General features: G+C 65.6%; 57 protein-coding genes and 2 riboswitches. Of the genes, 33 read left to right on the forward strand and 24 right to left on the reverse strand.

The features are described from left to right. Nucleotides 1-267: 267 nt before the first annotated feature. Together msrQ and msrP are read right to left on the reverse strand one after the other, a co-directional pair. Nucleotides 268-888, reverse strand: coding sequence for a protein-methionine-sulfoxide reductase heme-binding subunit MsrQ (gene msrQ / locus I8N54_RS17680; protein WP_140195459.1), 621 nt, complete (start codon nt 886-888; stop codon nt 268-270). Further along, nucleotides 888-1,823, reverse strand: coding sequence for a protein-methionine-sulfoxide reductase catalytic subunit MsrP (msrP, locus tag I8N54_RS17685; RefSeq protein WP_140195457.1), 936 nt, complete (start codon nt 1,821-1,823; stop codon nt 888-890). Before msrP ends, msrQ begins: the two co-directional genes overlap by 1 nt. A 320-nt stretch (nt 1,824-2,143) precedes the next feature. Between msrP and I8N54_RS17690 the strand changes: the two genes are divergently transcribed. After that, a complete protein-coding gene (locus I8N54_RS17690) occupies nt 2,144-2,611 on the forward strand; it encodes a fasciclin domain-containing protein (protein WP_140195455.1) in 468 nt (155 codons plus the stop codon). A gap of 109 nt (nt 2,612-2,720) precedes the next feature. On the opposite strand, the gene clpB is transcribed toward I8N54_RS17690, so the two are convergent. Then, nucleotides 2,721-5,339, reverse strand: a complete 2,619-nt coding sequence (gene clpB / locus I8N54_RS17695) for an ATP-dependent chaperone ClpB (RefSeq protein ID WP_140195453.1) — start codon at nt 5,337-5,339, stop codon at nt 2,721-2,723. 205 nt (nt 5,340-5,544) lie between these two features. Further along, nucleotides 5,545-6,624 (reverse strand): WD40/YVTN/BNR-like repeat-containing protein, encoded by a 1,080-nt coding sequence (locus I8N54_RS17700; protein WP_140195451.1) that lies wholly within the window; start codon nt 6,622-6,624, stop codon nt 5,545-5,547. Between the two features lie 92 nt (nt 6,625-6,716). Here I8N54_RS17700 and pyrF point away from each other — a divergent pair, with 92 nt between their 5' ends. The 3 genes from pyrF (at nt 6,717) to I8N54_RS17715 (ending at nt 8,401) form a co-directional block, all read left to right on the forward strand. Further along, nucleotides 6,717-7,433, forward strand: coding sequence for an orotidine-5'-phosphate decarboxylase (pyrF, locus tag I8N54_RS17705; RefSeq protein WP_140195449.1), 717 nt, complete (start codon nt 6,717-6,719; stop codon nt 7,431-7,433). A gap of 134 nt (nt 7,434-7,567) precedes the next feature. Then, complete coding sequence (locus tag I8N54_RS17710) at nt 7,568-7,777, forward strand: orotidine 5'-phosphate decarboxylase (protein ID WP_140195447.1); 210 nt, start codon at nt 7,568-7,570, stop codon at nt 7,775-7,777. Between the two features lie 171 nt (nt 7,778-7,948). Further along, the gene (locus I8N54_RS17715; protein ID WP_197097586.1) at nt 7,949-8,401 is read left to right on the forward strand and encodes an SRPBCC domain-containing protein; all 453 of its coding nucleotides are present in this window, start codon (nt 7,949-7,951) and stop codon (nt 8,399-8,401) included. Nucleotides 8,402-8,404: 3 nt separating this feature from the next. Here I8N54_RS17715 and I8N54_RS17720 read toward each other — a convergent pair whose 3' ends face one another. The 4 genes from I8N54_RS17720 to I8N54_RS17735 form a co-directional block, all read right to left on the reverse strand. Further along, complete coding sequence (locus I8N54_RS17720) at nt 8,405-8,674, reverse strand: NfeD family protein (RefSeq protein ID WP_140195443.1); 270 nt, start codon at nt 8,672-8,674, stop codon at nt 8,405-8,407. Then, a complete protein-coding gene (locus I8N54_RS17725) occupies nt 8,671-9,570 on the reverse strand; it encodes an SPFH domain-containing protein (RefSeq protein ID WP_408635319.1) in 900 nt (299 codons plus the stop codon). Before I8N54_RS17725 ends, I8N54_RS17720 begins: the two co-directional genes overlap by 4 nt. A 48-nt stretch (nt 9,571-9,618) precedes the next feature. Then, nucleotides 9,619-10,869: a D-amino acid dehydrogenase gene (locus tag I8N54_RS17730; protein ID WP_140195439.1), complete on the reverse strand. Its 1,251-nt coding sequence runs from the start codon at nt 10,867-10,869 to the stop codon at nt 9,619-9,621. Nucleotides 10,870-10,903: 34 nt separating this feature from the next. Beyond that, a riboswitch (glycine riboswitch) is annotated at nt 10,904-11,000 on the reverse strand. Nucleotides 11,001-11,005: 5 nt separating this feature from the next. Continuing rightward, nucleotides 11,006-11,079, reverse strand: a riboswitch (glycine riboswitch). 86 nt (nt 11,080-11,165) lie between these two features. Further along, a complete protein-coding gene (locus tag I8N54_RS17735; protein ID WP_140195437.1) occupies nt 11,166-12,350 on the reverse strand; it encodes a winged helix-turn-helix domain-containing protein in 1,185 nt (394 codons plus the stop codon). A gap of 77 nt (nt 12,351-12,427) precedes the next feature. On the opposite strand from I8N54_RS17735, the gene smpB reads away from it, so the two are divergent. Next, nucleotides 12,428-12,898 carry an SsrA-binding protein SmpB gene (gene smpB / locus I8N54_RS17740; RefSeq protein ID WP_140195762.1) on the forward strand — a complete coding sequence of 157 codons (471 nt, stop codon included), beginning with the start codon at nt 12,428-12,430 and terminating at the stop codon, nt 12,896-12,898. A gap of 2 nt (nt 12,899-12,900) precedes the next feature. Here the strand turns inward: smpB and I8N54_RS17745 are convergent, their stop codons facing one another. After that, nucleotides 12,901-13,350: a hypothetical protein gene (locus I8N54_RS17745; RefSeq protein WP_140195435.1), complete on the reverse strand. Its 450-nt coding sequence runs from the start codon at nt 13,348-13,350 to the stop codon at nt 12,901-12,903. Between the two features lie 115 nt (nt 13,351-13,465). Here I8N54_RS17745 and sseA point away from each other — a divergent pair, with 115 nt between their 5' ends. Next, a complete protein-coding gene (gene sseA / locus I8N54_RS17750) occupies nt 13,466-14,326 on the forward strand; it encodes a 3-mercaptopyruvate sulfurtransferase (protein WP_140195433.1) in 861 nt (286 codons plus the stop codon). Then, nucleotides 14,326-15,513 carry an amino acid aminotransferase gene (locus I8N54_RS17755; RefSeq protein ID WP_140195431.1) on the forward strand — a complete coding sequence of 396 codons (1,188 nt, stop codon included), beginning with the start codon at nt 14,326-14,328 and terminating at the stop codon, nt 15,511-15,513. Before sseA ends, I8N54_RS17755 begins: the two co-directional genes overlap by 1 nt. Before the next feature lie 52 nt (nt 15,514-15,565). Here I8N54_RS17755 and I8N54_RS17760 read toward each other — a convergent pair whose 3' ends face one another. The 3 genes from I8N54_RS17760 to I8N54_RS17770 form a co-directional block, all read right to left on the reverse strand. Continuing rightward, on the reverse strand, nt 15,566-17,500 hold the full coding sequence (locus tag I8N54_RS17760) for an acyltransferase family protein (RefSeq protein WP_140195429.1): 1,935 nt from the start codon (nt 17,498-17,500) through the stop codon (nt 15,566-15,568). A 127-nt stretch (nt 17,501-17,627) separates the two neighbouring features. Beyond that, the gene (locus tag I8N54_RS17765) at nt 17,628-19,115 is read right to left on the reverse strand and encodes an ammonium transporter (RefSeq protein WP_231592611.1); all 1,488 of its coding nucleotides are present in this window, start codon (nt 19,113-19,115) and stop codon (nt 17,628-17,630) included. A 26-nt stretch (nt 19,116-19,141) separates the two neighbouring features. Then, nucleotides 19,142-19,480, reverse strand: coding sequence for a P-II family nitrogen regulator (locus tag I8N54_RS17770; RefSeq protein ID WP_140195427.1), 339 nt, complete (start codon nt 19,478-19,480; stop codon nt 19,142-19,144). A gap of 277 nt (nt 19,481-19,757) precedes the next feature. On the opposite strand from I8N54_RS17770, the gene I8N54_RS17775 reads away from it, so the two are divergent. Further along, nucleotides 19,758-21,962, forward strand: a complete 2,205-nt coding sequence (locus tag I8N54_RS17775; protein ID WP_140195425.1) for a transglycosylase domain-containing protein — start codon at nt 19,758-19,760, stop codon at nt 21,960-21,962. A 79-nt stretch (nt 21,963-22,041) separates the two neighbouring features. Here the strand turns inward: I8N54_RS17775 and I8N54_RS17780 are convergent, their stop codons facing one another. Together I8N54_RS17780 and I8N54_RS17785 are read right to left on the reverse strand one after the other, a co-directional pair. Further along, the gene (locus tag I8N54_RS17780) at nt 22,042-22,641 is read right to left on the reverse strand and encodes an ABC transporter substrate-binding protein (RefSeq protein WP_140195423.1); all 600 of its coding nucleotides are present in this window, start codon (nt 22,639-22,641) and stop codon (nt 22,042-22,044) included. Continuing rightward, nucleotides 22,638-23,405, reverse strand: coding sequence for an MlaA family lipoprotein (locus I8N54_RS17785; RefSeq protein ID WP_140195421.1), 768 nt, complete (start codon nt 23,403-23,405; stop codon nt 22,638-22,640). Before I8N54_RS17785 ends, I8N54_RS17780 begins: the two co-directional genes overlap by 4 nt. A 167-nt stretch (nt 23,406-23,572) precedes the next feature. On the opposite strand from I8N54_RS17785, the gene I8N54_RS17790 reads away from it, so the two are divergent. From I8N54_RS17790 to I8N54_RS17825, 8 genes are all read left to right on the forward strand, one after another. Further along, the gene (locus I8N54_RS17790) at nt 23,573-25,309 is read left to right on the forward strand and encodes a type I secretion system permease/ATPase (protein ID WP_140195419.1); all 1,737 of its coding nucleotides are present in this window, start codon (nt 23,573-23,575) and stop codon (nt 25,307-25,309) included. Then, a complete protein-coding gene (locus I8N54_RS17795) occupies nt 25,306-26,607 on the forward strand; it encodes an HlyD family type I secretion periplasmic adaptor subunit (protein WP_140195417.1) in 1,302 nt (433 codons plus the stop codon). The genes I8N54_RS17790 and I8N54_RS17795 overlap by 4 nt, the downstream gene beginning before the upstream one ends. A 48-nt stretch (nt 26,608-26,655) precedes the next feature. Continuing rightward, on the forward strand, nt 26,656-27,120 hold the full coding sequence (locus tag I8N54_RS17800) for a RidA family protein (protein ID WP_140195415.1): 465 nt from the start codon (nt 26,656-26,658) through the stop codon (nt 27,118-27,120). Beyond that, on the forward strand, nt 27,120-27,869 hold the full coding sequence (locus I8N54_RS17805; RefSeq protein WP_140195758.1) for a glycerophosphodiester phosphodiesterase family protein: 750 nt from the start codon (nt 27,120-27,122) through the stop codon (nt 27,867-27,869). The genes I8N54_RS17800 and I8N54_RS17805 overlap by 1 nt, the downstream gene beginning before the upstream one ends. 40 nt (nt 27,870-27,909) lie before the next feature. Continuing rightward, on the forward strand, nt 27,910-29,100 hold the full coding sequence (locus I8N54_RS17810; protein WP_140195413.1) for a GNAT family N-acetyltransferase: 1,191 nt from the start codon (nt 27,910-27,912) through the stop codon (nt 29,098-29,100). Then, complete coding sequence (locus tag I8N54_RS17815; protein ID WP_140195411.1) at nt 29,100-29,390, forward strand: 4a-hydroxytetrahydrobiopterin dehydratase; 291 nt, start codon at nt 29,100-29,102, stop codon at nt 29,388-29,390. Before I8N54_RS17810 ends, I8N54_RS17815 begins: the two co-directional genes overlap by 1 nt. A 75-nt stretch (nt 29,391-29,465) precedes the next feature. Continuing rightward, entirely contained in the window at nt 29,466-30,353 is an 888-nt protein-coding gene (locus I8N54_RS17820; protein ID WP_140195409.1) for a mechanosensitive ion channel family protein, read from the forward strand. Between the two features lie 4 nt (nt 30,354-30,357). Next, nucleotides 30,358-30,765 carry a GFA family protein gene (locus I8N54_RS17825; RefSeq protein ID WP_140195407.1) on the forward strand — a complete coding sequence of 136 codons (408 nt, stop codon included), beginning with the start codon at nt 30,358-30,360 and terminating at the stop codon, nt 30,763-30,765. Nucleotides 30,766-30,771: 6 nt separating this feature from the next. Here the strand turns inward: I8N54_RS17825 and I8N54_RS17830 are convergent, their stop codons facing one another. Continuing rightward, nucleotides 30,772-31,260 (reverse strand): peroxiredoxin, encoded by a 489-nt coding sequence (locus tag I8N54_RS17830; RefSeq protein ID WP_140195405.1) that lies wholly within the window; start codon nt 31,258-31,260, stop codon nt 30,772-30,774. Between the two features lie 83 nt (nt 31,261-31,343). Here I8N54_RS17830 and I8N54_RS17835 point away from each other — a divergent pair, with 83 nt between their 5' ends. From I8N54_RS17835 to I8N54_RS17850, 4 genes are all read left to right on the forward strand, one after another. Continuing rightward, a complete protein-coding gene (locus I8N54_RS17835; RefSeq protein ID WP_140195403.1) occupies nt 31,344-32,555 on the forward strand; it encodes an NAD(P)/FAD-dependent oxidoreductase in 1,212 nt (403 codons plus the stop codon). Continuing rightward, on the forward strand, nt 32,552-33,106 hold the full coding sequence (gene rsmD / locus I8N54_RS17840) for a 16S rRNA (guanine(966)-N(2))-methyltransferase RsmD (protein ID WP_140195401.1): 555 nt from the start codon (nt 32,552-32,554) through the stop codon (nt 33,104-33,106). The genes I8N54_RS17835 and rsmD overlap by 4 nt, the downstream gene beginning before the upstream one ends. A 74-nt stretch (nt 33,107-33,180) precedes the next feature. Beyond that, on the forward strand, nt 33,181-33,372 hold the full coding sequence (locus I8N54_RS17845) for a hypothetical protein (RefSeq protein WP_140195399.1): 192 nt from the start codon (nt 33,181-33,183) through the stop codon (nt 33,370-33,372). Continuing rightward, nucleotides 33,362-33,736 carry an ADP-ribosylglycohydrolase gene (locus I8N54_RS17850; protein WP_140195397.1) on the forward strand — a complete coding sequence of 125 codons (375 nt, stop codon included), beginning with the start codon at nt 33,362-33,364 and terminating at the stop codon, nt 33,734-33,736. Before I8N54_RS17845 ends, I8N54_RS17850 begins: the two co-directional genes overlap by 11 nt. Here the strand turns inward: I8N54_RS17850 and I8N54_RS17855 are convergent. From I8N54_RS17855 to sfsA, 3 genes are read right to left on the reverse strand one after another with little or no spacing between them, the layout of a single operon-like run. Beyond that, nucleotides 33,717-34,637, reverse strand: a complete 921-nt coding sequence (locus I8N54_RS17855; RefSeq protein WP_140195395.1) for a serine hydrolase domain-containing protein — start codon at nt 34,635-34,637, stop codon at nt 33,717-33,719. The genes I8N54_RS17850 and I8N54_RS17855 overlap by 20 nt on opposite strands. Then, entirely contained in the window at nt 34,628-35,437 is an 810-nt protein-coding gene (gene map, locus I8N54_RS17860) for a type I methionyl aminopeptidase (RefSeq protein WP_140195393.1), read from the reverse strand. Before map ends, I8N54_RS17855 begins: the two co-directional genes overlap by 10 nt. A gap of 28 nt (nt 35,438-35,465) precedes the next feature. Then, entirely contained in the window at nt 35,466-36,206 is a 741-nt protein-coding gene (gene sfsA / locus I8N54_RS17865; protein ID WP_140195391.1) for a DNA/RNA nuclease SfsA, read from the reverse strand. A gap of 39 nt (nt 36,207-36,245) precedes the next feature. Between sfsA and I8N54_RS17870 the strand changes: the two genes are divergently transcribed. The 3 genes from I8N54_RS17870 to I8N54_RS17880 are packed head-to-tail and all read left to right on the forward strand — an operon-like array spanning nt 36,246 to nt 38,607. Next, nucleotides 36,246-36,968, forward strand: a complete 723-nt coding sequence (locus I8N54_RS17870) for a competence/damage-inducible protein A (RefSeq protein ID WP_140195389.1) — start codon at nt 36,246-36,248, stop codon at nt 36,966-36,968. After that, nucleotides 36,968-37,684, forward strand: coding sequence for a GNAT family N-acetyltransferase (locus I8N54_RS17875; RefSeq protein ID WP_140195756.1), 717 nt, complete (start codon nt 36,968-36,970; stop codon nt 37,682-37,684). Before I8N54_RS17870 ends, I8N54_RS17875 begins: the two co-directional genes overlap by 1 nt. Beyond that, complete coding sequence (locus I8N54_RS17880; RefSeq protein ID WP_332872147.1) at nt 37,681-38,607, forward strand: OmpA family protein; 927 nt, start codon at nt 37,681-37,683, stop codon at nt 38,605-38,607. The genes I8N54_RS17875 and I8N54_RS17880 overlap by 4 nt, the downstream gene beginning before the upstream one ends. A 66-nt stretch (nt 38,608-38,673) precedes the next feature. Here I8N54_RS17880 and I8N54_RS17885 read toward each other — a convergent pair whose 3' ends face one another. The 5 genes from I8N54_RS17885 to ilvD all read right to left on the reverse strand — a co-directional run bounded on the left by I8N54_RS17885 (nt 38,674) and on the right by ilvD (nt 43,505). Further along, nucleotides 38,674-39,579, reverse strand: a complete 906-nt coding sequence (locus I8N54_RS17885) for a LysR family transcriptional regulator (RefSeq protein ID WP_140195385.1) — start codon at nt 39,577-39,579, stop codon at nt 38,674-38,676. A 273-nt stretch (nt 39,580-39,852) separates the two neighbouring features. Then, entirely contained in the window at nt 39,853-40,221 is a 369-nt protein-coding gene (locus I8N54_RS17890) for a hypothetical protein (protein WP_140195383.1), read from the reverse strand. Nucleotides 40,222-40,231: 10 nt separating this feature from the next. Then, nucleotides 40,232-41,005: a DUF6478 family protein gene (locus I8N54_RS17895; RefSeq protein WP_140195381.1), complete on the reverse strand. Its 774-nt coding sequence runs from the start codon at nt 41,003-41,005 to the stop codon at nt 40,232-40,234. A gap of 107 nt (nt 41,006-41,112) precedes the next feature. Further along, entirely contained in the window at nt 41,113-41,739 is a 627-nt protein-coding gene (locus tag I8N54_RS17900; protein ID WP_140195379.1) for a hypothetical protein, read from the reverse strand. A 2-nt stretch (nt 41,740-41,741) separates the two neighbouring features. Further along, nucleotides 41,742-43,505, reverse strand: a complete 1,764-nt coding sequence (ilvD, locus tag I8N54_RS17905; RefSeq protein ID WP_140195377.1) for a dihydroxy-acid dehydratase — start codon at nt 43,503-43,505, stop codon at nt 41,742-41,744. Between the two features lie 120 nt (nt 43,506-43,625). Between ilvD and I8N54_RS17910 the strand changes: the two genes are divergently transcribed. The 4 genes from I8N54_RS17910 to I8N54_RS17925 all read left to right on the forward strand — a co-directional run bounded on the left by I8N54_RS17910 (nt 43,626) and on the right by I8N54_RS17925 (nt 47,780). Beyond that, entirely contained in the window at nt 43,626-44,546 is a 921-nt protein-coding gene (locus tag I8N54_RS17910; protein WP_140195375.1) for a CPBP family intramembrane glutamic endopeptidase, read from the forward strand. 54 nt (nt 44,547-44,600) lie between these two features. After that, nucleotides 44,601-45,563, forward strand: a complete 963-nt coding sequence (gene accD, locus I8N54_RS17915; RefSeq protein WP_140195373.1) for an acetyl-CoA carboxylase, carboxyltransferase subunit beta — start codon at nt 44,601-44,603, stop codon at nt 45,561-45,563. After that, the gene (locus I8N54_RS17920; RefSeq protein ID WP_140195372.1) at nt 45,560-46,837 is read left to right on the forward strand and encodes a bifunctional folylpolyglutamate synthase/dihydrofolate synthase; all 1,278 of its coding nucleotides are present in this window, start codon (nt 45,560-45,562) and stop codon (nt 46,835-46,837) included. Before accD ends, I8N54_RS17920 begins: the two co-directional genes overlap by 4 nt. A 178-nt stretch (nt 46,838-47,015) precedes the next feature. After that, on the forward strand, nt 47,016-47,780 hold the full coding sequence (locus I8N54_RS17925; RefSeq protein ID WP_197097584.1) for a LysM peptidoglycan-binding domain-containing protein: 765 nt from the start codon (nt 47,016-47,018) through the stop codon (nt 47,778-47,780). A 71-nt stretch (nt 47,781-47,851) separates the two neighbouring features. Here I8N54_RS17925 and zapE read toward each other — a convergent pair whose 3' ends face one another. Continuing rightward, nucleotides 47,852-48,919, reverse strand: coding sequence for a cell division protein ZapE (gene zapE, locus I8N54_RS17930; protein WP_140195368.1), 1,068 nt, complete (start codon nt 48,917-48,919; stop codon nt 47,852-47,854). A gap of 61 nt (nt 48,920-48,980) precedes the next feature. On the opposite strand from zapE, the gene I8N54_RS17935 reads away from it, so the two are divergent. The 6 genes from I8N54_RS17935 to I8N54_RS17960 all read left to right on the forward strand — a co-directional run bounded on the left by I8N54_RS17935 (nt 48,981) and on the right by I8N54_RS17960 (nt 54,823). Further along, the gene (locus I8N54_RS17935; protein WP_140195366.1) at nt 48,981-49,448 is read left to right on the forward strand and encodes a GNAT family N-acetyltransferase; all 468 of its coding nucleotides are present in this window, start codon (nt 48,981-48,983) and stop codon (nt 49,446-49,448) included. 280 nt (nt 49,449-49,728) lie between these two features. Further along, on the forward strand, nt 49,729-51,246 hold the full coding sequence (gpmI, locus tag I8N54_RS17940) for a 2,3-bisphosphoglycerate-independent phosphoglycerate mutase (RefSeq protein WP_140195364.1): 1,518 nt from the start codon (nt 49,729-49,731) through the stop codon (nt 51,244-51,246). After that, entirely contained in the window at nt 51,243-52,382 is a 1,140-nt protein-coding gene (locus tag I8N54_RS17945; protein WP_140195362.1) for a murein hydrolase activator EnvC family protein, read from the forward strand. The genes gpmI and I8N54_RS17945 overlap by 4 nt, the downstream gene beginning before the upstream one ends. Next, nucleotides 52,379-53,749, forward strand: a complete 1,371-nt coding sequence (locus I8N54_RS17950) for a S41 family peptidase (protein WP_140195360.1) — start codon at nt 52,379-52,381, stop codon at nt 53,747-53,749. Before I8N54_RS17945 ends, I8N54_RS17950 begins: the two co-directional genes overlap by 4 nt. A 156-nt stretch (nt 53,750-53,905) precedes the next feature. Beyond that, nucleotides 53,906-54,142: a hypothetical protein gene (locus I8N54_RS17955; RefSeq protein WP_140195358.1), complete on the forward strand. Its 237-nt coding sequence runs from the start codon at nt 53,906-53,908 to the stop codon at nt 54,140-54,142. 198 nt (nt 54,143-54,340) lie between these two features. Next, nucleotides 54,341-54,823, forward strand: a complete 483-nt coding sequence (locus I8N54_RS17960) for an RNA pyrophosphohydrolase (protein ID WP_140195356.1) — start codon at nt 54,341-54,343, stop codon at nt 54,821-54,823. The last annotated feature ends 70 nt before the right edge of the window (nt 54,824-54,893 follow it).

Below are 54,893 nucleotides of genomic sequence, written 5' to 3' on the forward strand. Positions count from 1 at the left end.
ATTTTCAGCGGCTTACAGCAACAATCCCCCGCCGACCCCGCGTCACGAGGTAATTTTATTAGCGAAATGAAAACTCGGCCCATGGCACATGTTGGGTTCTGCACAGGCTTATCCCCAAACGCCCCCGGGACTCGGGCTGAATCGGGGGCAACGACTCGGAATCGACAGCAGGATTCTCGCCAGGCACCCCCATGAATCGGCCTTCGGTGATGAAAATAGTTCCCCGCCTCGGGTGAATCGGCGGGTCACTCCCGCCGGTTCACCGGATCAAGCGCGACTCGTGCCGAAAATCGGTGCGAGCCGGCGGCTCCAGTCGACGCGTGCCGCCAGCAGCACGAGGATCACCGCCATATAGATGTACGGCTCGAGCTCGAATCCCTTCACCAGCCAGACGTAGTGAAGTGCGGCGAGAATCGCGGCCGGGTAGACCAGCCGGTGAAGCACCCGCCAGCGACGGCCGAGTTTCCGGATGCTCCAGTTGTTGGAAGTCACCCCTAGCGGGATGAGCAGAAGAAGTGCTGCCATTCCAATGGTAATGTAGGGGCGTTTGACGATATCGGCCCAAACCCCGGCGAGCCGCTGGACATCGAGGACCGCCCAGACGGTGAAGTGCGCCAGCACCAGGAAGAAGGCGCTCACCCCGATCGCGCGGCGAAACCGCAGAAGCGTGATGCCCGTCCACTTCCTCAGAGGTGTCACCGCGAGACCGAGGATCAGCAGCTTGATCGCGAGCTGGCCGTATTCATGCTCCAGCGCCTCGACCGGGTTGGGACCGAGCGCGCCGGTGGCCCCGCGGTAGAAGACCCACCCGGCCCAGAAAGACACCCCTATATAGAGAGGCCACGACGCCGGGACTTTCCGCAGCCAGCCGTTGATCGTCTGGACCATCAGAAGAACTCCTGCAGGTCCATGCCATCATAGAGAGAGGCCACCTCGTCCTCGTAGCCGTTGAACATGAGTGTCGGTTTCTTGGCGGCGAACAGGCCGCCGCCGATCTCGCGCTCTTCGGCCTGGCTCCAGCGCGGATGGCTCACGTTGGGATTCACATTGCTATAGAACCCGTACTCCCGCGCATTGATGACGTTCCAAGTCGCGGGCGGCTCTTCTTCGACCAGCGAGATGCGCACGATCGATTTGATCGACTTGAACCCGTACTTCCACGGAACGACCAGCCGGATCGGCGCACCGTTCTGGTTCGGCATCGGCTCTCCATAGAGACCGGTCGCGAGAAGTGTCAGCGGATGCATCGCCTCGTCCAGCCGCAGGCCCTCTACATAAGGAAAGGGGATGACCTGCCGGCGCACGCCGATCATGTTTTCCGGCTGGACCACCGTCTCAAAGGCGACGTACCGGGCGCCGTCCTGGATCCCGAGCGGTGCGAGAACGTCGGCAAGCTCTACTCCATTCCAGGGAACGACTGCCGACCAGGCTTCCACGCAGCGGAACCGGTAAATGCGTTCCTCAGGGGTCAGGCCATCCAGAAGCTCCGACACAGTATATTGTCCCGGATTATCGACGAGCCCGTCGACCGTGATCGTCCAGTCCGACGTATCGAGCGCGGCGGCATTGTCCGCCGGGTCGCGCTTGCCGGTCCCGAACTCATAATAGTTGTTGTAGCTCGTCAGGTCCTCGAAGCTGTTGGGCACTAGCTCTTCATTGTCCTGCGCCTCGGCTCGACCGGGCATACCCATACCCAGCACGCCGGCCCCGGCGAGGCCCGCGCCCGTCAGTCCAGCTCCGGCGATCAGCGACCGCCGGCTGAGCCACGCGGACTTCGGTGTCACGTCGGCGGGGCCGAGCTTGTTCTTCCAACGATGCGCCACGGTACATCCTCCTTGTTGCGACTTCCCTTAAGTAGGGGACCCTAACCCGGAACCGAGGTTGCAATTTTCACGATGGCGGGACGCTGCTGCAATCAAGCGGCGCCAGATCACCGGATTTCGGGCCGGATCACTTCACGAAACGCACGCGGTGGTTGAACTGAATATGAGTTGAAAATTTCGGCGGCCGAAGCTTAGGCGCGGTTCCCCCTGCGGCAAGGGCCGATCCGGCAAAAACCGCGCTGATCCGATCGTCACAAGCCCCCCGTAACCCTGATCAGTGCTGGCGCAAACGCCGGCATCGAAACTCAGGAGGAATGACAATGCTTCGGACGACCATTCTCGCCACTGCCGCCGCCACCGCTTTCGCGCTGCCGGCGTTCGCACAGGACATGGATATCGTCGACACCGCCGTTGATGCGGGCGACTTTACCACCCTCGCCGGCGCGCTGGAGACCGCCGGTCTCGTCGAGACGCTGAAAGGCGAAGGCCCGTTCACCGTGTTCGCCCCGACCGACGAGGCATTCGCCGCGCTGCCAGAGGGTACGCTCGAAGGCCTCAGCGAAGAAGAACTGACTGCAATCCTCACCTATCACGTCGTGCCGGGTGAAGTGATGTCGACCGACCTCGAGGACGGCATGACCGCCGCCACCGTACAGGGCGACGACGTGACGATCTCCCTCGGCGACTCCGTCATGGTCAACGACGCGACCGTGACGACACCCGACATCGTGGCTTCGAACGGCGTGATCCACGTCATCGACTCCGTGCTCATGCCGCCGATGGAGTGATCCAGCTGGATGCAGAAAGGCCCGCCGATCGGCGGGCCTTTCCGTAAGATGAGGGCTCGCCAGTGGCGGGCCCTCTGCCGTTACCGACACATAATATAATGTGGGCTGTTCAGTGCACGACCGCGTCGTCCGGCCGGGGCCGGTTTGAACTGCCCACCCGATCGCCCACGATCAGGCCATCCGACCCCGCCGAAACGGTGATCGTCTCGCCGTCGTGGATGTCCCCGGCAAGCAGCATCTCGGCAAGCGGATCCTGCAGCGACCGCTGGATCACCCGCTTCAGCGGACGTGCCCCGAAGACCGGATCATAGCCCTCGTCGGCGAGCCAGGTCTTGGCCTCGTCGTTGAGCACGAGCTCGATCTTGCGACCGACCAGCCGCTTCTTCAGCCGGGCGAGCTGGATGTCGACGATGCCGTCCATGTCCTGCCGGGTCAGCCGGTCGAAGATGACCGTCTCATCCAGCCGGTTCAGGAACTCGGGCCGGAAGTGGGCCCGCACCGCGTCCATCACGTCCCGACGCGCCTGCGCGGGATCGGCCCCGTCCGGCAACCGCGACAGCGCCTGGCTGCCGAGGTTCGAGGTCAGCACGATCAGCGTCTGCTTGAAGTCGACCGTGCGGCCCTGCCCGTCGGTAAGCACACCGTCATCCAGAACCTGAAGCAGCACGTTGAAGACATCCGGGTGCGCCTTCTCGACCTCGTCGAACAGCAGCACCTGGTAGGGGCGCCGCCGCACGGCCTCTGTCAGGACGCCGCCCTCGTCATAGCCGACGTAGCCCGGAGGGGCACCGATCAGCCGAGCGACGGAGTGCTTCTCCATGAACTCGGACATGTCGATACGCACCATCGCGCTGTCGTCGTCGAACAGGAACTCGGCGACGGCTTTGGTCAGCTCGGTCTTGCCGACACCGGTCGGGCCGAGGAACAGGAACGAGCCGAGCGGCCGGTTCTCGTCGTTCAGCCCGGCGCGGGCACGACGCACCGCGTTGGCGACCGCCTGAACGGCGGCGTTCTGGCCGATGACCCGCTTGTGCAGACCGTCTTCCATGCGCAGCAGCTTCTCGCGCTCGCCCTCCAGCATCTTGGAGGTCGGGATTCCGGTCCAGCGCTCGACGACTTCGGCGATCTGTTCGGGCCGCACGGCTTCCTCGACCATCGGACCCTCGTCCTCGGCGGCTTCGGCTTCACCCAGCTGTTTCTCGAGCTGCGGGATGATGCCGTAGGACAGCTCACCCGCCTTGCCGAGGTTGCCCTCGCGCTTGGCGATGTCGAGCTCGGCCCGCGCCTTGTCGAGCTGCTCCTTCAGGTCGCGCGCGGACTCGAGCTTGTCGCGCTCGGTCTGCCACTTGGCCGTCATCTCAGAAGACTTCTCCTGAAGGTCGGCAAGCTCCTTCTCGAGCCGCTCCAGCCGGTCCTTCGATGCCTGGTCGTCTTCCTTCTTCAGCGCCTCGGCCTCGATCTGAAGCTGCAGGATCTGGCGATCCAGTGCGTCCAGCTCTTCCGGCTTGGAATCGACTTCCATCCGAAGACGCGAGGCAGCCTCGTCGACGAGGTCGATCGCCTTGTCGGGCAGGAAGCGGTCGGTGATGTAGCGGTGGCTCAGCGTCGCGGCTGCGACCAGCGCGGCGTCGGCGATGCGGACCCCGTGGTGCAGCTCGTACTTCTCCTTGATACCCCGCAGGATCGAGACCGTGTCCTCGACCGTCGGCTCGCTGACCATCAGCGGCTGGAACCGGCGGGCGAGCGCGGCGTCCTTCTCGACGTGCTTGCGATACTCGTCGAGCGTGGTGGCGCCGACGCAGTGCAGCTCACCCCGCGCCAGCGCGGGCTTGATAAGGTTCGCGGCATCCATCGCGCCGTCGGCCTTCCCGGCCCCGACCAGCGTGTGCATCTCGTCGATGAACAGGACGATCTCGCCAGCGGCGGCGGAAATCTCGTTCAGGATCGCTTTCAGACGTTCCTCGAACTCGCCCCGATACTTCGCACCGGCGATCAGCGCGCCCATGTCGAGCGCGAGCAGCCGCTTGTTCTTGAGGCTTTCGGGCACGTCGCCATCGACGATTCGCAGCGCAAGGCCTTCGGCGATGGCGGTCTTGCCGACGCCGGGCTCACCGATCAGGACGGGGTTGTTCTTGGTGCGGCGCGACAGGACCTGCATGGCGCGACGGATTTCCTCGTCGCGGCCGATGATCGGGTCGATCTTGCCCTGCTCGGCCCGCTCGGTCAGGTCGATGCTGTATTTCTTCAGCGCCTCGTACTGGTCCTCGGCACTCGCGCTGTCGGCGGTGCGGCCCTTGCGGATGTCATTGATCGCGGCATTCAGCTTCTGCGCGGTGACGGCACCGGCGTCTAGCGCCTCTTTCGCCTTCGACTTCACGACGGCAAGCGCGGTCAGAATTCGCTCGGCGGGCACGAAGCTGTCGCCGGCCTTCTTCGCGATCTTCTCCGCCTCGTCCAGCACCCGGCCAGTCGCGGAGTCGAGGTAGATCTGCCCGGCATCGCCGGTGACCTTGGGGAGCGCGGAGATGGCGAGGTCGGTCGCTTCGCGCACACGCTGCGACGCGCCGCCGGCCCGGTCGATCAGGTTGGAGGCAAAGCCCTGCTCGTCATCGAGCAGCGCCTTAAGGATGTGTTCGGGCGTAAGCCGCTGGTGGTTTTCGCGCATGGCGATGGTCTGGGCGGCCTGAATCATGCCGCGCGACCGCTCGGTGAATTTCTCCAGGTTCATCTGGACGTCTCCTCTTGCAAGCGTCCGAGTGTCTGGCGCCCTCCGACAGGCACGCCCTTGTCCGGACCTCGCACCTGAAATGGGGAGCGGGTCGCGGGGCTGCAAGAGGCAGGTGTTGCATTTTCGCCGCGCTTCGCGCGCCGACCCGCCGGGGGCGCTGCCCCCGGACCCCCGGAGGTATTTTCAGCCAGATGAGAGAGCGGCGTCAGGCCTCGAGAACCAGGGTCTCGACCGAGTTGATCATCGGCAGGTCCCGCGCCGCGATCGACCAGTGATCCCCCTCGTCGGTGCTGACGTAGACCGAGCCGGAGTTCGTGCCGAAATAGACTCCGACCTCGTCGAGATCGTCGGTGGCGAGCGCCTGCCGCAGGACGGTCGCGTAGCAATGCTCCTGCGGAAGACCATCGCGCAGGTCCTCCCAGCTTTTTCCGGCATCGCGCGTACGCCAGACGGCGGCTTTCGCGTCCGGCATGTAGCGCCCCTTGATGTCGCCGTTCATCGGGATGAACCACGCCGTCCCCTCGTCACGCGGGTGGCTCGCGACAGGGAAGCCGAAGGTCGAGGGCAGCCCCTTGTCGATCACCTGCCAGCTCGCCCCGCCATCGGCGCTGGTGAACATGCCGTTGTGCCCCTGCTGGTACATCCGCTGCCCGCCGGGACCGAGCGTCAGGCCGTGCACGCAGTTTCCGAACTCCGGGAAGCTCTCTTCCCCCGTTTGCCAGTCCAGAACCCGCACACCGCTATTGCGGGTGACCCAGCTCCTGCCGCCGTCGTCGCTGTAGAAGGTGCCGGCGGAAGAGACCCCGACCCAGAGCCGATCCGCGTCGGCCGGGTCCGTCACGATATGATGGAGCGTCAGCCCTGCCCCGCCCGCCGGCCAGTCGGGTCGCGTCGGATGCGCAGTCAGTCCCTCGACATGTATCCATGTCGCACCGCCATCGGCACTCTCGTAGAGCGTCGCGGGCTTCATTCCGGCATAGAGTTTTCCACTGCCGACCCCGAGGGACCAGAGCGAGTCGAGCGGTTCGTCACCCGGCGGATCGAACCCCTCGGCCGAGCGGGTCCAGGTTTGTCCCAGATCGCCGGTTGTCCAGACATCGAGCCCGACCCACGGATTGCCGCCCCCGGCGTAGATGCGGCCTGTCGCCGGATCGCCCTTCACATGGTTGATCGGCCACGCATCGCAGAACGGTCCGCGGATCGTCCAGTCGCGGCGGGCCTCGTCGCTTTCCAGTATGAAGGCACCCTTGCCTGTGCCGAGCAGTAGAAGAACTTTCCTCGCCATCCGCGGTCCTCCTCCGAGTCTGGGCCGAAAATAATCCATTGGCCCGCGCCTGTCGCTGACTTAAACGAAGCCAAGCAGACGAGGAGCAAGACATGACCGATGACCGCCTGATCGTCGCCCTCGACGTGCCCGACGCGCTGACGGGGCTGAAACTGGTGGAGCGGATCGGCGACGCGGTGTCGTTCTATAAGATCGGCCTTGGCATGCTGACCGGTGGCGGCCTCGCCCTCGCCAACGAGCTGAAGGCCGAGCACGGCAAGCGCATCTTCCTCGACATGAAGCTGTTCGACATCGGCGCGACGGTCGAGAACGCCGTGCGCGGTCTTGCGCAGTTCGACCTCGACTTCCTGACAGTGCACGGCGACCCGCATGTTGTCCGCGCGGCGAAGGAAGGGGCGGGCGACTCGGGGATGAAGATCCTCGCCGTGACGATCCTGACCTCGCTGGACCGCGACGACCTCGACAACGGGATGATCCGGCAGGGCGACCTGTCCGACATCGTGGAAGAGCGCGCCGCCCGCGCGCTCGAGGCCGGGGCCGACGGCGTCATCGCGTCTCCGCAGGAGGCGGCCCGCATCCGTGCGCTGCCGCAATCCGAGGGCCGGCTCATCGTGACGCCGGGCGTGCGGCCTTACGGTGCCGACCTCGGCGATCAGAAACGCATCGCGACACCGGCACAGGCGATCGCCGCCGGAGCGGACCATGTCGTCGTCGGACGCCCCATCTGGCGGTCATCACATCCCGGTGATTCGGCCCGGTCGATTGTCGCCGAAATGAACTCTCCACAAGCCAAAATCGCTAATTTCTGACGGCTGCTGCGCCTGAATTGCGCAACCCCTAAGAAACATACGAAACTTTTTTCTCCGAAGCTGCGTTATATGTGCATCGGACGGCGGCGACATCCCCTCTTTCGCCAACGTCCAGCCAGTTCGGAGGAACGAAGATGGACAACGTGAGCTTTGGTGATATCCGCTATAACGCTGCCCTCGGCGCTTTCGAGGCCCGCGTCGACATTTCGCGCGGTGGACGGACATTCCGGTACCCCTGCCGGATGAACGGCCCCCTCGACCTGACGCCCGACAAGGTTCGGGCCGGTCTTGCGCGGCATGCCATGCGGATGTCCGACTCCGGCGACCTTCGCTCGGTTCTCTGAACGCTCCTGTTCCGACAGGAACCCTGCCCGTCAGGCTTTATGGTCGGTGCCTGTCCGACCAGTCCCCAAAACACCTGACCAACTTACGCCCGGGCCTCGTGCCCGGGCTTTTTCGTGCCGATGCAAAAGGGAAACGATGACAGATGCCGTGAACCCTGTAGGCTTCGGATCATGAGCGATCTTCTGACCGACACAGTGACGGCCGAACGTCACCTCGCTGCGACCCCCGCCCGGGTGTTCGCGGCCTATTCCGATCCGACCGAGCGGGCCACGTGGGGCGCGCCGAGCGATGGCGAGGCCTACATCGTCGAGGCCGAGGATTTCCGCGAAGGCGGCACCGAGATCGTGCGCTGCGGCCCGGCCGAAAACCCGCAGGTGACCGTCGAGACCTTCTATCATGCGATCCGGCAGGATGCGCTGATCGTTCTGACCGAGGTGATCCGCCACGACGGCACCCTTCTGGCCTGCAACCTGACGACGATCGAACTCAGCGGAACGCCCGACGGAACGCAGATCAAGATCATCGCGCAGGTCACGTCGTTCGTCGGTGCGTCGATGATCCGGAACACGGAGAACGGGCACAATGGCTCGCTCGACAGCCTCGCGGAATATCTCGACGGCTGAAGATCAGTTGTCGTTGATGTCGGTTTTCCAGACCTTGGCCTTGCCGACCGACGACCCGAGCGACCGGCGCAGAACGAAGGTCGACGCGATCGACAGCAGCGCGAAGACCACCAGCATCCACGGCAGGGTCCGCAGCAGACCGACGGCGACCAGAAGGCCGGTGACCACGGCGCCACCCCCGAATCCGAGGAAGATGTAGGCCGGGATCAGCATCTCGAGGATGCCGAGCACCAGCCCCCCGACGACCCACGCCCACCAGCTCTCCCAGATCACGAGGACCGTCCCCCGAGCATTTTGAACGCATTGCCAAATGCTTCGAGCGCGTTGGCGGGGACGACGATCGTCTGGCTGCCGTTGCCCTCCCCCAGCTTGTTGAGCGATTCGACCTGTTTCAGCGCGACCTGATACTGCGCCGCTTCCAGCCCGTGAGCATTGATCGCGTCGGCGACGACCGAGGTGGCGTAGGCTTCAGCCTCCGCCTGAACCTTCCGCGCCTTCGCGGCCTGCTCGGCAGCGTAGAGCTCCCCGTCCGCCTTCAGCTCGACCGACCGTTTCAGACCTTCGGCTTCCGTCACCTGCGCGCGCCGCGCCCGTTCCGCGTTCAGCTGCTGAAGCATTGCCGCCCGCGTCGCCTCATCGAGGTTCACGTCTAGGATCTCGGCCCGCGTCACCTCTATCCCCCAGTCGTCGACCTGGTTGGCGAGCTGCTGTTTCGTCGCTTCGATCAGGGAGGACCGGTTGCTCTGCACCTGGTCCAGCTCCATGCGGCCGATCTCGGAGCGGACGATGCCGGCGACCGTGGTGGCGATCGCACCGTCCACGTCGCGGATCCGGTAGACCGTCTTTTCCGGTTCGATGATGCGGTAGAAGACCGAGGTATCGACCTGCACCAGCACGTTGTCGGAGGTGATCGCGTCCTGAGTCATGGTGGGCAGTTGCCGCTCGAGGATCGAGATCCGGTGTGCGACCCGGTCGAGGATCGGCACGATCACGTTGAAGCCCGGCGACAGGACGGAGTGCAGCTTGCCGAAGCGCTCCACCACGAATTTCTCCGACTGCGGCACGATCCGCACCGCCATGAGAAGCGCGATGACGAGGAAGACCGCCAAGACGATCAACAGGATGTTGCTTCCCACGAACTGAAGCAGGATGTCTTCGAAGCTGTCCAAGGTCATTCTCCGGCAACACGTAACGGTTGCCGGAGGCTTTACCCCGAATCAGGCGGTTTTGAAGACGGAAGACGGACTTTTTGCCGGAGAAGTCCGCAGATCGCTGGCGATGCGTGTCCCGATCGCCTCTGCCGTCGCGGCGGACAGGGTCCAGCCGAGGTGCCCGTGACCGGTGTTGTAATAGACACCGGCCTTCCGGCCCGGACAGACGCGCGGCATCATGTCCGGCATCATCGGACGCAGACCGGCCCACGGCACACAGCTTTCGGTGGAGACCTCGGGGAAGTAGCGTTCGACCCAGGCGGTCAGCGGCTTGACCCGATCGGCACGGATGTCGCGATTGATGCCGTTGAACTCCGCCGTGCCCGCGACGCGGAACCGGTCGGGACCAAGGCGCGAGGTCACGATCTTCGCCTTGTCGTCCAGCAGCGAAACGTTCGGCGCACCGGCACGGCTCGCGTCGTCGCGCAGGTTCACCGTGATGGAATAGCCCTTCACCGGGTAGACGTTGATCCGGTCGCCAAGCTGCCGCGCGAAGGCGCGGGAGCCGACACCGCCACAGACTACGACACCGTCGAAGCGCTGTTCCTCGCCACCGGCGGTGACCCGCACGACGCCGTCTTCCTGTTCGACCGTGTCGACCTCCCCGCCGAGCCGGAAGGTCACACCCTGCGTCTCGAGCCAGTCGGCGAGGCCGACGGTGAAGCGGTGGATGTCGCCGGTGCTGTCGCTCTCGGTCCAGTAACCGCCGACCATGTCGCCGGTCAGCGTCGGTTCGATCTCGCGGATTTCCTCAGGCGACAGCTCACGCCGGGACAGGCCGCCCTCGGCATAGAGCTCGGTCATCTTGCGGGCGTGCTGCATCTCTTTTTCGGACTGGTAGAAATGCAGGATGCCGGCGCGGGAGAAGTCGAAGTCGATGGCGGCACGGTCGGCCATCTCGGCCATGCCGGCGCGGGCGGCGATCGCCATCTTCACCGTCTCGACCGTGTTCTTGCGATGCTTCGGAATCGCGCCGAGGAACTCCAGCATCCAGCTCGCCTTGTGCCATGTCGGGCGCGGGTTCACCGACAGCGGCGCTTCGGGCGTGAACATCCACTTGATGCCCTTCAGCACCGTGGACCACTGGTTCCAGGTTTCGGCGTTGCTCGCCGACAGCTGGCCGCCATTGGCGAAGGACGTCTCCATCGCCGGATAACGGTTCCGGTCGTAGACCGTGACCTCGATCCCGCGCTTCTGAAGAGCGTAAGCGGTGGTGACGCCGGTGATGCCGGCTCCGAGAACTGCGTAATGGGCCATCGGATCTGCTCCGTTCAAGGCGGCTTCAGCCGCCGATGCCCCCTCCGTGCAAAGCCTGAGAGATTCACCGCGCAGTCCTGCGGCTTGCTCCTTCGGCGGGGTCTGTCGACCCACTCTTCGGAGTGTTGCGGCCCGTCCGGTCCCTTGTGCCTGAGAGTTTACCGGGGCGGTTGCTCCTTCGGCGGCGGGATCGTCTCCGCACTCTCCCGGCGCGGGCCGTTTCCTATTGGAAACTTTATAGCCGCGGCGCGGCATTCACTCAAATCAAGCTTTTGCATGATAAGAATGAAGGTCCTTCATCGTCGCCAGCCGGGCGCGAAGCGCATATGCCCGCAGCCACCCATCCGCGCGACCCGCTCAAGCTCCGCCATGAGGCGATTCTCCCGGCCTTTCCCAAGCTTTCCGCCCTTCTCCGGCCAGTAGGCCGTGACGGCAAGGCAATCGCCCTCGCGCTTCGCGTCAAGCCGCCCGATCACGCGTGTCGCTTCCATGACCGGGAAGACGTAGTAACCATATTGCCGCTTGGGCGCGGGCACGAAAATCTCGATCCGGTAGAAGAAGCCGAACAGCCGCTCCGCCCGCGCCCGGTCACGCAGCGCCGGATCGAAGGGGGACAGGACGCGCACCCGGCTCCCCGCCACCGGGGGAACCTCGTCCAGCAATTCCGGCCGCGCCAGCGACGGGCGCAGGGTGCCGTCAGCCCCCTCCACATCGACCTCGATCAGCGACCCGTCCGCCAGCCCGCGCGTTGTCCAGACCTTCGCTTCCTGCGGCGTCGCGATGTCGAAGAACTTCCACAACTCCCCCGGTGTCGCGAAGCCCAGCCGGTCCATTGCCTGCGACAAGACCCAGTCGACCGTCTCGCCGACCTCCGTGCGAAGCTGGTGAATGCCTGCCGGGATCACGCGCTCGGTCAGGTCGTAGACCTTCCGGAACGACTCGCGCCGGGTGATCGACAGCTCCCCCGCACGCCACAGATATTCCAGCGCCGATTTCGACGGGTGCCACTCCCACCAGCCGCCGGACTTGTGGCTTTCCTCGCCCCGCGCCTCGGCCGCTGTCACCGGCCCGTAGTCAGCAACCTTCTGCAAGACCTCGTCGAAGCGACGGCGGTAATCCTCGCCCTGCCACTTCACCCACTTCCGGTCCATGTGCGCACGGTGGCGGTCGAAATTGTGCCGCCAGTGCGGGAAGTACTCCATCGGCACGATCGCGGCGTCATGGGTCCAGTGCTCGAACACCTGTCGCTGCTTGAGAAGCGGCGCGAGGTTCGCGGGCCGGTATTGCTGGCGCCGCGACCACAGGATCATGTCATGCGCCCGCGCCAGCGTGTTGACGCTGTCCACCTGAACGAAGCCCAGATCGCGGATCACCTGTGCCAGATCCTCGCCCCGCCCCGGACCCGACGGCGGCGCCACCAGCATGTGCCGGTCGAGGAAGATCGCCCGCGCTGCGGCGTTGGTCAGGAGGGGTCGGCTCATGCCGCGACCATATCGTGCCGCGCTCCGACGCCAACCCGCTTCTGGACGGAGGCGCCTTCGTCACCTATCTGGAGCGGATGGCCAAGAAACCGGAAAACAAGAACTACAAGGTGATCGCCGAGAACCGGCGTGCCCGCTACGACTATGCCATCGAAGAGGATATCGAGGTCGGCATCGTCCTGACCGGGTCCGAGGTGAAGTCGCTCCGCACCGGCCAGTCCAACATCGCCGACAGCTATGCCGAGGTCGCCGAGACCGAGCTCTGGCTGACGAACGCCTATATCGCGCCCTATCATCAGGCGATGTTCCCGCATGAGGAACGCCGCCGCCGCAAGCTGCTCGCGTCCCGCCGGGAGATTGCGCGCCTCTGGAACGCCACGCAGCGGCAGGGCATGACGCTCGTCCCGCTGGTGATGTATTTCAACGACCGGGGCATGGTGAAGCTGAAGATCGCAACCGCCAAGGGCAAGAAGACCCAGGACAAGCGGGCGACCGAGGCGAAGCGCGACTGGAACCGCCAGAAGCAGCGGCTCCTGAAGGAGCTTTAGGCTCAGCCCGGGGGCATCACCGTCAGCCAGCCGGCGTCTTCGTCCCAGTTCAGCGCCTCGTAACAGACCTGCGAGCCAGCGCCGCCGCACCAGCCGCCATCCCGCTCGATCAGGAGCAACGGGCGACCCGCGACGTCGATCATCTGCCAGCCCTGCGCCTGCCACTCGGTCACGGCCCCGCCGACTTCCGCAAACAGCGTGCACCCGCCGGACCCGCACATGATGGGCACCGTGTCGCCCGCGCAGGTGAGCGTCAGCGTGTCGAAGAAGGTCGCCTCGGTTCCCACCTCGTCGATCACCGCGGTCGAGATCGCCGCGTCGGGGTCGAAGGCCACGCTGTCGTCGCACCAGTCCCCGGTGTCGGCCGGCATCCAGTCCGGCAGGTCCTGCGCCGCCCCCATGACCGGCAGAAATGCCAGCACGGCCCCCATCGTCAATGCTCTCGCCGTCATGCGGCAGTCCTCCTCGGTTCACACGCCCAGACGGTAGCCTGCGCCGCCGTCGGCTTGCCACTGTTCTTTCAGCGCTATAGTCACCTCGTGACGTGAGAGAGAGGTCAAGAAACCCGTGACCCGGCCCGACGATCCGACAACACTCGTATCCACCGAATGGCTGGCCGAGCGCCTGAAGTCCCCGGACCTGCGCGTGATCGACGCCTCCTGGTACCTCCCCGCGATGGAGCGGGACGCGAGGGCCGAGTATGCGACCGCCCACATTCCCGGCGCCCGCTTCTTCGATATCGACGAGATCAGCGACAACCGCAGCGACCTGCCGCACATGGCCCCTCCGCCGGAGAAGTTCGTCTCCGCGATGCGCGGGCTCGGCATCGGCGACGGCCAGCAGATCGTCGTCTACGACGGTGCGGGCCTGTTCTCCGCCGCGCGGGTCTGGTGGCTGTTCCGCCTGATGGGCAAGACCGATGTCGCCGTGCTCGACGGCGGGCTGCCGAAGTGGAAGTCGGAAGGCCGCCCGCTGACCGGCCAGCAGCCGATCCTGCGAGAACGGCACCTGATGGCCCAGAAGAACGAGGATCTCGTGAAGGGCGTGACCGAAGTCGCCGCCGCCGCCAAGCTCGGCGACTGGCAGATCGTCGACGCCCGGCCGCCCGACCGCTTCCGCGGCGAGACGCCCGAACCGCGGGAGGGCCTGCGCTCCGGCCACATTCCCGGCGCGCGCAACGTCTTCTTCAAGGAGGTCCTGAACGAGGACGGCACCATGAAGGATGACGCGGGCCTCCGCGCCGCTTTCGAGGACGCCGGCGTGGACCTCGACCGCCCCGTTATCACCAGCTGCGGATCCGGCGTCACCGCCGCCGTCCTGTCGCTGGCCCTGCAAACCCTCGGCAAGACCGACCATGCACTCTACGACGGCTCCTGGGCCGAGTGGGGCATGGGGGACGACCTGCCGATCGCCACCGGAGACGCCTGATGCTCGAGACCCTGAAAGAGCAGCCCGCCGACAAGATCCTTGCGCTCATGCAGATGTACAAGGACGACCCGCGCGACCTGAAGGTCGACCTCGGTGTCGGCGTCTACAAGAATGCCGAGGGCGTGACCCCGGTCATGCGCGCCGTGAAGGAAGCCGAACGCCGCCTCGTCGAGACGCAGGAAACGAAGGCCTACACCGGCCTCGCCGGCGATCCGGAGTTCGCCGACGCCATGATCGACCTGATCCTCGACGGCACCGTCGCCCGTGACCGCATCGCCGCGATCGCCACGCCCGGCGGCACCGGCGCCTGCCGGCAGGGCTTCGAGCTGGTTCGCCTCGCCAACCCGGACGCGAAGATCTGGCACTCCGACCCGACGTGGCCGAACCACCTGTCGATCCTCAAGTTCATGGGGATGCCCGCGCAGAGCTACCGCTATTTCGACGAGGCCACCGCGCTCGTCGATTTCGACGGCATGGTCGAGGATCTCGGCACGGTGGCGAAGGGCGACATCGTCCTGCTGCACGGCTGCTGCCACAACCCGACCGGTGCGAACCTGACGGCCGAGCAGGTCGAGAAGGTGATCAGCGTCCTGAAGGAGCGCGACGCGATCCCGATGATCGACCTCGCCTACCAGGGCTTCGGCGACGGGCTCGACGCCGACGCCGCCACCACCCGTGCCATCGCCGGCGCTATGGACGAGTGTCTGATAGCGGCCAGCTGTTCGAAGAACTTCGGCGTCTACCGCGAACGGACCGGCCTGCTAATGGCGATCTCCGCCGAGGCCGGCCAGACCAAGACGGTGCAGGGGAACATGAACTACCTGAACCGCCAGAACTATTCCTTCCCGCCGGATCATGGCGCCCGCGTCGTCACGACGATCCTCAAGGATCCCGACCTGCGCGCGGATTGGGAAGCGGAGCTGGAAGAGGTGCGCCTCGGCATGCTGGAGCTGCGCAAGCAACTCGCCGGAGAACTGGCTCGCCTGACGAACTCCGATCGCTACGCCTTCATCGCGGAGCATCGTGGCATGTTCTCCCGTCTCGGCCTGCCGCCCGAGGTGGTCGAGCGTCTGCGCACCGACCACGGCATCTACATGGTCGGCGACAGCCGCATGAACATCGCTGGCCTGAACGAGAAGACCGTTCCGGTTCTCGCCAAGGCCATCGTCGAGGCCGAAAAGGCCTGACGCGCGGAGGGGGCCGGTGCAGGACTGGCCCTCTACTCGCTAGGATTGCCGACTAGCGTTGGTAATCTGGTGAGCTGATAAATTTGGACAGTTCAGCAAAACCATCCGCTTCAAGAAACTCGCTAGCAATCTGCCTACTCCCATATATGCTGATGTGCGATCCATCCAGAGAATACGGCAGGCCGTTCTCTACGTCCTGCAGCCGACCATTTGGGAACAGGTCACTCTGCGAAATGGACCGAACTCTAGGCTCATCCGAGTAGTGCTCAGCGATGCGCGATTGGAAGCTCTCGGCCTCAGAATCGCGAGCTTGGTCACGAATGATTTGGCCATTTCCGGTGTACACCAAGCGCTCGATGCTGTTTCTTTCTACGGCAGGCGGCGACGGCATGATTACTACGCGAGCATCACTTTCAGCCAGAATGTAATCGATAGTGTCCAGGAGCGCAGTCGAGTAGCCCATGGTCGCCATGGCATGCCACTGGCCAGCCAATATCACGACGTCGAAATCGGAAAGTTCCTGCACCAGGTAGTCCCGATTAAGTAGACACTGCTGAAACGCAGGGTGTGTCCGCGGGCCGGTGAATGCTTCGCCGAGCGTAGGGGAGCACCAATTCGTAGTTAGGACTTCGATGTCCAGGTTGAGTCGAGCTCCGATCAACTCCCAAAATGGCTCCCACTGACCAGCGAAGGAGTCTCCAAACAATAATGCAGTAGTCTCGGCATTCTCACCGCCGGCCAGATGGCAGTCGTGACCGTTACTTCCTGTTTCCAGACCTCTATTCCGGTTCATATTATAGAAGCAGTATCCAGCGCGCCTGGATGGGAGATCGAATTCGTCGCTTGAGGCAAGCATGGTTCCCTCGAATCTATTCGGATACCCGGTACTCCAGTGACCCATTAGCCCCAGGAAAGAAATACTCGCCAATACTGCGAGGCCAACTCCAAGAACGGTGCCCCTACCCTTAACAAGCGCTTGATCTCCTTTGCTTCGGAAAGGTTGCTCTACGTACCGCCACGAGAAAAACGCCAGCCCAAACGATGCCAGAGCGAGGCTGAGCATCAGCATGATATTTGGCTCTTCAACGCTCCTCAGTCGAGCGAACGCGAACAGTGGTTGGTGCCAGAGGTATGTACTGTAGCTGAGCAATCCAATGAACACGATTGGCTTGGCCGACAACAGCCGAGCCACCAGCGAACCTTCTCGCCCGAAATTGATGATGAGAACAGTACCGATGGTCGGAAGCAGAGCCCAGAAACTCGGGAAGGGCACAGAGTCATCGATGATCACAATTGAAAGGGCTATCAAGAAAAGTCCGATGATTGCCGCGCCTTCCGCAATGAAACCTCGAACTGAAAATTTTGTTAATGCACATAGCGACCCAAGCGCCAATTCCCAAAATCGTGTCAGTGACAGATAGAAATTTGCCGTCGGGTGGGTTTGCGACATCCACAGACACGCGGCAAAACTGAGGATCACCAACCCGACAAGTATTCTCCCAACCCAACGTTCTCCCAATCTCCAGACCAGCAAGAGCAGGATAGGAAAAAATAGGTAGAATTGTTCTTCAACGGCCAGGCTCCATGTGTGGAGCAATGGCTTCAATTCGGACTCGGGCGCAAAATATCCGGTCTCAAGCCAGAATAGAATGTTTGAAGAGAAAGTGCCTACTGCTACCAAGCTTCTTGAAAAATCAATAAGCTGTTCAGGCAGCATCCAGAACCATGCGAATGGAAGACATGAAATTACGACAATGGTGAGTGCCGGGAGGATCCTTCGCACACGCCTTTCATAGAAGGACGCAATGCTCAGACGACCCTCTTTGAGTTCCTTGATTAAGATTGAGGTGATTAGATAACCGGATATGACAAAGAAAATGTCGACCCCGACAAATCCGCCACTCAAACTTTCCAAGCCTGCGTGAAAAAGAACAACCGGAATTACAGCCACGGCCCGCAAGCCGTCAATTTCACTTCGATATTTCATTATTAATTAGCTCGATTATGCCAAGTCACCTTATTCAGATACCCAGGACAATCAAGGCAAATCAATGCAAAAAACCCGGGCGCGAACGCCCGGGTCTGAGTTTGCTCAAAGCTGACAGGAAGGAGGATCAGCCTTTCGCGAATTCGGGATAGGCTTCCATGCCCAGCTCGGTGGTGTCGAGACCCGCAAGTTCGGCTTCTTCGGAGACACGCAGCCCCATGAAGCCCTTGAGGATGAGCCAGACAACCAGGCTGACCACGAAGACGAAGATGCCGATCGACAGGAAGCCGATGATCTGCGTCACGAAGCTCGTGCCCTCGGTGTAGAAGGGAACGGCGAGCGTGCCCCAGAAGCCGGCGATGAGGTGGACCGGGATGGCGCCGACGACGTCGTCGATCTTCAGCTTGTCCAGCATCGGCACGGCGAACACCACGATCACACCACCGATGGCACCGATCCACAGCGCCCCGAAGAGCGTCGGGTCGAGCGGGCCTGCGGTGATCGACACGAGGCCGGCCAGCGCACCGTTGAGCACCATGGTGAGGTCGACCTTGCGGTACATCACCTGGGTGAGGATCAGCGCTGCCACCGAGCCGGCTGCCGCCGCCATGTTGGTGTTGGCGAAGATCCGGCCCACGTCGGTGATGTCGCCCACGGTGCCGGCAGCAAGCTGCGACCCACCGTTGAAGCCGAACCAGCCGAGCCACAGGATGAACGTGCCGAGCGTGGCGAGAGCCAGGTTCGAACCCGGGTAGGGAACGACGCGACCATCGACATAGCGACCCAGACGCGGCCCGAGGACGAGCGCACCGGCGAGGGCGGCGAAGCCACCAGCGGCGTGCACCAGCGTCGAACCGGCGAAGTCGGAGAAGCCCATCTCGGACAGCCAGCCACCGCCCCACTGCCAGGATGCCTCGATCGGGTAGATGAAGCCGGTCAGCACGACGACGAAGATGAGGAACGGCCACAGCTTGATCCGCTCGGCGAGGGTGCCGGAGACGATCGAAGCGGTGGTGGCGCAGAACATCAGCTGGAAGAAGAAGTCCGAAGCGACGGAGGCGTAGTCGAGCGACGCGTTCGCGGCATCGAGACCGACCGGCTCAAGCGCGGTGATCGCGAAGAACGGGCCGAGGTAGCCTTCCATCATCCATTCGGCCGGGTACATCAGGTTGAAGCCAACCAGCCAGTACATGATCGCCGCGATGCTGAAGAGCGCGATGTTCTTCGTCAGCTGCGTCGTGACGTTCTTGGACCGGACCAGACCGGCCTCGAGCATGGCAAAGCCGGCAGCCATCCACATGACCAGGAAGCCGCCGATCAGGAACAGCAGCGTGGTCATGATGTAGGGGCCGATCTCGTCGAAGGACGGCGCAGCGGCCTCTTCTTCGGCGGGAGCCTCTTCGGTGGCGACGGCGTCTTCGACGGCCTCGCCAGCTTCTTCCACAGCCTCACCCGTCTCTTCGACGGCTTCTTCGGCAACTTCCTCGGCCGGGGTGTCACCCTCGACCGCTTCCTCGGTGGCATCGTCCTGCGCCCAGGCCATGTCGGGGGCCACTGCGCCGAAGGACAAGAGCGCCACCAGGAACGCCGCAAGCCAGAGTTTCATGAAATTCATCGTCCTGTCTCCTCTACCCCGGCCGATCACAGTGCTTCTGCGTTGGTTTCGCCGGTCCGCACCCGCAGGGCGCTTTCGACCTCGAGCACGAAGATCTTGCCGTCCCCGATCTTGTCGGTTTTCGCTGTCGTCGCGATGGTCGACACGACCTGGTCCGCCATGTTGGCTGGCACGACGATCTCCAGCTTCACCTTCGGTACGAAATTCACGGCATATTCAGCGCCGCGGTAAATCTCGGTGTGTCCGGACTGAGATCCGAACCCCTTGATTTCGGTCACCATCATGCCGCGGACACCGATGGCGGTGAGCGCCTCGCGCACCTCCTCCAGCTTGAACGGCTTGATCGTTGCAATGATAAGTTTCACGGTCTTCCCCTTGCGAGTGGTCCCACGCGGCAAAGCTCAGCCCCTGCCACACGGTGGTCAAAAGGCCCGGAAGGTTACCGGGCGACAAGGAATTGACGGGGATGAGGGGGGACGGCTGGGCAGACTCTCGACCGCTTGCGTTAAATATTGTGCGCGATGATTAATCAATGAGCACATCAAAAAGACGCTTGCCCGCCCTATCCCGGCTCTACATTGGCGTCTCGCTTCGCTATGCTGCACCGCAAAGAAGAGCAGACAACAGACAACGAGCGGCAGCATGAGCGGAAACGGCGGAAAACGCGGACCCCTCGTGGCGGACAAACGATATGGCGGCGGATCCGGCAAGGGATCGTCCGGGCGCGGGTCGTCCGGAAAGCGGTCGTCCTCCACGCGCAAACCCAAACGAACCCAGAGCCGCCGCACGAAATCGCGTCGCCCTCGCGGTCCGCTCGGCTGGATCGCGGCGATCGTCAGCTTCGTCTTCGGCTGGTTCTTCCGGCTGATCTGGCGCCTGACGTGGCGCCTCGGCCTCGCGGTCTGCCTTCTGATCGCGCTCGGCGTCGGCTATTATGCCAGCACCCTCCCCCAGATCACCGAGCTGGTCGATGCCCGCACCCGGGGCTCCGTCACCATGCTCGACCGCGATGGAGAGACCTTCGCGTGGCGCGGCGATCAGTTCGGCGGGATGATCCGGGCCGAGGACGTGTCGCCCCACCTGCATGACGCGGTCGTCGCGACCGAGGACCGCCGCTTCTATCGCCACATCGGCGTTGACCCGCGCGGCGTCGCCTCCGCCATCCGCATCAACCTCTCCGAGGGACGCGGCCCGCTGTCGGGCAACGGCGGCTCGACCATCACCCAGCAGACGGCGAAGCTGCTCTGCCTCGGTCGGCCTTACGACCCCGACGTCTGGGAGAACGAAACCGAGTACGAGGCCGACTGCCGCCGGACCACGCTCTGGCGCAAGGTGCAGGAAGCCGTCTACGCGATGGCGATGGAGGTTCGCTACTCCAAGGAAGACATCCTCACCATCTACCTGAACCGTGCCTATCTGGGCGCCGGCTCACGCGGGTTCGAGGCGGCCGCGCAGCGCTACTTCGGCCGCTCTGCCGCACAGGTGACGCCCGCCGAGTCCGCGATGCTCGCCGGTCTGCTCAAGGCGCCGTCGACATACGCGCCGACGTCGAGCCTCGACCGTGCGCAGAACCGCGCCAACATCGTGATCGGCCTGATGGAGGATCAGGGCTACCTGACCGCCGCACAGGCGTCGGACGCGCGCAACAATCCCGCGCGGCTGTCGCAAGCCGCCGAGGCGCGCGCCGGTGGCTATTTCGCCGACTGGGTGATGGAGAGCGGGCCCGAGTTCTACACCCGCAACACGACCGAAGACGTCATCATCCGCACCACCTTCGATCCGCGCCTGCAGCGCGCGGCGGAAGAAGGGCTGCTCCACATCTTCGACACGAAGGTCCGCGAAGGGTCCGTCGCCGAGGCCGCCGTGGTGGTCATGTCCGCCGACGGCGCGGTCCGCGCGATGGTCGGCGGCCGGGACGTGCGCGCGTCGGCCGCCTTCAACCGCGCGACGCAGGCGCTGCGGCAGACCGGCTCGTCGTTCAAGCCCTTCATCTATGCCGCCGCGCTCGATATGGACATGTCGCCGCTCGATCTGGTCGAGGATGCGCCTTTCTGCATGAACGTCCCCGGCTCGGGCGAGTGGTGCCCGTCGAACTACACCAACAGCTTCCGGGGACCGGTCACGCTGACCGAGGCACTGACTCATTCGCTGAACATCCCTGCCGTGAAGGTCTCTGAGGCGGTCGGCCGCGACAACGTCCGAACCGTGGCCGAAGGCTTCGGCATCGAAAGCGACATCGCCGACGGCCCCGCCATGGCGCTCGGCGCGTCCGAAAGCACGCTGATCGAGATGACCGGCGCATACGCCGGCATCCTGAACGGCGGCTCCGCCGTGCTGCCCTATGGCCTGACCGACCTGCGCGTGCAGGGCGAGAACACCTCGATCATGGAAACCACCGGCGGTATCCGCGAACGGGTGATCCGCCGCGAAAGCGCGCAGCAGCTGGTCTGGATGATGTCCAAGGTGGTCGAAGACGGCACCGGCGCGCGGGCCCAGATCCCCGGCTGGCAGATCGCCGGCAAGACCGGCACGACCCAGGCCAACCGCGATGCGTGGTTCATCGGCTTCACTGCGGATTACGTCGTCGGCGTCTGGATGGGCAACGATGACAACTCGCCGCTGAACAACGTCTCCGGCGGCGGCCTTCCCACCGACATCTGGCACGAGGTCATGGTGCGGATCACCGAGGGCATGACGCCGAACGCCCTGCCGATGACTCCGCCGACCCAGCCCGGCAACAGCGGCCTGTTCCAGGCCGACAGCCGCAACGCGACTGTGGGGCAGGACGAGGCCGAGCAGGTGCTGCAGGACGTGCTGACCGACATCCTGAACAACCGTTCGAACTGACAGAGACTGACGGGACGGGGGGTGGGGCGACGTCGCGCCCCGAAGGGGCCGGCGAGCGTCACTCGCCGGCGCGTGGGGATCAGCCGCTGATAGCGGCGATCATGGCATCGACGTTGCCGCCGTTGCGGTCGAGCAGTGCGGCGATCTCCGTCCGCTCGGACAGCAGCATGTTCACGCCCTCGACGACGAGGTTGAACATCTTCGCCTGCCCCGACCCGTCGGAGATGTGGAAGTCCACGCGGAACGGGCTTTCGCCCCGCAGGTAGGCGGTCGTCGTGACCGAGACGTAGTTGTTCACCGCTTGCGCGCTTTCCACCCGGATCTCGCTGCCGATGAATTCCCGGAAGCGCGAGCCGTACTTCTGCGCGACATAGGAGGTGTAGGCCTGCGTGAACCTCTGCCGCTGCTGCGGCGTGGCCGAGCGCCCGGCGTTGCCGAGCACGTATTGCGCGATGGTCGGCGTATCGCCGTACCGCACGAAGAGATTGGCGAAGTCACCGATCATCGCGCCCTCGGACTTGCCGGAGGCGATGACGGCGTTGATGTCGGCGACCAGCGCGTTGACCAGTTGCGTCGCCTGGTCTGTTGTGACGGCGGCGGCACGCAGCGGCACCAGCGACAGCGCGGCACCGGCGCCCGCACCGAGCATCAGCGCGCGGCGGGAGAGCGTGGGGGTCATTGTTGAAGCTCCTCGTATGGGTCGATCCCGTATGGGTCGATCGCGTAGGGGTCGATGCCGCCGTCGTCCGCGGTCTCTCCGACCTCGTACCGACGGTTCTGCAAGTAGGCGAGACGGGACTGGGCATAGCTGTCGGCGCTGTCCTGCAGCACCGAATCGATCGTGGAACTGTAGATGCCGCGCTCGACGATGATCTCGCCGACCTGTGCCTCTGTGCCCCATGTCAGCTGAACCGGTTCGCTGACGTGGTCGAGCGGGTCGAGGAACATGTCCACGACCTCCCCCACCGCGTCCCGCTCGGTCGAGGGACCGATCAGCGGCAGTTCCAGGTACGCGCCTTCCGGCACACCCCAGACCGCGAGCGTATGGCCGAAGTCCGTCTTCTTCTCGTAGAGACCCATGTCCCCCGCGAAATCGGCCAGTCCGAAGACGCCGATCGTGGAGTTGATGATGAAGCGCATCGAATTGCGCGCCATGCCCTCGACATCGCCTTGCAGGGCGCCGTTCACCACCATTCCCGGCAGCGACAGGTTGTCGGAGAAGTTGACGGCCCAGTCATAGTTGCCGTGGGGTGCCGCGGTCACGACCCGGCTGGCCGGGCGCAGCAGCGTCCGGTCGAGGCCCTTGTTGACGGCATGGACCTGTCGGTTGAACCCCTCGTAGGGATCGTTGAACTCGGCGCCCGGCTGCGGCTGACTACAGGCCGCGACAAGCGCCAGCGAGGCGAAGAGTGTGGCTCCGCGCCCGTATTTAATTGAATTCACGTAAAAACCAGTCCGGAATCGAAGTTCTGTTTCCACTTAGATAAGCATCCCGTGCCAGAATGAAACCTGTCGGAAGGCCGCAGAGTGTGGCTTAACGAAACAGGAAATATGGGGCATTATGTCAAGCCGGTCGGATATTTCCACCGGGATGCGGCGACGGAGCGCTTATGGCGAAGGGGATCAAGGGCAACGGGCAGGAGGAACTCGCTGCTGCCAGACGGGAAAGCCGCGGCCTCTACTGGTTCGTGGCGATCTTCAGCTTGTTCGTGAACCTGCTGATGCTGACCGGCCCGCTCTACATGCTCAACGTCTATGACCGGGTGCTCGGCTCCCGCTCGCTCGAGACCCTGATCGCACTGACGGCGCTGGTCGCGTTTCTCTATTTCCTGATGGGCATCCTCGACTATGCCCGTGGCCGGATCATGGGCCGCGTCGGCGCGCGCTTCCAGTCGCGGATGGACGAACGCGTGTTCAGCGCCGTGCTCACCGCGACCTCGACCGGCCGCGCGACGGAGCAGGCGGCCAGCGGCCTGCGCGACCTCGAAGCAGTGCAGCGGCTGATGACCTCGCCCGTTCTGATGGCGGCCTTCGACCTGCCGTGGGCGCCGCTGTTCTTCTTCGGGATCTTCCTGTTCCACCCGTGGCTCGGCATCCTTGCGCTGTCGGGCGCGGGGATCCTGATCCTTGTCGCCGTCGCCAACCAACTCGGCAGCCGCAAACCGCTGTCGAACGCCAATGGCGCGACCATGCAGGCGGAATCGCTCGGAAGCCGCATCCGCTCCGAATCGGAAATGGTGCAATCGCTCGGCATGCGCGGCGCATCGTTCACGCGCTGGAAAATCGCCCGTGACCGCTCGCTCGGCGCAACGGTCGGGGCGGCGGACGTGACCGGCACCTATGGCGCGATCACCAAGTCTTTCCGCCTGTTCCTACAGTCGGCGATGCTTGGCCTCGGCGCCTACCTCGTCCTGCAGAACGAGCTGACGGCGGGCGCGATGATCGCCGGCTCCATCCTGCTGGGCCGGGCGCTCGCGCCGATCGAACTCGGTGTGAACCAGTGGAGCCTCGTCCAGCGTGCGCGAGAGGGATGGGGCAACCTCGAAGTGCTGCTGACCGAGATCCCGCCGGAATCGACGCCGATGCCCCTGCCCGCGCCCCGCGCGGTGCTCGAAGCGCGCGAGCTGACGATCATCCCGCCGGGCGAACAGGCCGCGTCGCTGCGCATGGTGTCCTTCCGGCTCGAACCGGGACAGGCGCTCGGCGTGATCGGCGCGTCCGGTGCGGGCAAGTCGACGCTCGCCCGCGCGCTGACGGGCCTCTGGCGCCCCGCCGGCGGCAAGATCCGGATCGACGGCGCGGCGCTGGACCAGTTCGCGCCCGATGTCCTCGGCCAGCATATCGGCTACCTGCCCCAGCGTGTTCAGCTGTTCGAAGGCACGATCGCAGAGAATATCGCCCGCATGGCGCTGCAACCGGACGAAGCCGGGGTAGTCAAAGCTGCGAAACGCGCCGCGGCGCACGACATGATCCTCAAGCTACCGAACGGCTACGACACCCGCATCGACATGAACGGCGGTCGCCTGTCCGGCGGCCAGATCCAGCGGATCGGTCTCGCCCGCGCGATGTATGGCGACCCGGTCGTGCTGGTGCTGGATGAACCGAACTCCAACCTCGACAACGAAGGCTCGCAGGCGCTGAACGAGGCGATCCGCACCTTCAAGCGCGAAGAGAAGTGCGTGCTCATCATGGCGCACCGTCCCGCCGCGATCCAGGAATGCGACTTGCTCCTGATGCTCGAGGGCGGCGCCCGGCGTGCCTTCGGTCCGAAGGACGAGGTGCTGCGCGAAATGGTGAAGAACCACGAAGTGATCCAGAAGGGCAGCCGCCCGGCGAGCGTATCATGAGCAAGACCGACTCGACCTGGTCCGTCCGCCGTCCCCTGACCCTCGGCCTGTTGGCGCTGCTGCTGCTGGTCGGCGGCTTCGGCACATGGTCCGTCGCCGCGCGCATCACCGGCGCGATCATCGCGTCGGGCCGGATCGAGGTCGACCAGAACCGCCAGGTGATCCAGCACCCCGACGGCGGCGTGGTGGAGGAAATCCTCGTCAGCGAAGGCGACCCGGTGGAGGCCGGCGACCTGCTGATCCGCCTCGACGCGGACGAACTGCGCTCCGAACTCCTCGTGACCGAGGACCAGCTGTTCGAACTGATCGCCCGCCGCGCCCGGCTCGAGGCGGAGCGCGACGGCAGCGATGAGCTGATCTTCGACGATCTCCTGCACGACCAGCCCGACGACCGGGTCGCCGACCTGATGAACGGCCAGCAACGCCTGTTCGAAGCCCGCGCCGAAACACTCGACTCGCGGAAGGAACAGCTCTCCAAGCAGGCGGAGCAGTTCACCGATCAGATCGATGGCATCGCTGCGCAACAGGAGTCGATCGAACGCCAGCTGTCCCTCATCGACGAGGAGCTCGCCAACCAGCAAAGTCTGCTCGACCGCGGCCTTGCCGAGGCGTCCCGCGTGCTTGCCCTCGAACGGGAGCAGGCGAACCTGCTCGGCCGTATGGGAGAGCTCACCGCCTCCGCCGCGCAGGCGCAGGGTCGCATCACCGAAACGGAGATCGAGGCGCTCGGCCTCGAAACCCAGCGCCGGGAAGAGGCGATCACCACCCTGCGCGACCTGCAATACAACGAACGCGAACTGGCCGAGCGACGCCGCGCCCTGCAACGCCAGCTTGACCGGCTCGACATTCGCGCGCCGGTGTCCGGCATCGTCTACGGTTTGCAGGTGTTCGCGCCGCGCTCCGTCATCCGGCCCGCCGACCAGGTGATGTACCTGATCCCGCAGGACCGCCCCCTCGTCATCGCGAGCCAGGTCCTGCCGACCGACATCGACCAGATCTATGTCGGCCAGGAGGTCAGCCTGCGATTCCCCGCCTTCGACCAGCGCTTCACGCCGGAGCTTTACGGGCACGTCGTCACGATCTCCGCCGACGCCTTCACCGACGAGAATTCCTCCGTCAGCTACTACCGGGCGGAAATCGTGCTGGACGATGCGCAGATCGATCGCCTGCCGGAGGGCGCGACCATCGTTCCAGGCATGCCGGTCGAGGCGTTCATGCGCACCGCGTCGCGCAGTCCGATGGATTATCTGGTGAAACCCTTCACGGACTATTTCTCGAGGGCCTTTCGCGAGACCTGATTGCAGTCTAGCGTCCGCAGCGAAAACGAAGCTGCGGAGAACCTCCCCATGTCCGGAAATATCACGTCCCGTCTTGCCGAGCTCGGCGTCACCCTGCCCGAGCCGAAAGCGCCGGACTTCACCTATGTGCCGTATGTCATCACCGGCAACCTGATCTTCGTCTCCGGGCAGGTTTCGATCCTCGATGGCACTCCGATCAAGGGCACGCTCGGCGACGACATGACCGTCGAGCAGGGCGCCGAAGCCGCCAAGGCCTGCGCGATCTCCATGCTCTCGCACGTGAAATCCGCGCTCGACGGTGACCTGTCGCGGGTCAAGCGCGTGGTGAAGCTGCTCGGCTTCGTCAACTCGACCCCCGACTTCACCGACCAGCCGCAAGTCATCAACGGCGCCTCCGACTTCCTTGTCGACGTGTTCGGCGACACTGGCCGCCATGCGCGCTCCGCTGTCAGCGCCGGCGCCCTCCCGATGGGCTTCGCGGTCGAGATCGAAGGCATCTTCGAGTTCGAATGATGCGTCCTCGGCTGCCGGACGTCTTCCTGCGCCGCCCCATCGCCCACCGTGCCCTGCATGACCGGCGAGACGGGCGGCCCGAGAACTCTCTCGCCGCGATCCGTGCCGCCACGGCGCGGGACCTGCCGGTGGAGATCGACGTTCAGCTGACAGCCGACGGGGAGGCGGTGGTCTTTCACGACGACCGCCTCGACCGTCTGACCGACGAGACCGGCCCGGTCCGGGAACGCACGGTTGCGGACCTCACCGCGATCCCGCTGAAGGACGGGGCGGAAAACATTCCGACGCTGGCGCAAGTGCTCGCGGAGCCCTCCCCCGGTTTCCTAATCGAGATCAAGGATCAGGACGGCGCGCTCGGCCCCGGTATCGGCGCGCTGGAAGAGGCCGTCGCGCGGGCAGTTCAGGACAGCGACGCGACCGTTGCGCTCATGTCTTTCAACCCGCACTCCATCGTCACGCTGTCCCGTCTGTTGCCCGACGTGCCACGTGGCCTGACCACCTGCAGCTTCGGCCCTGAATGGCCCGACCTGCCGGAGGCGACCCGCGCCGAGCTCGCGAAAATCGCGATGTATGACGAGGCCGGTGCCTCCTTCATCAGCCACCACTGGCCGGTCCTCGATTCACCCCGCGTGGCGGAGCTGAAGGCCGACGGCGCGACGATTCTCTGCTGGACCATCCGTTCGGCAAAGGACGAACAGACCGCCCGGAAGATCGCCGACAGCGTCACGTTCGAGGGATACCTGCCCTGATCCCATTGACCCGCGCGGGTGAGAGACCATCTGGTCAGGCATGGACGGGACCACCATCGAGCTGACCGCGCATCCCTCGCTGGACGACATCGCTCCGGCCGACTGGGATGCCTGCGCCTGCCCCGAGTCGGCGGACGGCGGTCGCCCGAGCGATCCCTTCACCAGCTACCGTTTCCTGAAGGCGCTGGAAGACAGTGGCTCCGTCGGGCCGGGCACCGGCTGGCAGCCCCGCTACCTCGTCGCGCGGCAGGGCGGCGAGATGATCGCGGCCGCGCCGCTCTATGCCAAGAGCCACAGCCAGGGCGAGTATATCTTCGATTTCAACTGGGCCCACGCCTACGAGAACGCGGGCGGCGAGTATTACCCGAAGCTCCAGATCGCCGTGCCCTTCACACCCGCCACGGGTCGCCGCTTCCTCACCCGTCCGGGGCAGGAGATGACCGGCATGTCCGCGCTGGTGCAAGGCACCGTGCAGATCGCGGCGGACAACGGCCTCGCCACTGCGCACGCGACCTTCTGCACCGAGGCGGAAGCGCTGGCCGGGGCCGAGATGGGCCTGCTCCACCGCATCACCCAGCAATACCATTGGCACAACGAGGGTTACGCGGATTTTGACGGCTTCCTCGACGCGCTGTCGAGCCGCAAGCGCAAGAACATCCGCAAGGAGCGTCGTCAGGCGCAGGACTTCGGTGGAGAGATCGTCAGCCTTACCGGTGACGAGATCGAGCCGTGGCACTGGGACTGGTTCTGGCGTTTCTACCAGGACACCGGCAGCCGGAAGTGGGGCACGCCCTACCTCACGCGGGAATTCTTCGACATCGCGCAGGAGACGATGCGCGACGACATGCTGCTTTGCCTCGCCATCCGCGAGGGGCGGCCCGTCGCCGGAGCATTGAACTTCATCGGGCGCGAGCGGCTGTTCGGGCGCTATTGGGGATGTCTCGAACATCACCCCTGCCTGCATTTCGAGCTCTGCTATTACCGCGCCATCGACTACGCGATCGCCCACGGGCTCGACACGGTCGAGGCCGGCGCACAGGGCGAGCACAAGCTGGCCCGGGGCTACCTGCCGGTGACAACGCACTCACTGCACTGGATCGGCGATGCGAATTTCCGCGACGCCATCGCCCGTTACCTGCGGGCGGAACGGAACGCGGTGGACGAGGAAATCGAAGTGCTGACGAGCTACGGCCCGTTCAGGAAAACGACCGACGTGGAGGAGCAGGACTGATGCCAGCCGATCCCATCACCGATGCCGAGAAGAACGCCGCCGTCGCTGCCGGCTGGACGCTGAGCGACGACGGCACGGCCATCGAGAAGACTTTCGAGTTCAGGAACTTCGTGGAGGCCTTCGGCTTCATGGCCCGGTGCGCGATGTGGGCGGAGAAGCTGAACCACCATCCCGAATGGTCCAACGTCTACAAGACGGTCACCGTGCGGCTGACAACGCACGACACCGGCGGTCTGACCACGCTCGATGCGAAACTGTCGCAGAAGATGGACAGCCTCGCCGCCTCCTGATCCCGCCCTCTCGCCCTCGCGGAAAAGTGAGCTAAGTCACTGCCGCGACGGATAACGAAAGGACACGGGCTCGGCATGCAAGGTCTTCTGAACACGGAAATCTGGAACGGCACGACACTTGGCGACGTGCTGACGGTCGACTTCATCGCCTCGATACTCGGCAACGTGCTGGCGGCTGCGGCGATTCTGCTGATCGGACTCTGGCTCGCCCGCTTCGTGAGCCGCCGAATCGAACGGCTGGCGGAGAAGAACGCAAATCTCGACCGGGCCCTGTTCGGATTCATCGGCGACCTCGCGTGGTATGCCATCTTCGCCTTCACGGTGCTGTTCGTGCTGAACACGTTCGGCGTGCGCACGACGTCGGTCGTCGCCGTCATCGGTGCCGCCGGTCTTGCCGTCGGGCTGGCCCTTCAGGGCACTCTGTCGAACATCGCGGCGGGCGTGATGCTGATCTTCTTCCGGCCGATCCGGATCGGCGACTTCGTCGTGGTGAACGACGTGACAGGCACGGTGAAGGACATCTCGCTGAACTACACGGAGCTCGCCGACCTTCAGAACGTCCAACACATCATCCCCAACTCCGAAGTCTGGGGAAACACGATCCAGAACTATTCGAGCTACGACCAGCGGCGTGTGCAATGGACCTTCGGCGTCGGCTACGGCGCAAACCTCGCCGAGGCGGAACGCGTGATCCGCGAGACGATCACCTCCGACCCGCGCGCCCTGAAGGATCCGGAGCCGTGGCTCCAGGTCTCCAACCTCAACGAGAGCTCGGTCGATTTCATGGTGCGGGTCTGGTGCAACAACGCCGATGCCTGGGGCTTTCAGACCGACATGACCCGCAAAGTGAAGGAAGAGCTCGACGCCGCCGGGGTGCCGATTCCCTTCCCGACCCGGACAGTTGTGTTCGACAAGTCCGAGGACCCGCTGACCATCGCGCGTCCCTCGCAGGCGGCAAAGTAAACCGATGGCGCGCACCGCTTCCTGCACCTGCGGTCAACTGTCGATCGTGCTGGAGGGGGAGCTGTTCGGCGGTGGCGTCTGCCATTGCCTCGCCTGCCAGAGCCGGACCGGCAGCGTCTTCGCCACGCTCGCGGGCTTCGGCCCACCCTGGACGGTGCGCGGCGAAGCGACGGTGTTCGAAAGAGTGGGCGACCGGCACGGCAGCCGGTCGCTCTTTCATTTCTGCCCGGTCTGCGGATCGACCGTCTTCCATCTTGTCGCCGGCTACGAGGACAAGTTCGTCAGCGTCGCCGTGGGAACGTTCGGAGATCCGGAGTTCCCGGCACCGGCGGACTCGGTCTACGAGAGCCGCCGGCATCCGTGGGTCGTGCTGCCCGAGGGCATCGCCCGGTTCGAGACCGACCCGGACTAGGCGCTATCAGATCGCCTCGACCATCGCCTCGCCGCCGGACATGTCGCATACACCGGGATTCTCCTCGGCGTTCAGCACCTTGACCACGCCGTCCTCGGCCATCAGCGCGTAGCGCTGCGAACGGCCGTAAAAGCCGGCGGGCGGGGCGTCGAAGGCCATGCCGATCGCCTTGGCGAAGGCGCCATCGGCATCGGCGAGCATCGTGATCCCGGCATCCGACGCGCCGGTGGACTCACCCCAGGCCTGCATCACGAAGGGATCGTTGACGGAGGTACAGATCACCTCGTCCACGCCCTTTTCCTTCAGCTGGTCGATGGTCCGGATGAAGCTCGGCACGTGCGCGGTGGTACAGGTGCCGGTGTAGGCGCCCGGCAGACCGAAGATCACGACCTTCCGGCCCTTCAGCTTCGGCCCTAGCTCGACCTGCTCCGGGCCCTCGGCGCCAAGCACCAACATGGTGCCATCGGGAAGGGTGTCTCCTACAGAAATGCTCATGTCGGTCCTGTCCTTTTGCATTTTCCTCGTTCACCTGCGGATATAGAACCTGCCACCGACAGTGCCAGCGGGAGCCATGTGAAATGACGCATTTCGTCGTGATCGGCGCCGGACAGGCGGGGGCCTCCCTCGTCGCGAAGCTGCGCTCCGAAGGGTTCGACGGCGACATCACCCTGATCGGCGCGGAACCGGTTCCGCCCTACCAGAGGCCGCCCCTGTCCAAGGCTTACCTGCTGGGCGAGATGGAGGAGGCGCGGCTCTATCTGCGGCCAGCCGCCTGGTACGAAGACAACAACATCACGCTGCGCACCGGGCGACGCGTGACCGGAATCGACACGCGCACGCGGACAGTGTCGCTCGACGACCGGGAGAACCTCACCTACGACCAGCTTGCCCTCACGACGGGGAGCGATCCGCGCACATTGCCCGCGGCGATCGGCGGCGATCTCGACGGGGTCTACGCGATGCGCGACCTTGCCGACGCCGACGCGCTGGCGCCCGAGATGACGGAGGGCCGCCGGGTCCTGGTGATCGGGGGCGGCTATATCGGGCTGGAAGCGGCGGCGGTCGCGTCGAAGAAGGGTCTCAAGGTCACGCTGGTCGAGATGGCACCGCGCATCCTGCAACGAGTCGCGGCCGAAGTGACTTCCGATTTCTTCCGCGACCTTCACGCGTCTCATGGTGTCGAAGTACGCGAGGGCGTCGGCCTCGACCGGCTGATCGGCACCGACCGGGTGACGGGTGCGCGGTTCACCGATGGCACGGAAATCGAGCTCGACTTCGCTATCGTCGGCGTCGGCATCGCCCCCGCCTCGATCCTTGCCGAGAGCGCGGGCATCGCCTGCGACAACGGGATCGCGGTAGACGCGTACGGACGCACGTCCGAGCCGACCGTCTGGGCCGCCGGCGACTGTGCGAGCTTTCCTTGGGGCGGCGAGCGGATCCGGCTGGAAAGTGTCGGCAACGCCATCGACATGGCTGAGGCCGTCGCGCTGAACATGCTTGGGCGGGAACAGCCCTACCAGGCGAAACCGTGGTTCTGGTCGGATCAATACGACCTCAAGCTGCAGATCGGCGGCCTCAACCGGGGCTACGATTCGGTCCATGTCCGCAAGAGCGACGACGGTGCCGTGTCGCACTGGTACTACGCCGGCGACCGGCTGATCGCGGTGGACGCGATGAACGACCCGCGCAATTACATGATCGGCAAGCGCCTGATCGAGGCTGGTAAATCTCCTGCGCCGGAGGTCGTGACCGACCCGGCGACCGACATGAAGGCGCTGCTCCGCCCGTGAGGATCATCGGCGGTCAGCACCGGGGCCTCCGCCTCGCCGAGGTTGGGAAAGGCGACGCCGGGGCGCACCTGCGTCCGACGCCCGACCGGGTGCGGGAGAGCCTGTTCAACATCCTCGCCAGCCACGGCCTGCCCGACGGGGTGCGGGTGCTGGACCTGTTCGCCGGGACTGGTGCGCTCGGGCTGGAGGCCCTGTCGCGGGGCGCTGTGCATTGCACCTTCGTCGACAGCGGTCGGGTGGCGCAGCGGCTCCTGCGGGAGAACCTCGGCAAGGCCCGGCGCGAGGGCGACGCGACGCTGCTGACCTGCGACGTCACGCGGCTGCCCGCGGGTGAGGGTTGCGGGCTGGTGTTCCTCGATCCGCCTTACGGCAAGGGGCTCGCGCCCAAGGCGCTGGCGCGAGCGGTCGACGGTGGCTGGCTGGCCCCGGACGCAGTGGTGGTCTGCGAGGACAGTACACCCATCGACCCGCCGGAGGGTTTCGACCTGCTGGACCGGAGAAAGTATGGCGACACGCACCTGACCCTCATTTGTTTCGCGCGCGAAACATAAGACTTAACAGATAGTTAACGCCTCTGCGCAAGGTGCCTATTGGCAAAAACCCTTGCGCTGCTAGCATCGTATCCATGAGCGACGCCACGTGGACCTCCTTCCCTGCCGTGCCCCGCACGAAGACCGCGCAACGCGCGGAGGACGTGACGCTGCCCAAGCCCGAGCCGTTCGGCGCGCCGGTCCTGATCGGCGATGTGGCGAGCCCGCTCGCGGGAGAGACGGTTCTCAGCCTCCTGATGCGGCGCATGATGCGGGATGGCGACTGACTGGCCGGGCCATTTCTGCCCGTCCTGCGGCGCGCCGCAGACGGCATTCCCGCGCTATCCATGGTATCTCTGCAGTGATTGCCGGGGGCGTACACACGACCGGGACGGCAACCGGATCGAGTTCTTCAACGCACACCTGTTCGGCGGGCTCGGCTTTCGTTTCGCAGGCGAAGCGCAATTCTGGGAAATCCGGTCGGCAATCTGCCTCGTGACCCGGCGGCCGGTGCTCGTCAGCGAGGCGCGGTTCGGCGGCGTCGTGGTGGAGCCGCTTCCCGATCGGGTGTTCGATTTCGAACAGGTGACCGACATGCGGCGCCCCGGCTGGCGGGACCGCCTGCCGGAGCCTAGCGGATCGCGGCCGTAAGCGCGGCGTCGAGCGCGAGGGTCTGGTTGCTCGACAGGCAGCGGTCGTAGGTGACCGTCACGCCCCAGCTGTTGGGCAACTGGAAGAAGTAGGCGCCCGCGCTGCGGCCAAGCAGGAAGCACCAGGATCCGAAGTGCCACAGCGTCGTGCCGTCGCGGCCGTCCTTCATCATCACGCCCGGCCCGTAGACGATGCCGCCACCCATCTCGGCACGCGGCCAGTTGCCCTGCGGGCGAAGGGTCGAAGCGAAGCGGGTGAAATCGGCGGCCGACATCTCGTACCCGCCCCAGGACACGCCGCCACCGAAGTCGGAGGAGACGTTGGCGTTGATGCCGAGCGTCCGTGGACAGTAGCTGGCGGAGTTCTGACCGGTCACCGTCTCGATCATCGAGCCGAGGACGGCGTAATTCTCGTTGTTGTAGGCGAAGCCCTTCGGCCCCGGCGGGCGCGACAGGGCGGACGCCGTGACCTCGGGCGTGCGGTCGCCGCCCCGGGCGCGCCACGGCGAGGGACGGCCCTGCGTCACGTCGCGGTTGATGCCGGAGGTGTGAGTCAGAAGCTCGGCCACGGTGATCTGCGACGCACCGGGCGTCATCTGGAACCGCCCGCCGAGCACCTGCCCGACAGTGGAGCCGGTGGAGAGCCGACCGGCGTCGACCAACCGCATGACGCAGGCGCCGGTGATGCTTTTCGACAGGCTCGCCAGCGGGGCGGGATCGTCCGCGCCGCGGCCGAGACCGTAGCGGGCAAGCACATCGCCGTTGCGCGAGATCGCGATGGAGCTGGAGCGGACGCCGTTCTGGGTCGCCCAGGTCTGCCAAGCAGACTGGATCGCGCCGACGTCGGCGGCCGCGCTGCCCGCGAAGGCAAGCAGCAGCAGGAGAGCCCGGATCAGGACCATGTGGGGTGGAACAGGCCCGCCGGAGATTCGGTGAAGATTTCGGCGCCGGTCGAGGTGATCCCGACCGAGTGCTCGAACTGCGCGGACAGCGACTTGTCCCGCGTCACTGCGGTCCAGTCGTCGGCGAGGACCTTGGTTTCCGGACGGCCGAGGTTCACCATCGGCTCGATCGTGAAGAACATGCCTTCCTCGATCCGTGGCCCGGTTCCCGGACGACCGTAGTGCAGGACGTTCGGCGGCGCATGGAACACGCGGCCGAGGCCGTGGCCGCAGAAATCGCGGACGACCGACATGCGGTTCGCCTCGGCGTAAGTCTGGATCGCGTGGCCGATGTCACCGAAGGTGTTGCCGGGCTTCGCCGCCTCGATCCCCTTCATCAGCGAATCGTGGGTAACCTGAAGCAGCCGCTCCGCCTTGCGGGGCAGTTTGCCGGCGACGTACATCCGGCTCGTGTCGCCGAACCAGCCGTCGACGATCACGGTGACGTCGATATTCAGGATGTCGCCGTCCTTGAGCACCTTGTTGCCGGGGATCCCGTGGCAGACGACGTGGTTCACGCTGATGCAGCTGGCGTGCTGGTAGCCCTTGTAGCCGATGGTTGCGGACTTCGCGCCCTCGGCATGGACCCACTCGGTGATGAGGCGGTCGAGCTCTCCGGTGTTCTGGCCGGGGACGACGTGCGGCGCGATCCGGTCGAGGATTTCTGCGGCGAGCCTGCCCGCCGCGTGCATGCCGGCGAAATCCGCGTCCTCGTAGATGCGAATGCCGTCTCGGGTCAGTTTGCTGCGTGCGTCGTCCACGGTCCGGTCCTCTTTCGTTGCGCTGAATTTAGGACGTCACGGCCCCGGATGAAAGCCCGTCGAGAGCGGCGCTCCCGCGCCGGGGCACCGGATCCGCCAGTGTGACGCCGAATTGATCCATTGTGGCGTCAAAGCAGAGCACCTCGACACCGGCGCGTTCGGCCTCTTCGAGCGCCGCCGCGTAGGCCGGGTCGATGTCCGCCGCAACGTCCCAATGTGTCGCGTCAGTGCGCTGAACGAGGAACAGGAGAACCGCGCGGTCGCCCTGCCCCGCCATCGTGGCAAGGTCGCGGAGGTGGCGGGCGCCGCGCGCGGTGACCGTGTCGGGGAATTCCGCCAGTCCGGGGGTGCGGCTGAGCGTCACGCTCTTCACCTCGAGCCATGTCGTCGCGGGTCCGGAGAGGCGGAAGTCGACCCGGCTGCCCTCGCCATAGGCAACTTCAGGGCGCACCTCGTCGTAGGGCGGCAGGCCGTCAATCGTCCGGGCGTTGAGCGCCTCGGCGACCACGCGGTTCGCCGCGCCGGTGTCGATGCCGGCGAAGGTGCCGTCGGCGAGCTCGGTCAGGCGCCATCCCCAGTCGAGCTTGCTTTTCGGGTTGGTGCTCGGCTCCAGCCAGACGCGGGTGCCGGGCTCCGCCAGTCCGGTCATCGCGCCCGGATTCGGACAATGGGCCGTTACCGTCCGGCCGTCCGGAAGCGCGACATCCGCGAGGAAACGCTTGTAACGGCGGACAAGTGTCGCGGGGACGAGGGGATTGGAAAAGCGCATGGGCTGACCCTATACCTTCGCAACAAGGGAGACCCAACAATGCCCAACCCCACTGCCGCGATGCTTGTCATCGGGGACGAGATCCTCTCCGGCCGCACCCGCGATTCCAACCTGAACCACCTTGCCGGACGGCTGACCGAAGTCGGCATCGATCTCGTCGAGGCGCGCGTCGTCTCCGACAAGACCGAGGCAATCGTCGGAGCGGTGAACGACCTGCGCGCGAAGGTCGATCATGTCTTCACCAGCGGCGGGATCGGCCCGACACATGACGACATCACCGCCGATTGCATCGCCGAATCGTTCGGCGTCGGCATCGACGTGCGCGACGATGCGCGCGAGCTGCTGGAGGCGCATTACGCGCGCTCCGGGTCGGAAGTGACCGAAGCGCGGCTGAGGATGGCTCGGATTCCCGACGGGGCGACCCTGATCGAGAACCCGGTGAGCGTCGCGCCCGGCTTCACCATCGGCAATGTCCACGTGATGGCCGGCGTGCCGAACGTATTCGAGGCGATGGTGGCGAGCGTCCTGCCGACCCTGACGGGCGGCACGCCGCTGCTGTCGCAATCGTTGCGGGTGCTGCGGGGCGAAGGCGACATCGCCGGGCCGCTCCGGGCGCTGTCCGAAGAATATTCCGACCTGTCGTTCGGATCCTATCCGTTCCAAAAGGACGGCGCCTACGGCTCGAACATCGTCGTGCGGGGCACCGATTCGGAACGGCTATCCGAGGCGATGGTCAAGCTGACCGACCTGTTCGGCGCGTGATGCAGGCCGACGCGCTGTCCCGGCTGATCGACGCGACCTGGCCTGCGGCCGGTGTTACGGACGTCGGTGGCTGGCGCATTCGGCGCGGCGGCGGCGGTGGCAGTCGGGTAAGCGCGGCGACGGCACTTGTGCCCGGCGACGTCGGGGACCTGTCGGTGGCGGAGGAGGCGATGCGCGACCTCGGGCAGGTGCCGCTCTTCATGGTGCGCGACGGGGAAGCGGCGCTCGACCGGGCGCTCGCGGATTGCGGCTACGGAATTACCGACCCGACGGCGTTCTATTCGGCCCCGGTTGCCGAGATCGCGGGCGAGGCCGAGGCGATCCTGTCGTGGCCGCCGGTCGCGGTGCAGCGCGAAATCTGGGCGGCGGGAGGCATAGGGCCGTCGCGGCTCGACATCATGCTGCGCGCGGCGGAACCTAGGGTAAGCCTGCTGGCCCGGCTTGGCGACGAACCGGCCGGGACGGTCCACCTGTCACTCGCCGACGGAGCCGCGATGATCCATGCGCTTGAGACGGCGGCGGCGCACCGGCGCAAGGGAATCGGTCGCCTGCTCTGCGTGGCATCCGCGAACTGGGCGCGGGACGAGGGCGCTGATCGGCTGGCCCTGCTGGTGACGCGGGCGAACGCCGGGGGCAATGCGCTCTACCGGTCGCTCGGCTTCGCCGAGGATGGCGGCTACCATTACCGGAAGCATCCGGATGGACTGGACCAATGATGATCCGCTCCCTGCTCATCGCCGGACTGTTGCCGGTTCCGGCGTTCTGCCTGTCGCTCGACCTGCCGGCCTCGGCAGAGATGACGCTGGAGGAGGAGAGGCCGCTCGATTCGACAACCATCGCATCGGGGCCGTTCGACGGGTCGGTCGTTCCGATGGCGGACGCGTCGGGGACGGTGTCGGTGCAGGCGTGGCGGCTGCAGGCGGCCGGGCTGACAACGCTGCAGATCCTCGAACCGCTGGCTAAGCAGCTGGAGGCGGAGGGGTTCGACGCGCTCTACACCTGTGAATCCGAGGCCTGCGGCGGGTTCGACTTCCGCTTCGCGCTCGAGACACTGCCGCCGCCGGCAATGCACGTCAGCCTGAACGACTTCCGCTACCTGTCCGCCCGAAAGGGCGAGGACGAGTATGCCGCGCTTCTCGTCAGCCGGACGAGTCGGGCCGCGTACTTGCAGATCACCTCCGTCACGACCGGGGAGCCGGGCGAGGATGCGGGCCTGAGCGCGGCACCGGGCGCGCCGCTGGTGCCGGCGGAGCAGGTCGCCCCCGGCAGTTTCGGGGAGCGGCTGGAGACGGCCGGGCATGTCACGCTCGGCGATCTTACGTTCGAGACAGGGTCGGCGCAGCTTGGCGAGGGGACCTACGAGTCGCTCGCCGCGCTCGCGGAGTATCTGGAGAGCGTGCCGAACCGCCGGGTCGCGCTGGTCGGACATACCGACAGCGAAGGGTCGCTCGACGGCAACATCGCGCTGTCGCGGCGGCGCGCGGCGTCGGTGCTGGAGCGGCTGGCGACAACCTATGGCATCCCGCGCCGGCAGCTGGAGGCGCACGGGATGGGCTACCTCGCCCCGGTCGCGTCGAACCTGACGGAAGAGGGGCGTGAGGCCAATCGCCGGGTCGAAGTGATCGTCCTGTCGGAGTGAGGCACACGAAAAAGGCGCGGTCCGGGGACCGCGCCGTTCAGTTGGGCTGGTGACGCGCCTGGTTTGTCACCACTTCTCGGGACCCTTCTCGGCAAAGTTATGCACGAGGAAATCGATGAAGGCGCGGACCTTCGGCTGGGTGAAACGACCCGGCGGATAGACCGCGTAGATGCCCTGCGTCTCGGACGGGAGATCGGGAATCGCTTCCTCCACCAGTCCCTTCGCCATCGCATCGGCGTAAAGGAAGGACGGCAGGTAGGCGATGCCGAGCCCGCTGATGCAGGCATTCAGCAGCGACTGTCCGTCGTTGACGGTGAGCCAGCCAGCGGTGCGCACCTGGCGCTTTTCGCCCGAAGGGGCGGTCAGCTTCCAGACGGCACCGTTGGACTGGTTCGAGTAGTGGAGCAGCTTGTGCTCGTTCAGATCGTCGATCTTCTGCGGCCGGCCATATTGTTCGAAATAGCCGGGCGCGGCGATCATGCGCTTCGTCGTTTCGGTCAGTTTGCGGGCGCGGAGCGTGCTGTCTTCCAGCTCTCCGATCCGAACTGCCATGTCGAAGCCTTCCGAGATCAGTTCCACGTACCGGTTGTTGAGAACCATGTTGACCGTGATGTCCGGGAATTCCGACAGGAAGTCCCCGAGTACGGGTGAGAGGTGGTTCACCCCAAAGTCCGTGGCGACCGAGATCCGAAGCAGGCCTGAGGGGGCCGACTGCATCGAGGTAACCAGAGCGTCCGCTTCGCCAGCGTCGTTAAGGACGCGGCGGGCGCGATCGTAATAGGCGAGGCCGATCTCCGTGGGGGAGACGCGTCGCGTTGTGCGATTGAGAAGTCGGGCGCCAAGGCGCGCCTCCAGCGACGAAACGTGCTTCGAGACGGCCGATTTGGATATGCCCATCTTCTTCGCGGCATCGGTGAAGCCACCCTGGTCAACGACCGTGGCAAAGGCTTCCATTTCCGTGAGGCGATCCATTTATCGGCCCTTCTGCTTGCTCATCGAGACAGCCACGTGTTTGGCGAGCAATTCGGGCAGATTTTCGTCGCGGGGCCGACAATAAAGCGGTTTCTGAGTAATCAATTCTGCATTCGAAACAGGCACCGGAGGGGGTACAGAAGGCCAACAAGCCACTGATTTCAAAGCGTTCCGTGTGTATTTTGGAGCCTGTTCACCGCAAATTGCGGCGTGTTCTCGCGGCCACGCTTGACCTTGACGTCATCCGAAACATTGACGCGGTCGGGGCCGCTGTCAGACCGTTTCGGTACAATGACGGCGAAACGCGCGCTTGAGCATGTCGAGCTCCGCCCGGAGCAGGTCGACCTCGGCGCGGATGTCGTCGGCGAGTGCATCGCCGGCGACGATCGACACTGTGGCCAGTCGGTCGCCCGACTCGCGCTCGGTGAGCACCACGGTATGGACGCCGTCAGCGATGATCGACGCCGGGATCGGCAATCGGACCGCGTGGCCGCCCTCCGCCTTGCTGACTTCGACGCCCTCCAGTTCCTTGCCGTCGTGAGTGGCCTGGATACGGGGCGGCGTGTCGCCGGTGTAGCCGGTCAGGAAACCTTCCCAGACACCTTCGTTGAGCCGGGTCTTCGTCAGGATGATGTCGCTCATGGCTCGCCTCTCACAGCTCTGCGCGCGGGTAGCGGCTGAAGGTCAGGTCGCGGATCGTGATCTGGTTCATCTCCGGCCCCTCGAAGATCAGGTCGATCCACATCTTCTCCGCCCGCTTCTCGTTCAGCTTGGTGTAGGCGAGGTCGAATTCGACCATCACGTCAGCCTCGCCGAGCGGCAGTTCGCGGACGATCTGTTCCGTGTTGGGGCCGTGCTTGATGTTCAGACGGGCGAAGATCTCGATCGGGTATTCCGTCTCGATGATCGTATCGAGGCGGATCAGGTGCTTCTTCTTCACGTTGAGCGCGGCATCCGGCGGCAGGTCGAGCACGACGGACAGAAACGAACCGTCGAAGCGGAACACGTCGAGGCGAAGACCGTAGGGCGCGAGGTCGGCTTCCCGCAGGTTGCGGAGCTGGCGCAGTGTCAGCTCGCTGATCCGGCAGTCGTGGAAGACCGTGACCTCGTCGCCGAACATCTCTCGCGTTTCGACGGGGGCCATCCCTTTGCTGCCGATCGGGCCGCGCCAGAGCTGCGGGCGCCATGACCAGTCGGTGCCGCGCGGGCGGGGGAACGCGGTGTTGCCAATCAGCGGAAGGGCGAGCCGTTCGTCCGCGACATAGAGCAGTTCGTCGAGCTGCATCCGCAGGGCACGGGCGCGGCTACGCTTCTCGCGCAGGACGGACAGTTTCTCTGACCAGGCCTGCCGGGCCGAGCGCCGCCAGCGACGGAGGTTCGCCCCGTGCAGAACCTTTTCCATTGGTCCGGTGCCGCGTGCCGCCATGCCCCATCCGTTCGTTCACCGCCGCGCGTCCGAGGCGCGGCTCTGGTTCATACCTGCCAAACCGTTTCCGCTTTTGAAACAGTCAGGGTGGTTCGCTGCGCCCGTTTCTAGGACCTCTGCCCGCGATTCGACGCCCGGATGGCAGAGACGGCCTGTTCGGCCAACCTGCGTTCGGCGTCTCCCGTCAGGGGCACGTCCGGATAGGGGCGCACGCCGAGTGTGACGAGCCGGCCGCCTATGTCAAAGAAGGCACGCCATGCCGGAGGGGAGAGGGGGTCCGTCGTTCCCGTGGTGCCGCGGAAAGCGACGAGCACGAGGCCGGGTTGCTGCATCACGTCGCTGACTGACACTGCCTGCCCGTCCGCCAGCAGCGCCTGCCCCTCCGGGGTCCGGACGTAGGCGGCAACGGCGGCTTCGGAGCCGTCGACCATCGCGCTGCCAAGGGTGCCGACCTGGACGGTGACGAGCGCATCAAGCGCGGGCGGTGAGCCCTCGCCCGAGATGCGCGCGCAACTTGCGATGATGGCGAAGCCGTCAGCCGGGCGGCTGGCGGTGCGGTCGACGCAGTAGCTGTCCGGACCGCGCACCGTGACCGCGCCATCGCGCAGCGCGAGCGACGTGGAGGGAGCGTTGCCGCCGGGCTGAAGCCGGGCGAGTGGCGCGCCGAGGTCGGTGCCGCAGCCCGACAGGGCTGCGGCCACCGCAAGGAGCGCCGCGCGACCGGCGGTCAGCATCCTCAGAGGTCCATGTAGACGTGCGTTTCGGCCTTCGCGCCGGGGTGCGTCACGGCGCCGAGACGGGTGGAGCCGACGAGCTTGGCGAACTTCCAGACCGCGCCGCTGGCGTAGTTGGTCGGACGCGGGCCGGACCAGTCCTTCTTTCGCTCGGCGAGTTCCTCGTCCGAGACATCGACGCTCAGTTCGCCGGTCACGGCGTTGATCGTGATGAGGTCGCCGTCCTTCAGCATCGCGATCGGACCGCCGTGCGCCGCTTCGGGGCCGACGTGGCCGACGCAGAAGCCGCGCGTCGCACCGGAGAAGCGACCGTCGGTGATGAGCGCGACCTTCTTGCCCATGCCCTGACCGGAGAGCGCGGCGGTGGTCGCCAGCATCTCGCGCATGCCGGGGCCGCCTGCGGGGCCCTCGTTGCGGATGACGAGAACTTCGCCTTCGTTGTAGGTCCGGGCTTTCACGGCTTCGAAGGCCTCTTCCTCGGATTCGAAGACGCGGGCGGGGCCGGTGAAGACCTGCTCTTCTTCCTTCATGCCCGCGACCTTCACGATCGCCCCGTCGGGCGCGAGGTTGCCCTTCAGGCCGACAACGCCGCCGGTCTTGGTGATGGGCGTGTCGATCGAGTGGATGACGCGGCCGTCGACGTTGCGATCGATGAGGTCGAGTTCCTCGCCGATGGTGCGACCGGAAGCGGTGATGCAATCCTCGTGGATCAGGCCGGCTTTGCGGAGCTCCTTCATCACGACGGGAATGCCGCCGGCGTCGTAGAGGTCCTTGGCGACGTACTGGCCGCCCGGCTTCAGGTCGACGAAATAGGGCGTGTCGTGGAAGATGTCGCAGACGTCGAACAGGTCGAAGTCGATCCCCGCCTCGTGCGCGATGGCGGGCAGGTGCAGGCCGGCGTTGGTGGAGCCGCCGGTACAGGCGACGACGCGGGCCGCGTTCTCGAGCGCCTTGCGGGTGACGACGTCACGGGCACGGATGTTCTTCTCGAGCAGGTTCATGACCGCGGCGCCGGAGGCGGTGCCGTACTGGTCGCGGCTCTCGTACGGTGCGGGTGCGCCGGAGGAGTTGAACAGCGCGAGGCCGATCGCCTCGGACACGCAGGCCATGGTGTTGGCGGTGAACTGGCCACCGCAGGCCCCGGCGGAGGGGCAGGCCACCCGCTCGAGAATTGCGAGCGCGGCGTCCGACAGCGTGCCGTTCTGATGGCGGCCGACGGCTTCGAACATGTCCTGAACGGTCAGGTCGCGAGTCGCGAATTCTTCGGGAACGTCGGCACCGGCGGGCACTTTGCCCGGCAGGATCGAGCCGCCGTAGATGAAGACGGACGGCGTATTCAGCCGCACCATCGCCATCATCATGCCCGGCAGCGACTTGTCGCAGCCTGCGAGACCGACGAGCGCGTCGTAGCAGTGGCCGCGCATGGTGAGTTCGACGGTGTCCGCGATCGCCTCACGGCTGGCGAGCGAGGAGCGCATGCCCTCATGGCCCATGGCGATGCCGTCGGTGACGGTGATCGTGGTGAATTCGCGCGGGGTGCCGCTGGCGGACTTCACGCCGAGCTTCACCGACTGTGCCTGGCGGGACAGTGCGATGTTACAGGGCGCGGCCTCGTTCCAGCAGGTGGCGACGCCGACGAGCGGCTGGCCGATCTCTTCCTCGGAGAGGCCCATGGCATACATGTAGGAGCGGTGCGGTGCTCGTGCCGGGCCGTCGGTCACATGGCGGCTTGGCAGTTTCGACTTGTCCATCTTGCCCTTGAGCATTTCGCTTCCTCCGGTTCCGTTGGGTCGTGGTCTATCCCCGCCTCGTTTGAGCGGCAAGTGGATCCGACTCGCCCGCGATCCGGCCCAAAAATCGTCTAAAATCCCGATCAGGTTGCGGACATGCGTACGAGTGATCCCCTCGTTGATCCCCCGGTCTATCCAGAGATTTCCGCCTTGCGCGGGCTGGCTTTGATCGGCGTTACAGTGACCGGTTTCGTCGTGTTCGTGGCGACGCTGGTCACTGCTTCAACCTTCGGCGCGCTGCCCAACGACTGGATTGCGCTGGTGCGGTCCGCCCCGCTGCGCGTCGGGGGCGCCGAGACGCCCGACGCGCTCCGCCAGTCGGCGCACCAGTTGATCCTGTTGATGTTGCTGAGCGGGCCGGTCCTGTGGCTGCTGTTCCTCGCGGCGCATCGTGTCGTGCTCGGCTTCTCCGCCCTGCGTTGGCTGGGAGAGGGGCGCGCGTTCCGCCGCGACCTGCTGACCGCGCTCGCGATCGTCGCGCCGCCCTTCGCGGGCGTCGCCGTCTGGCAGATCACCTCCGGCGCGGTCGATCCCTTGGCCGGGTTCGCCGCCGCACCGTTCGCCGCGCTCGCCATCTTCCTTCTGTTGCCCGCACAGACGCTGATCGAGGAGATCGTGTTTCGCGGGTTCCTGCAGCGATGGCTGGCAGGCATCACGCCCACGACGTTCCTCGTCGCGACGCTGATCCAATCATCGCTCTTCGGTCTGCTGCACGAGCACTGGTCCTATGCCTTCGCGGTCGGGGTCATCACCACGATGCTGACCTACCGGACCGGTAACCTCGCCGCCGCCTGGGCCTTTCACCTGACCAACAATTTCTACGTCACGCTCGTCGGCTTCGGAACGGGCGCCCCGGCGCGGATCATTCCGGAGCCGTTCGACTTCCCGATCGGGCAAGCCATCGGGCTGTGGATGATCGTCGCGGTCGGCGTTGTCGTCCGGCTGCGCGTCGGGGCAGAGGCCGCCGCCTGCCTGCCGGTCGGATCACGCCGACGGAGGGCCTCCCTGCCCGGTTGATTGCATTCCACCCTCACGCGTCTTATTTCGGAGCCCGAGCGCAATGAGGGCCGCATGAACTGGATCACCAACTACGTCCGCCCCCGCATCAATTCCATCTTCTCGCGCCGCGAAGTGCCCGAGAATCTGTGGACCAAGTGCGATGAATGCGGGACGATGCTGTTCCATCGGGAACTCAGCGATAACCTGAACGTCTGCACCAATTGCGGGCATCACATGGCGATCACGCCGCGCGAGCGGTTCAAGGCGCTGTTCGACGGCGGCACGTTCGCCGAGGTCGCCGTGCCGGAGCCGATCTCCGACCCGCTGCATTTCCGCGACCAGAAGCGCTATCCCGACCGGCTGAAAGCCGCGCAGCGCACGACGGGCGAAAAGGAAGCGATGCTCGTCGCCGAGGGCGAGATCGGCCGCACGCCGATCGTCGCCGCCGCGCAGGACTTCACCTTCATCGGCGGATCGCTGTCGATGTATGTCGGCAACGCCATTATCGCCGCCGCCGAGCGTGCGGTCGCGACGAAGCGGCCGCTGATCCTGTTCTCCGCCGCCGGTGGCGCGCGGATGCAGGAGGGGATCCTCGCCCTGATGCAGATGCCGCGCACCACCATCGCGGTGGAGATGCTGAAAGAGGCCGGCCTGCCCTACATCGTCGTGCTCACGCACCCAACGACGGGCGGGGTCACCGCGTCCTACGCGATGCTGGGCGATGTCCAGATCGCCGAGCCGAACGCGCTGATCTGCTTCGCCGGGCCGCGCGTGATCGAACAGACCATCCGCGAGAAGCTTCCCGAGGGCTTCCAACGGGCGGAATATCTGCTCGACCATGGGATGCTGGACCGTGTGACGAAGCGGACCGAGATGCGGGATGAGCTGATCTCCATCACCCGGCTGCTGCTCGGGCTCGACCAGGCGGTGAAGGGCGACCTGCCTCCGCCGGAGCCCGCATCGCCGGAATCGACCCTTCCCGCGCCGGAGCCCAAGGCGACGGACGCGAAGACCGCCGAGGAAAAGGCCGAGTGAGTCAGACCTCTGACGTCATCCTTCAGCGGATGACGTCCCTGCACCCGAAGATCATCGACCTGACGCTCGACCGCATGTGGCGGCTGCTCGAGGCACTGGGCAATCCGCAGGACAAGCTGCCGCCGGTGGTGCATATCGCCGGGACCAACGGCAAGGGATCGACGCAGGCCATGCTGCGCGCCGGGCTCGAAGCCGGCGGCAAGGTGGTCCATGCCTATACCTCGCCGCATCTCGCCCGGTTCCACGAACGCATCCGGCTGGCGGGAGAGCTGATTACCGAGGACGCGCTGACCGAAGTGCTCGACCGCTGCTACGAGGCGAACGGCGGCGAAGAGATCACCTATTTCGAGATCACCACCTGCGCCGGCATCCTCGCCATGTCGGAGGTTCCGGCGGATTACACGCTGCTCGAGGTCGGGCTTGGCGGGCGGCTCGACGCGACGAACGTGGTTGCCAAGCCAGCGCTGACGGTCATCACGTCGGTCGACTACGACCATCAGCAATATCTCGGCGATACGCTGGAAGCGATCGCGGGCGAGAAGGCGGGCATTCTGAAGCGGGGCGTGCCTTGCGTCGTCGGCCGCCAGCACGAGGAAGCGCTCGAGGTGATCGAGGCGAAGGCCGCGCGGCTCGGCGCGCCGCTGCTCGCGCTCGGCCAGCACTGGCAAGTATCGGAGGAGCGCGGGCGGCTGGTCTACCAGGACGACCACGGATTGCTCGACCTGCCCCGTCCGGTCCTGCCGGGACCGCATCAGATCGACAACGCGGGCGGCGTGATCGCCGGGCTGCGGTATCTCGGCTTCGGCGAGACGGAGTGCGAGGCGGCGATGACGCAGGCCGAGTGGCCGGCGCGGATGCAGCGGATGACCTCCGGGTCGCTGGTCGACCTCGCCGGGACTTGCGAGCTGTGGCTCGACGGCGGGCACAACCCGGCGGCCGGTGAGGCGATGGCGGGCACGCTCTCGGCGATGGCGAAGAAGCCGACGCACATGATCTGCGGAATGCTGTCGACCAAGGACGTGAAGGGCTACCTGCGCCCCCTCGCGCGGCATGGCGACAGCCTGACCGCATTCGAGATCCCGGACGAGACGGCGACCCTGCCTGCGGCGGTGACCGCCACCGAGGCGCGCGCGGTCGGGTTCGCCGAGGTGACGGAAGCGCCCGACATCCGTTCCGCGATCCGGAACATCGCTGAGGCACATCCGGGCAGTCGCATCCTGATCTGCGGCTCGCTCTACCTCGCCGGGCACGTAATCCGCGAAAATCTCGCCTGAACGGGCAAAAACGAATCACCGCCTGTTGACCACGAATCACGTTTCACACTAGATGTTGTGCAAAGCCGCCGCGCGGTTTCTCCACTCCATCTGCCGCGCTCGCCAAGGGTTTCCGCATGCCGCGCAAGACGGTCCAGACTGCCGCCTTGACGCCTCTCCCGTCCGAGGAGCGGCGCGCATGATCCGCATCGTGCTCGGTCTGTTCGTCGTCTCCGTCGGTGTCTGCGCCTTCATCCTGTATGGCCGCGACGACGGCACCGGGGTGTCCGTGACTCGCGCCGCCTCTCAACCGCTTCTGTCCGCCGATCCCGCCGCCACCGCCGACGCGCTGCGCGATGCCGCCGCGTTGCTCGCCCAGGTGCCCGCGCCGGAAGAGGACGAAGTCCCGGTGATCGAGGTCGCCTCCGATGCACCGACCTTCGCGGACGTGTCCGGTGCGCCCGAGCCGGCGTCGGGCTTTCCGCAGACGCAGGACGAGCTGCGCATCGCCCTGATCGAAGCCTTCACGCTCGACTGGACCGACGCGCAGATCAGCGCGCTGATCGCCCGGTCGATCGACGTCGAGGGGGTGGAGATCCCCGCCTCCATCCTCACCGGACAGGGCCGGGTCGACCTCGCCCCCTACCTGCCGGACGGCTACACGCCCATGGACGCGGTCGAAGTCGCGCTGCGCGAAGCGATGGACAGCACGGCGCCGGTCGAGGATGCGACCGAGGAACCGGTCGAGATCGCCGTGCCGGAAGCTGAACAGGCGCCGCCCGTCCCGAACGAACGTGACGGGCCGGAGACTTACGTGGTCGAGAGCGGCGATTCACTGAGTTCCATCGCGGAGGCCTACTACGGCGATCCGGACGATTACGTCCGCATCCTCGAGGCCAACCGCGACCTGATCGGAGACAACCGGGAGAACATCCACGTCGGATGGGAACTGGTTCTGCCCTAGGGCAATGACGAGCTTGGCAGGGCGGGGGGGCGGGCCGTAAGAGCCCGTCTCCTTGTTTTTGGGGGTCGGTTTCAGTCCCGCGCGTCGCCCCAGCCGTCGGCCTGCATCTCTGCCAGACGGCTTGCCGTGCGCTCGAACTCGAAGGCGCCGGGGCCTTCGACATAGAGCGAGTCGGGCAGGTCGGCGGCAGAGCAGAAGAGCTTCACCTTCGCCTCGTAGAGCGCGTCGATCAGCGTGACGAAGCGCTTGGCCTCGTTGAAGTTCGACCGGCCGAGGCGGGGAATGTCCTCGAGGATCAGCACCCGCGCGGCATCGGCGAGGGCGAGGTAGTCCGCCGCGCCGAGCGCCCGGCCGCAGAGGTCGTAGAATTTCGCCCGTGCGACGCCGTTGTGGAAACGCGGGATTTCCACGTTCCGCCCCTGAACGTGCAGTGTGAGGGGCTCTTCCTTGCCGTCGGTCAGGCTCTGCCAGATCTCGTCGAGCGCCTGCCGCGACTTGGCGTTGGCGGGGGTGAAGTAGGTCTCCGTCCCGGCGAGCCGACCTTGCCGGTGGTCGTTGTCGCTCGACAGTTCGATGACCTCCATTTTCTCCTTCAGCAGGTCGATGAAGGGCAGGAAGAGCTGCCGGTTCAGCCCGTCCTTGTAGAGATCGTCCGGCGGCCGGTTGGAGGTCGTGACCACGGTGACGCCGCCGTCGAACAGACGTTCGAATAGGCGGCCGACGATCATCGCGTCAGCGATGTCGGTGATCTGCATCTCGTCGAAGGCCAGGAAGCGGATGCGGCCGGCGAGGTCCTCCGCAACCGGCTTGATCGCGTCGTCCACCCCCGTCGCTCGGGCCTTCTTCATCTCGCCGTGGACCCACTGCATGAAGGCGTGGAAGTGGTGGCGTTCCTTGGCGACCGTCACCTCGGCGAACATCAGGTCCATCAGCATGGACTTTCCGCGCCCGACGCCGCCCCAGATGTAGAGGCCGGTCACCGCTTCGGGTGCGGCCTTGCGGAACAGGCCGCGCTTGGGCTGGGGTTTCTCCAACGCGTCGCGCACCCGGTCCATCGCGGGCAGCAGCGACTCCTGCGAGGGGTCGGTCTTCAGCCTGCCGTCGGCGACGCGGCTCCGATAGGATTGTTCGACGCTCATCCGTTCTCGATTATCGTGCTGGCGCGGCTTAGAAAACCGCGAACCGTGCGGAGGGCCGGGAATGATCAGGGACGTGGTGCCGGAAGACGCGCCGATGCTGGCCCGGCTGCACGTCCAGTGCTGGCGGGAGACTTACACCGGCCTGCTGCCGGAGGAGGAGATCGCCGCCCGCCCCTACGAGGTGCGGCGCGCCCAGTGGGAGAACCAGATCGCCGCCGGGACGAGTCGGATCGCCGTGCTCCCCGACCTCGGGTTCGCGCAGGCCGGGCCGCAGCGGGACGGGCCATTGTCGACGGACTGGCCGGAGGAGCTCTATTGCCTCTACCTGCTGAAGGTCGGGCAGGGCCTTGGCCAGGGACGGACGCTGTTCGAGGCGGTTCGCGGACAGGTGCCGCTTACCGCACTGGTGCTCGATACCAACGAGGTGGCCTGCCGGTTCTACGAGCGCGCCGGGGGTGTGCTGCTCGAGACGCGGCCGGAGCATATCGGACAGGTGGCCATCAGCGAGCGGGTGTACGGGTTTCGGTGAGGAAACAGTCCGAACCCCGACAAAAGGGTCGCACCCGACCCCGGAAGGGTGCCTCCGAACGCTTGTTCAGCGCGATTTACCCCCAAAGCCCGAAGGACGGTCATGTTGCCCACGACTTCGCAATGCGCCCTCCCGTGGAGAGGGTCCGGGCGCGGCTCGAGCTGGTTGCTCGGGCCATGTCTGCTCTGCTGAGCACAAATTTTCGCGCTGCGACCACCGGATCGGTTCAAACCCGCGCAAGGCCGCTGTAGACCACCAGTTGCAACGAAGGAGATCGCCCATGGCCGCGCCGAAACCTGTTGTTCTCTGCATTCTCGATGGATGGGGCCTGAGGGAGGAGCGTGAGGCGAACGCGCCGGTCCTCGCCGACACGCCGACCTTCGACAGGCTGATGGAGACCTGCCCGCACGGCACGCTCGTCACCTACGGCCCCGACGTGGGCCTTCCGGAAGGCCAGATGGGCAACTCCGAAGTCGGGCACACCAACATCGGCGCGGGTCGGACCGTGGCGATGGACCTCGGCCAGATCGACCTCGCGCTGCAGAACGGGACCTACAAGGACCAGAGGGCGCTGCAGGAGTTCATCGGAAAGCTGAAGGAGTCCGGCGGCCGCGCCCACCTGCTCGGCGTCGTGTCCGACGGCGGGGTGCATGGCCACATCGCGCACCTCAAGCACACGATCGGGCTGATCACCGAGGCCGGCGTGCCGGTTGTGGTCCACGCGATCACCGACGGGCGCGACGTAGCGCCGAAATCGGGCGAGTCCTTCCTCGAGGACCTGATGTCGGACCTGCCCTCGGAAGCGACTGTGGGCACTGTCACCGGGCGCTACTACGCGATGGACCGCGACAACCGCTGGGAGCGGGTCGAACAGGCCTATGACGCGATGGTTCTGGCCAAGGGCAACGGCGCACCGGACCCGGTCTCCGCCATCAAGGCGTCCTACGAAGCGGACAAGACGGACGAGTTCGTCGTCGCGACGGTCATCGGCGATTACGACGGGATGAAGCCCGAGGACGGTGTCTTCTGCCTCAACTTCCGGGCCGACCGGGCGCGGGAAATCCTGCGCGCCATCGCCGATCCGGAGTTCGACGGTTTCGAGCGCGAGTTGCCGAAACTCGCCGCGCGGCTTGGCATGGTGGATTACTCCGAGGACCACAACGCGTGGTACGACAGTGTCTTCCCGAAGAAGAAGGTGGTGAACACGCTCGGCGCTTGGGTCGCCTCCAAGGGGCTGACGCAGTTCCGGCTGGCGGAAACGGAGAAATATCCGCACGTCACCTTCTTCCTCAACGGCGGCAAGGAAGAGCCCGAAGAGGGTGAGGACCGCTTCATGCCGAAATCGCCCAAGGTCGCCACCTACGACCTGCAGCCCGAGATGTCGGCACCCGAGGTGTCGGAGAAGTTCGTGGAGGCGATCGAGAAGGGTTACGACCTGATCGTGGTGAACTTCGCGAACCCCGACATGGTGGGCCATACCGGCGACCTCGACGCCGCGATGAAGGCGTGCGAGGCGGTGGACAAGGGCCTCGGCCAAGCGCTCGACGCGCTCGAGAAGGCCGGCGGCGCGATGGTGGTGATCGCCGACCACGGCAATTGCGAGACGATGGTCGATCCCGAAACCGGCGGCCCGCATACGTCGCACACGACCAACCTCGTTCCGGTCATCGTCTACGGCGGGCCGGAAGGCGCGACGGTGCACAACGGCATCCTCGCCGACGTGGCGCCGACGGTTCTGGACCTGATGGGCCTCGACCTGCCGGAAGAGATGACCGGGAAGAGCCTGATCGACGCATGATCCGCGCGCTCGCCCTTTGCCTGACGCTGATGGCGTCGGGTGTTTCCGCGCAGAGCGATCCGGCCACGGCCGCCGATGCGGCGGCGACGCGGCTTGACCGGGCAGCGCAGATGCTGGCCGACGCGCGCACCGGATCCGACCGGGTCGCCGCGCTAACCGAGACAGTGCGCGCCTACGAGGACGGGTTGGTCGCGATGCGCGAAGGGCTACGTCGAGCCTCGATACGGGAGCGCACCCTGTCGATCCAGTTCGAAGCCCGGCGCGACGAGCTATCCCGCCTGCTCGGCATCCTGTCGACCATCAGCAACGCGCCGACGCCACTTCTGCTGCTGCACCCCACGGGGCCGACCGGGACCGCGCGGTCGGGCATGATCCTCGCCGACGTGGCCCCTGCCCTGCAGCGCGATGCCGAACAGCTTCGCGCCGAACTGGAAGAGCTGGAGCTGCTGCGAACCCTGCAAGCCAGTGCGTCCGATACGCTCGAGGAAGGCCTGCAGGGCGCACAGGAAGCACGCACCGCGCTCAGCCAGGCAATTGCCGACCGGGTGGACCTGCCCCGCCGGTACGTCGAGGACGGCACCGCGATGCGTGACCTGATCGAGTCGACCGAGACGCTGTCGGCCTTCGCCAGCGGCCTGTCGGGCACCGTCGCGATGGAAGTCGAGGGCGCGCCGCAGCCCGATGTCTCCGCGCGCCGGGGCACGTTGTCGATGCCGGTCGAGGGCACGCTGATCCGGGGCTACCAGGAAGCGGACGCCGCAGGGGTCACCCGCCCCGGCTGGCTGATCGCGACGCGACCGGAGGCGCTGGTCACGACCCCTGCCGTGGCGACGATGCGCTATGCCGGGCCGCTGCTCGACTACGGCAACGTCGTGATCCTCGAGCCCGGATCGGGCGTGCTGTTCGTTTTCGCCGGGCTGGGCGAGGTCTACGGCGAGGTGGGCGAGGTGATCCCGGAAGGAGCGCCGATCGGCCTGATGGGTGGCGCCGCGCCAGACATTCAAGCTATTTTGACTGATAGCGTCGAGGGAGCGGATGCGTCACGCTCAGAGACGCTGTATGTCGAAATCCGAGACGGGCAGGACACGGTCGACCCCGCAGAGTGGTTCGTGCCGATGACAGGGAGTTCAGAATGAAGAAATTCGCGTTCGCCGCGACGATCGGGATCGTCACCAGCACGATCGTGACGACGCAGGTCGCCGGCCCCCTGCTCGCGCAGGAAGCCGACCGGTCCGCCAGCGTTTATGAACAGCTCGACCTGTTCGGCGACATCTTCGAGCGGATCCGCGCCCAGTATGTCGAAGAGGTCGACGAGTCCGACCTGATCGAGGCCGCCATCGACGGAATGCTGACGTCCCTCGACCCGCACAGCTCCTACCTGTCCGCCGACGACGCGGCCGACATGCGTGTGCAGACGCGGGGCGAGTTCGGCGGCCTCGGGATCGAGGTCACGCAGGAAGAGGGCTTCGTGAAGGTCGTCTCGCCGATGGACGGCACCCCGGCGGATGCTGCGGGCATGCTGGCCGGCGACTACATCACCGCCGTCGACGGGGAGAGCATCCTTGGCCTGACGCTCGACGAGGCGATCGACCTGATGCGCGGGCCCGTCGGCACCGAGATCGTCATCACGGTCGTGCGCGAGGACGTGCCGGAGCCGTTCGACGTCTCGATCATCCGTGACACCATTACGCTGACCGCCGTGCGAACCCGGACCGAGGGCGACTCGGTCGTGCTGCGGGTCACGACGTTCAATGACCAGACGTTCTCCAACCTCGAAGAGGGGCTGGCCGAGCAGATCGAGGCCGCCGGCGGTATCGACAGCATCAACGGCATCGTGCTCGACCTGCGCAACAACCCGGGCGGCTTGCTCGACCAGGCCGTGCAGGTGAGCGACGCATTCCTCGAAGAGGGCGAAATCGTCTCCACCCGTGGCCGCCTGGCCGAGGACAGCGACCGCTACAACGCCCGTGCCGGGGACCTCGCGCAGGGCAAGCCGATCGTCGTCCTTATCAATGGCGGCTCTGCCTCCGCGTCGGAGATCGTCGCCGGGGCGCTGCAGGATCATGCGCGCGCGATCGTCGTCGGTACGCAATCGTTCGGCAAAGGCTCTGTCCAGACCGTGATGCCGCTGCGGGGCGATGCCGCGATGCGTCTGACCACCGCGCGCTACTACACGCCGTCGGGCCGGTCGATCCAGGCGCTCGGTATCTCGCCCGACATCATCGTCGAACAGCCGCTGCCCCCGACGGAAGAGGAACTGGCCGAGGAAGAGGACGTGCCGCCGCGCTTCCGCTCCGAAGCCGACCTGCGCGGGGCGCTGGCGAACGACAGCCTGTCCGAAGAAGAGATGCAGCAGCTTGAGGAAGACCGCCAGCGGGCCGAGAATGCCGCCGCACTGCGGGAAGAGGACTACCAGCTCGCCTACGCGATCGACATCCTCAAGGGTCTTTCCGCCCTCGGTCCGCGCGGCTACCGCGTCGGGCAGGTGAATCAAGACCCGTGAGGTCTGCCGCGCCCTGAGACGTTCAGCCCCGTCGGTCCGCCGGCGGGGCTTTTTCGTTGAACGCGCCGCCTTGGCCTGTCCTTCTCGGGGAGGCGTGCATGAGGCCGCCTTGGCGTCGAAGTGTGAGGATTTCTTGGTGAGCCGGGGAAACAGCAAATGCGCAGACTGATCTTGTCCGCACTGTTCTTCGGCCTGTTCACCGTCTTCGGCTACCTGTTCTACGTCCAGTATTTCAGGTGGCGCACCCAGTTCAACGAGTTGGGCCGGTATTTCGACCCCGAAACGGGGGTCGTCTATCAGGCCCAATCGGGGCTTGTCTGGCTATCCCTGGCAATCGCGGCGCTTGGCCTGTCGCTGTTGCAGCTCTGGCGGTCCGGCAAATCCGGACGGTGATGCGCGAGAGAAGCCACCTGCGGTGCGCACGTCACGTCGGCGGCTGCTCCCTGGCGGGCTGAGAGGAAGCGGCCTCCCGGCGAATTGTCGGGGTCGCCGCTCTCGATCACTGTCAGCATGACGCTACCTCCGTTCGGTCGACCTTCCGGGTCGGCTCGACTATCACGCGGCAGGATAACGGAAATAAGGAGATCCGGCATGACCGATCAACCCGTCGACGAAAGCCTGTACCGCCCGTGTGTCGGGGTCGTTCTGGCCAATCGGAACGGTGAGGTGTTCGTCGGTCAACGGATCGAGTCGGATCAGCCGGCCTGGCAGATGCCGCAGGGCGGCATCGACGACGGGGAGACGGCGCTCCAGGCCGGGCTTCGCGAACTGTGGGAGGAGACGGGCGTGACCGCCGACCTCGTACGGATCGAGGCGGAGACGGAAGGCTGGCTGATTTACGACTTTCCCGACGACATCGCCAAGACCCGATGGAAGGGCCGCTTCAAGGGACAGCGGCAGAAGTGGCTGCTCGCCCGGTTCACCGGCGAGGATGACGCGGTGAACATCTCCACGGCGCATCCCGAGTTCTCCGAGTGGAAGTGGGTCACGCCGCTTCAGGCGCTCGAAGCGATCGTGCCCTTCAAGCGCGACGTCTACGAGCGGATGCTGCGGGAGTTCGACGGCCGCATCTGATCGCCCCGTGCAAGCAGCCCTGAGCTAAATAATTTGGTAACCGTGGCCAAGTATCCGGTCGCGGGCTGCG

This window comes from Pelagovum pacificum, assembly GCF_016134045.1.
Taxonomy (GTDB): Bacteria; Pseudomonadota; Alphaproteobacteria; order Rhodobacterales; family Rhodobacteraceae; genus Oceanicola; species Oceanicola pacificus_A.

What these genes read in the sequence shown, in the direction of transcription:
- I8N54_RS17855 (WP_140195395.1), bottom strand. Translation starts at nt 34,637, where the DNA reads ATGGTCCTGATCCGGGCTCTCCTGCTGCTGCTTGCCTTCGCGGGCAGC.
- I8N54_RS17775 (WP_140195425.1), top strand. Translation starts at nt 19,758, where the DNA reads ATGAGCGGAAACGGCGGAAAACGCGGACCCCTCGTGGCGGACAAACGA.
- ilvD (WP_140195377.1), bottom strand. Translation starts at nt 43,505, where the DNA reads ATGCTCAAGGGCAAGATGGACAAGTCGAAACTGCCAAGCCGCCATGTG.
- I8N54_RS17850 (WP_140195397.1), top strand. Translation starts at nt 33,362, where the DNA reads ATGGCGACTGACTGGCCGGGCCATTTCTGCCCGTCCTGCGGCGCGCCG.
- I8N54_RS17900 (WP_140195379.1), bottom strand. Translation starts at nt 41,739, where the DNA reads ATGCTGACCGCCGGTCGCGCGGCGCTCCTTGCGGTGGCCGCAGCCCTG.
- I8N54_RS17755 (WP_140195431.1), top strand. Translation starts at nt 14,326, where the DNA reads ATGCTCGAGACCCTGAAAGAGCAGCCCGCCGACAAGATCCTTGCGCTC.
- pyrF (WP_140195449.1), top strand. Translation starts at nt 6,717, where the DNA reads ATGACCGATGACCGCCTGATCGTCGCCCTCGACGTGCCCGACGCGCTG.
- smpB (WP_140195762.1), top strand. Translation starts at nt 12,428, where the DNA reads ATGGCCAAGAAACCGGAAAACAAGAACTACAAGGTGATCGCCGAGAAC.
- I8N54_RS17880 (WP_332872147.1), top strand. Translation starts at nt 37,681, where the DNA reads ATGATGATCCGCTCCCTGCTCATCGCCGGACTGTTGCCGGTTCCGGCG.
- I8N54_RS17735 (WP_140195437.1), bottom strand. Translation starts at nt 12,350, where the DNA reads ATGAGCCGACCCCTCCTGACCAACGCCGCAGCGCGGGCGATCTTCCTC.
- I8N54_RS17715 (WP_197097586.1), top strand. Translation starts at nt 7,949, where the DNA reads ATGAGCGATCTTCTGACCGACACAGTGACGGCCGAACGTCACCTCGCT.
- I8N54_RS17885 (WP_140195385.1), bottom strand. Translation starts at nt 39,579, where the DNA reads ATGGATCGCCTCACGGAAATGGAAGCCTTTGCCACGGTCGTTGACCAG.
- I8N54_RS17700 (WP_140195451.1), bottom strand. Translation starts at nt 6,624, where the DNA reads ATGGCGAGGAAAGTTCTTCTACTGCTCGGCACAGGCAAGGGTGCCTTC.
- I8N54_RS17925 (WP_197097584.1), top strand. Translation starts at nt 47,016, where the DNA reads ATGATCCGCATCGTGCTCGGTCTGTTCGTCGTCTCCGTCGGTGTCTGC.
- msrQ (WP_140195459.1), bottom strand. Translation starts at nt 888, where the DNA reads ATGGTCCAGACGATCAACGGCTGGCTGCGGAAAGTCCCGGCGTCGTGG.
- I8N54_RS17835 (WP_140195403.1), top strand. Translation starts at nt 31,344, where the DNA reads ATGACGCATTTCGTCGTGATCGGCGCCGGACAGGCGGGGGCCTCCCTC.
- I8N54_RS17830 (WP_140195405.1), bottom strand. Translation starts at nt 31,260, where the DNA reads ATGAGCATTTCTGTAGGAGACACCCTTCCCGATGGCACCATGTTGGTG.
- zapE (WP_140195368.1), bottom strand. Translation starts at nt 48,919, where the DNA reads ATGAGCGTCGAACAATCCTATCGGAGCCGCGTCGCCGACGGCAGGCTG.
- I8N54_RS17935 (WP_140195366.1), top strand. Translation starts at nt 48,981, where the DNA reads ATGATCAGGGACGTGGTGCCGGAAGACGCGCCGATGCTGGCCCGGCTG.
- I8N54_RS17800 (WP_140195415.1), top strand. Translation starts at nt 26,656, where the DNA reads ATGTCCGGAAATATCACGTCCCGTCTTGCCGAGCTCGGCGTCACCCTG.
- I8N54_RS17825 (WP_140195407.1), top strand. Translation starts at nt 30,358, where the DNA reads ATGGCGCGCACCGCTTCCTGCACCTGCGGTCAACTGTCGATCGTGCTG.
- clpB (WP_140195453.1), bottom strand. Translation starts at nt 5,339, where the DNA reads ATGAACCTGGAGAAATTCACCGAGCGGTCGCGCGGCATGATTCAGGCC.
- accD (WP_140195373.1), top strand. Translation starts at nt 44,601, where the DNA reads ATGAACTGGATCACCAACTACGTCCGCCCCCGCATCAATTCCATCTTC.
- I8N54_RS17730 (WP_140195439.1), bottom strand. Translation starts at nt 10,869, where the DNA reads ATGGCCCATTACGCAGTTCTCGGAGCCGGCATCACCGGCGTCACCACC.
- I8N54_RS17805 (WP_140195758.1), top strand. Translation starts at nt 27,120, where the DNA reads ATGCGTCCTCGGCTGCCGGACGTCTTCCTGCGCCGCCCCATCGCCCAC.
- sfsA (WP_140195391.1), bottom strand. Translation starts at nt 36,206, where the DNA reads ATGCGCTTTTCCAATCCCCTCGTCCCCGCGACACTTGTCCGCCGTTAC.
- I8N54_RS17950 (WP_140195360.1), top strand. Translation starts at nt 52,379, where the DNA reads ATGAAGAAATTCGCGTTCGCCGCGACGATCGGGATCGTCACCAGCACG.
- I8N54_RS17890 (WP_140195383.1), bottom strand. Translation starts at nt 40,221, where the DNA reads ATGAGCGACATCATCCTGACGAAGACCCGGCTCAACGAAGGTGTCTGG.
- I8N54_RS17795 (WP_140195417.1), top strand. Translation starts at nt 25,306, where the DNA reads ATGAGCAAGACCGACTCGACCTGGTCCGTCCGCCGTCCCCTGACCCTC.
- I8N54_RS17955 (WP_140195358.1), top strand. Translation starts at nt 53,906, where the DNA reads ATGCGCAGACTGATCTTGTCCGCACTGTTCTTCGGCCTGTTCACCGTC.
- I8N54_RS17760 (WP_140195429.1), bottom strand. Translation starts at nt 17,500, where the DNA reads ATGAAATATCGAAGTGAAATTGACGGCTTGCGGGCCGTGGCTGTAATT.
- I8N54_RS17820 (WP_140195409.1), top strand. Translation starts at nt 29,466, where the DNA reads ATGCAAGGTCTTCTGAACACGGAAATCTGGAACGGCACGACACTTGGC.
- I8N54_RS17765 (WP_231592611.1), bottom strand. Translation starts at nt 19,115, where the DNA reads ATGAATTTCATGAAACTCTGGCTTGCGGCGTTCCTGGTGGCGCTCTTG.
- I8N54_RS17710 (WP_140195447.1), top strand. Translation starts at nt 7,568, where the DNA reads ATGGACAACGTGAGCTTTGGTGATATCCGCTATAACGCTGCCCTCGGC.
- I8N54_RS17815 (WP_140195411.1), top strand. Translation starts at nt 29,100, where the DNA reads ATGCCAGCCGATCCCATCACCGATGCCGAGAAGAACGCCGCCGTCGCT.
- I8N54_RS17945 (WP_140195362.1), top strand. Translation starts at nt 51,243, where the DNA reads ATGATCCGCGCGCTCGCCCTTTGCCTGACGCTGATGGCGTCGGGTGTT.
- I8N54_RS17875 (WP_140195756.1), top strand. Translation starts at nt 36,968, where the DNA reads ATGCAGGCCGACGCGCTGTCCCGGCTGATCGACGCGACCTGGCCTGCG.
- I8N54_RS17780 (WP_140195423.1), bottom strand. Translation starts at nt 22,641, where the DNA reads ATGACCCCCACGCTCTCCCGCCGCGCGCTGATGCTCGGTGCGGGCGCC.
- I8N54_RS17745 (WP_140195435.1), bottom strand. Translation starts at nt 13,350, where the DNA reads ATGACGGCGAGAGCATTGACGATGGGGGCCGTGCTGGCATTTCTGCCG.
- gpmI (WP_140195364.1), top strand. Translation starts at nt 49,729, where the DNA reads ATGGCCGCGCCGAAACCTGTTGTTCTCTGCATTCTCGATGGATGGGGC.
- I8N54_RS17910 (WP_140195375.1), top strand. Translation starts at nt 43,626, where the DNA reads ATGCGTACGAGTGATCCCCTCGTTGATCCCCCGGTCTATCCAGAGATT.
- I8N54_RS17870 (WP_140195389.1), top strand. Translation starts at nt 36,246, where the DNA reads ATGCCCAACCCCACTGCCGCGATGCTTGTCATCGGGGACGAGATCCTC.
- I8N54_RS17895 (WP_140195381.1), bottom strand. Translation starts at nt 41,005, where the DNA reads ATGGCGGCACGCGGCACCGGACCAATGGAAAAGGTTCTGCACGGGGCG.
- I8N54_RS17790 (WP_140195419.1), top strand. Translation starts at nt 23,573, where the DNA reads ATGGCGAAGGGGATCAAGGGCAACGGGCAGGAGGAACTCGCTGCTGCC.
- I8N54_RS17845 (WP_140195399.1), top strand. Translation starts at nt 33,181, where the DNA reads ATGAGCGACGCCACGTGGACCTCCTTCCCTGCCGTGCCCCGCACGAAG.
- I8N54_RS17960 (WP_140195356.1), top strand. Translation starts at nt 54,341, where the DNA reads ATGACCGATCAACCCGTCGACGAAAGCCTGTACCGCCCGTGTGTCGGG.
- I8N54_RS17810 (WP_140195413.1), top strand. Translation starts at nt 27,910, where the DNA reads ATGGACGGGACCACCATCGAGCTGACCGCGCATCCCTCGCTGGACGAC.
- I8N54_RS17690 (WP_140195455.1), top strand. Translation starts at nt 2,144, where the DNA reads ATGCTTCGGACGACCATTCTCGCCACTGCCGCCGCCACCGCTTTCGCG.